This is a genomic window from Hydrogenophaga sp., from assembly GCF_036675665.1.
Lineage (GTDB): Bacteria > Pseudomonadota > Gammaproteobacteria > Burkholderiales > Burkholderiaceae_C > Hydrogenophaga.
The window spans coordinates 1-56,961 of record NZ_JAKFEO010000020.1 but is presented as its reverse complement, the minus strand read 5'-3'; the positions used below and the strand labels follow the sequence as shown (position 1 = coordinate 56,961).

Below are 56,961 nucleotides of genomic sequence, written 5' to 3'. Positions count from 1 at the left end.
TACAAAACGAAAAAAACCGAAACTGCGTTGAGACCCCCGGTTGCCCGGTCGCCGGCACCATCACGGTCATGTTCAACAGTCCCGAAAGGACACCGTCATGAAACCCTGGATCAAACGCTCGCTCATGGCCTTCACCGGCATTTCCATCGCCATCGGTGGCCTGGCCGCCTGCGGCACGCGGGGCCACCATGAACGCGGCCCCATGAGCGCCGAGAAGATCGCAGAAGTGCGCGGCAAAGTGGTCGAGCGCGTGACAGCCAAGCTCGACCTGAACGCCGAGCAGCAGCAGAAACTCAACGTGCTCGCCGACAAGGTCCAGGCCCAGCGCACCGCGCTGATCGGACAGACGCCCCATCCGCGCGCCGAATTCAGCGCCCTGGTGGCGGGCGAGAAGTTCGACCGGGCTCGTGCGCTGAGCCTGCTCGACGAGAAAACCCGCGTGGTGCAGGTGAGCAGCCCCGAGGTGATCAACGCCCTGGCCGACTTCTACGACAGTCTCAACCCGACGCAGCAGGCCGAGGTGCGCGAGCGCATGCAGAAGCGCAGGGGCTGGTTCTCGCGCGGTTGAACCGGTGAGCGCCATGTCGCCCGTGTTGCAAACGATCGCCCAACGGCTGCGCGACCACGGTCCGGCGCTGCTGGCCGGCGTGGATGACCCGCACGACGAGCTGCTGGCCCTGATCTGGGGTCCGCGTTTCGACCGCGAGCACGCGCTCGGCCTGTGGGCCAGCCTGTCGCGCCGCCAGCCCCACGAAGCGGTGCTCACGCTGCCGGCCCTCCTCTCGGTGGCGGACCGCTTCGACGGGCTGGACAACGGTGCGCAGCAACGTCTGCGCCGCCTCATCGTGCGTCACCGCGCGCTGAGCGCAATGTGACAATGACGCATGCACCGCGTATTGTTGATTGACGACGACGAACAGCTCGGCCCACCGCTGGCCACCTACTTCCAGCGGTTCGAGCTTGAACTCACCCATGCGCTCAAGCCCAGCGAAGGTCTGGCGCGTTTGCGCAGCGGCGTGTTCGATGCGGCCATCCTCGACGTGATGCTGCCCGAGATGGACGGCTTCGAGCTCTGTCGGACCATCCGCAAGGAAAGCGACATCCCCATCGTGATGCTCACCGCGCGCGGCGACGTGATGGACCGTGTGGTCGGCCTCGAGCTTGGCGCCGACGCCTACCTGCCCAAACCCTTCGAGCCGCGCGAACTGGTGGCGCACATCCAGACCATGTTGCGGCGTCGAAACGGTCACAACGGGCCGGCCAGCGGCGTTCCGGCGCCGGAGGTGCTGGCCTTCGAGGGCCTCACCATCGACCCGGCGCGCCGCAGCGTCACGCGTGAGGGTGAGGTGGTGGAACTCACCGGCACCGAGTTCGAGCTGCTGCACCTGCTGGCACGCGAGAGCGGGCGTGTGTTCACCCGCGACGACATCCTGAACCAGTTGCGTGGCCACGAAGCCGATCTCTACACCCGCGCGGTGGACATCGTGGTGAGCCGCCTGCGCAAGAAGCTCGAACCGCTGGACTGCATCAAGACCCTGCGCAACGCTGGCTACTCGCTGGCGCTGCGCAAGCTGGCGCCATGAAAGCCCCCGCAGTGTCCGCACAGCGTCAGCCTTGGTTCCGCCGCGCGCTCGGTGCCCTGCGTTGTTCCCTCAAGCTGCGCTTGATGATGGTGTTCCTGCTGCTCGCGCTGGGCGTCGCATTTGCCTTCATCGGCGGGGCGCAGAAAGCGTTCTCGGTGGGCTGGCGCGATGCGGCGCGACCATTGCTCATGGACTACGTGGATCGCCTGGCCGCTGACATCGCCCCCGCTGGCACGGCACCCAGCACCGAGCGCGCCCAGGCGATCACTCAGCGCCTGCCAATCACCATCGACATTGCCGGCCCGCTGGTGAACTGGCGTTCCCATCCGGAGCAGCCCCGGATGGACTGGCAGCGGAATGGACCACCTGGGGCCAAAGGCCGGGATCCTGAAGACTGGGGCGACGACAAGGACTGGCAACAGCTGCTGCAACGAACCACGGCCGATGGCCACCGCCTCGGATTCGGCTTGAACGAAGCGGCGTTCGAGCGCCGTCCGCGCCTGTTCGGCTTCACGCTCACCGTGTTGCTGCTGCTCACGCTGCTGGCATTTTTGTACGTGCGTCGCCTGCTGCGCCCGCTGGACGACATCCGCCAGGGCGCATTGCGTTTTGGCGCTGGTGAGTTTGGACAGCCGATCCCGGTGCGCCACCCCAAAGTACCGGACGAACTGGGTGAACTCGCTGCAACGATCAACACCATGGGTCATGACATCCACCAGATGCTGGAGGCCCAGCGCTCGTTGTTGCTGGCCATCAGCCACGAACTGCGAAGCCCGCTCACCCGCGCCCGGCTCAACACCGAACTGTTGCCCGACACGGCAGACGTCACGCCGCAGCGCGATGCCCTGCTGCGCGACCTGGCGGAAATGGCCCAGCTCATCAGTGATTTGCTGGAAAGCGAACGCCTGGCCGGTCGCCATCAGGCCCTGCACCGGGAGCCCACCGACGTGGCCGTGCTCGCTCGCGAGGTGATTGACGAACTCGCCAGCTCCCAGCCCGCGGCCATCCACATCCACGTGCACGCCGCGCAGCACCTGCCCACCCTGCCGCTGGACCGCATCCGCATCCGGTTGCTGCTGCGCAACCTGCTCGACAACGCACTGCGCCACAGCGCTGGCGCCCCGCTGCCGCCCGAGCTGCACATCCGCCGCATCGGCGAAACAGGGCAGGGCATCGAGCTGGAAGTGCGCGACCATGGCCCCGGCGTGCCGGACGATCAGTTGCCGCATCTGGCGCAAGCTTTTTTTCGACCCGATACCGCCCGCACCCGCAACGCTGGCGGTGTGGGCCTGGGTCTCTATCTGTGCCGCTTGGTGGCGCAGGCACACGGGGGCACATTTGCGGTGCGCAATGCTAGGCCGGGGCTGTCTGTCACGGTGACGTTGCCGCAGGCGTGATCGCAGCGCCCGAACGACAGACAAAAAAGAAGGGAGCCACTCGGGCTCCCTTTCATGTGTATCGGCTCAAGCCAGTGGAATTCAGATCGCCTGGTTCTTCTGACGGCGGCGAGCAGCCATCAAACCGAAAGCACCCATGGCCATGAGCGCGAGCGAGCCTGGCTCGGGTACATCGCCACCGGGAGGGGCGCACAGGGCGCCGCAGTAGGTGCCGGCGAGCGACAGGACTTTGAATGCATCGGTGCTGCTGCCGGTGCTGGATCCGTACGCGCTCACCAGCCAGTAGCTCGAAAAAACGGGAGTGGCAACAGCTTGCGTGTTTCCGGTTTTCGTGCCGACGTTGAAATAGTCACCGATCAACACCCAGCCGGCAACAGAAGAGGCATAGCTCGTTGGCGTGGCGGAAGCGCCAGTCCACGCATAGATGGACACGTCGGAATCGTTGTAGTGACTGGTGCTGTTGTCAGAGCCGTTCCATCCCAGCGTGAGGCCGGTCATGGACACCGCCTCCGTGAACTTGAAGATCAGTGCGTCCAGACCGCCGTAGTTGTCCAGGGCATGTGGGCCATTCGAATTGGATTCGTTTTGGTTTTGAACGCCCAGGCCGCCGCTCCATGCCTTCACGGTGGCGTCCGTGACGCTGCCGCCGATCACCGAGCTGCCGCGCACGTCCACGCCACTGCTGCCGCAGGTGCCGAAACTGCCGGCTGCGGCAACCGTGCTGCCCTCACCACATCCGCCGTAGGACGCCGTCCAGTTCGTCGCGGCGTGCGCAGACGCTCCAGCAGTCAGCAGGCAAGCTGCAGCCAAGGCACGGAACAGGGCGGAAGAGGCAATTTGTTGTTTCATGTCAAAGACCTTTGTCAAACCCAAGGAGTACTTTGGCTACGTTCAAGCATTAATCGGGCCAGACAAACAAGTACAAGAACAATCAAACAGTTACATCGTCTTGCAAGATGTTTGCCCGTGCAACTGTAAAAAAATCCGACATCAGTTCAGGGTCTTCAGCAGCTGCTCCGCTTCCTTGGAGCCTTCGAACGGTCGCCCGGTTTTCATCGCCTCGCGCAATTCTTCCTGTGCCTCGCCTTGACGACCGGTCTGCGCCAGCACCTTGGCGAGGTGGTAACGGATCTCCGGGTTGGCTGGCTCCCTCAAGCGGGCGTCGCGCAGCAAGCTCAATGCCTTGTCCTGCTGGCCGAAATGGTGATGCGCCCAGCCCAGCGTGTCGATCACCAGGGCGTTGGCGGGCGCCAGGCCATGGGCCTTTTCGGCGGTTTGCAAAGCGCTTTTGTCGCCCAGCTTCAGCTGGACGTTGGCCAGGTTGTTGAGTGCGGACACGTCCTGTGGCTGCTGCAACAGCAGTGCCTGGTAGTTTTTCCCCGCATCGCCATACCGGCCAGCCCGCGCATGCAGGTTGGCCAAGGCGTTCAGAACGACCGTGTCTTTGGGCGCCTGACGAAGTCGCTGGGCGGCGGCTTCTTGCGCGCCCTTGTCGTTGCCCTGCGCTTCCAGCACCTGCATGAGCCGCAGGGTGGTGCCGCTCGAAGGCTCCACGGCATGTGCCTTGCGAAACGCCTCCAATGCAGGCCCTGGGCGGGTCTGGGCCAGGGCGAGATCGCCCATCAACGTGTGGCCCACGGCACGGCGTGGGTACTTTTGCACGATGGTGCGCGCGCGCTGTTCGGCCTTGGCTACGTCGCCTCGCTGGAACTCCACCCGCGCCATGAGCACTTGGGCGGGCAGCGATTGGGGCTCACCTGTGAGTGCCTTGTCCAGGCTGTAGTACGCGCCATCGAGGTTCTGCGCCGCGAGTTGTTGGGTCGCGATCTCCACTTGCAGATCGGCGTCAAAGTCGGCCAGTCGGGTGGCTCTGCTGAGGGTGCCTCGCGCGCCTTGTGCGTCACCCATGGCCAACTGTGCGCGGCTGTAGAACAGCAGGCCCGTGATGTTGTCGGACGATTTTCCTTGCGCAATCTTGGCTTCAGCCAACGCCTGCTCCGGCCGGCCGGCGCGCAGGTGGAGGTCCACCAGAGCCAGGTTCCAGCGAAGCTCGCGCGGACCCGAGTTGTCCCTGGCCTTCTCCAGCCAGGTCTGCGCTTCGGCGGCTTTGCCGCGCAGATCGACCACGCGGGCCATGGCGGCCAGGGCATCGGTGTTGCGCGGTTGGGTCTTGAGCAGGTTGGTGATTCGCTGTTCTGCCGCATCGAGTGCGCGGGCGTCCAGGTCGAGCCGCACCAGATTGAGCTGGGCCTGGATCAAGTCGGGCGACAGCTGGGCGGCTTTCTCGAACGAGGCGCGCGCGGCCATCGCGTCGCCATTCTGAGCCTGAGCCTGTCCGAGCAGGTTGTACAAGCCGGCGTTGGTGGGTTGCTGCTTCACCAGGGTCTGAATCAACGCCAGTCCCCTGGCCTGCTGGCCCTCACGCAGGTAGAGCTGCGACAACACGATGGCGGCGGCCAGCTGTTTGGGGTCCTTCTTGTAGGCGGCCTCCAGCTCGGTCAGAGCGTCGGCGGTCTGACCCGAACCCAACAAGCCCATGCCGAGCGTGGTGCGGTACTCGGGCAGGTCCTGCGACTTGAGCGTTTGCTGCATGAGGGTGGCCGCCCGTGCGTGTTTGCCCTGTGCGATGTACACCGAGCCCAGCAGGTTGCTGGCCAGACCGTCGCCTAGCTGGTTCTTCAGGTAGTTCTCCAGCAGATTGGCCGCTTCGGTCACGCTGCCCGTGCTCAGGTAAATGCGCGCCAGCAGTCGGGTGACGGGGCTGTTGGGCTGGGTACGCAGGTACGCCTCGAGGTACTGCCGCGCCTTTTCGGGTTCGTTGAGCCCGTGGTGGGACAGGCCATTGAGCATGAGCAACTGCGAGCGGTACCGCATGAAGGACATGGGGACCGGATCGAGCAGCGAGGTCACTTCTCGCAACGCTGCCTGCGCCTCCGGCAACCGACCCTGTCGTTCGGCCAGCAAGGCCTTGAAGTAGGAGCCGCGGGGATCCTTGGGTGCCACGCGCTGCAGGGCGCCGGCATCCCGCGCCGCTTCTTCCAACCGGTTGGCATCCAGTTGGAGGCCGATCTGTGCAATCAGCGCTTCGACGTGGTTGGCATCCAGCTGCAGTGCCCGGGTGTAGGAGGCTGTCGCACCGGTCAGGTCGCCCTGCACATGCAGGATCGAACCTTTCTGGTAGTGGGCCTCGGCCATGTTGGGCGCGATGCCCAGCGCGTGATCCACGGCCTGCAGGGCTTCGGTGAACTTCTTGCTGCGGATGCGGATGGGCACTTCGGCCAGCCAGACGTCGGGCGACCGGCTGTCGAGCCTTCGTGCCTCATCGATGGATTTCAGGGCGGGTGCGATTTGTCCCAGGTCGGCCTGAGCGCCTGCGCGCAGCACATGCATCTGGAGTTGAACTCCGTTGGGCAGGCCAGCCGGTTGCAAGGCGGGGTGGGCGAGCATGTCCAGCTGCTTGCCCTGGGCAACCATGGACCGGCCCAGCCGCTCCACCACCTCGGCCCGGTTGACGCCCAGCTTCAGAGCCTCGTTGAACGCAACTTCGGCCGCCACCACATCGCCGTTTTCCAGCAGGGCTTTGCCCAGCAGCAGTTGCACCGGCAGGTTGTTCGGGTTGTCCTTCAGCGCGTTCTTGAGCTGGATGATGGAGCCGGGGTAGTCCTTTTTCTCGAAACGTTGCAGCGCGTCTTCGTAGAAGCGTGATGCCGCGGTGTTGCCCTGGGCAGATGCCAGGCCACTGGTGGCAGACAGCACAGCGGCGAGCACCAGCGAATGGAGGCCGCGGGAGTGGGCGAATGAGCGCGGAGTCTGTTGTTTCATGTAGGTATTTTCACTGAAAGTCATGAATCAGTGGCTCGCGTCGGGCGCCTCCAGTGGGAACTGGATCACGATGCAGGCTGGCATCCGTTGTTGTCGGCGGGTGTTGGCCGTTGTGACGCACCCAGCAAGAAGGGGAGCCATTGGCTCCCCTTCTTGCGGTTTGTCCGACGCGTCTTACATCGTGTCGATGAAGCTGCGCAGCTTGTCCGAGCGGCTCGGGTGCTTGAGCTTGCGCACCGCCTTGCTTTCGATCTGGCGGATGCGTTCGCGGGTCACGTCGAACTGCTTGCCGACTTCTTCCAGCGTGTGGTCGGTGGACATCTCGATGCCGAAGCGCATGCGCAGCACCTTGGCTTCGCGCGGCGTGAGGCTGTCGAGGATCTCCTTGACCACTTCGCGCAGGCCGGCCTGCATGGCAGCCTCGATGGGCGCGGTGTTGGCCTGGTCTTCGATGAAGTCGCCCAGGTGCGAATCGTCGTCGTCGCCGATCGGGGTTTCCATGGAGATCGGCTCTTTCGCGATCTTCATGATCTTGCGGATCTTCTCTTCGGGCATCTCCATCTTCTCGGCCAGGATGGACGCATCGGGCTCAAAACCAAACTCTTGCAAGTGCTGGCGGCTGATGCGGTTCATCTTGTTGATGGTCTCGATCATGTGCACCGGGATGCGGATGGTGCGCGCCTGGTCGGCGATCGAGCGGGTGATGGCCTGGCGGATCCACCACGTGGCGTAGGTCGAGAACTTGTAGCCACGGCGGTATTCGAACTTGTCCACCGCCTTCATCAGGCCGATGTTGCCTTCCTGGATCAGGTCCAGGAACTGCAGGCCGCGGTTGGTGTACTTCTTCGCGATGGAGATCACCAGGCGCAGGTTGGCCTCGATCATTTCCTTCTTCGCGTCGCGCGAGGTGGACTCGCCCGAGTTCATGCGCTTGTGGATGTCCTTGAGATGGGCCAGCGGCACGACAACGCTGCTCTGGATGTTCATCAGGCCAGTCTGCAGTTCCTGCACCGGTGGAATGTTGCGCTCCATCACCACGCTCCAGGGCTTGCCGGCGGCGGCCTGCTTCTCCACCCACTTCAGGTTGAGCAGGTTGGCCGGGAAGTCGGCGATGAACTTCTCCTGCGGCATGCCGCACTTGTCCACGATGATGCGGCGCAGTTCGCGTTCCTTCTTGCGCACGTCGTCCACCTGGTTGCGCATGGTGCTGCACAGCTTCTCGATGGCCTTGGCGGTGAAACGGATCGACATCAGCGTCTCGGTGATGGACTTCTGCGTCTTCAGGTAGGTCGGCGTGCCGTAGCCTTCCTTGTCATAGGTCTTGTGCAGCTTTTCAAACAGCGTGCGCATGGTGTCGAAGCGGGTCAGGGCTTCGCGCTTGAGTTCTTCGAGCTTGCGGGTCAGCGCCTTGGAGCCGCCCTTGCCATCGTCGTCGTCGGCTTCGTCGTAGTCATCGAAGTCTTCTTCGGCCACGTAATCATCGGCCTCGTCGGCGTCGGCGAAGCCGTCGACCACGGTGGAGATGACGACCTTGCCGCTGCGGATGTCTTCGGCCATCACCAGGATCTCGGCGATGGTGGCCGGGCTCTCGCTGATGGCGGCCATCATGTCGTTCAAGCCGCCTTCGATGCGCTTGGCGATCTCGATTTCGCCCTCACGCGTGAGCAGCTCGACCGTGCCCATTTCACGCATGTACATGCGCACCGGGTCGGTGGTGCGGCCGAATTCGCTGTCCACGGTGGACAGGGCGGCTTCGGCTTCTTCCTCGGCTTCTTCTTCGGTCGCGGCGGTCGGACCTGTGTTGTTCAGCAGCAGGGTCTCGGCGTCGGGCGTCTGTTCGTAGACGGCCACACCCATGTCGTTGAGCAGCGAAACCACCACCTCCAGCGTCTCGGCCTCGACCAGCTTGTCGGGCAGGTGGTCGTTGATTTCGCCGTGCGTGAGGTAGCCGCGCGTCTTGCCCAGCTTGATCAGGGTCTTGAGGCGTTCGCGGCGGTTGCGCGCTTCTTCTTCGGACAGGACGGTTTCGTCCAGGCCGAATTCCTTCATCAGCGCGCGCTCTTTCGCCTTGCTGATCTTCATGCGCAGCGGCTTGACCTTCTCGGTCGTGGTCGACGTGGTGTCGACCGCTTCGACCTCGACTTCACCGGTCAGGTCGTCTTCGATATCGCTCAGGTCGGCGTCGTCGATGTCGCCACCGGACGACTTGCCTTTGGCATCGGCCTTGGGCTTGCGGCCGCGTTTGGCGGCGGGCTTGTCGTCGCCTGCAGCGGCCTTGGCCGGGCGGCCAGCCTTCTTTTTCGCAGGCGCCTCGTCCAGCAGCTCGGTGTCGAGTGCCTTGGCAACGGTCTTTTTGGCAGGAGCGGCCTTGGCGGCGGCTTTGGCGGGGGTCTTGTCGGTCACAGCAGGAGCTTTCTTCGGGGGCAAAGCCGGGGCGGTGGCGCGGGTGACGGCCTTTTGGGCGGGTTTTGTACTGGACGAGACGGGCGTGCTGGATTTCTTCGCGGGCATGAGGACCTCAGAAAAATGTCGAACTGGAACCGGCAGAACACACAAAAAACGCCTGAAGGCCGCGCAACGCGGTCCACCCCGGTGATTTTGTTGGGCACAACGCCCACCTTTCACCGGAAAGGGTGGGCCTGCAAGCTGTTGGGGCGAACATTTGGTGTGCAGTCCTTGCGGGGTTCCGTCAGGCCCGGGTCGGGTCGCTGAGGTGGCCAGGAGAAGTGTCCATGTAGCCCTTGTCGAAGGGCCGGGCCGGTGCCGGAGGTGCTGCTGTCGCGCTTGCGGTGCAAAGCCATGGATTATACCGCGCTGCCCGTATTCCTGCGGGCTCAGGCGCTGGTTTTCAGGGCTGCCAGTTGCGCGCTCACGCGCTTGTAGTCGTCCAGGGCGCCTGGGTCGCCCTCGGCCACTCGGTCCGCCAGCTGGCGCGCCTGTGCTTCCAGACCATCCCGGCGCAGGCGGTTCATCACGTCGGCCAGTTCCGAGAGTTCGGAGGCCGGATCGTCGCTGGGCGGGACCTGTTCCACCTGTGTGCAGCCAAACACCTCGTGCTCGTGCCCCCGCAGGGCTTCACGCAGGGCGGCCCAGGGCTGCGGGCCGTGCTCGTGCAGTTGTGCTTCCAGCCAGGCAAAGAGTGCCCCGTGGGGCGCGGGCAGGTGGGCCAGCAGGCTGTGGTCGTCCGCCGAGAGGCCGTCCCACGCCTGGGCATTGGCCAGCAGCAGGCCCACGGCGCGGTCGGCGCGGCTGCCACCTGCGCGGCGCGTGCCCAACATGCGGGGAGGGGGAGGAGGGCCCTTGCGCCACTTGCTGTAGCCCTTCTTGCCGTAGGTGCTGCCGCTGTCGCTGCGGTAGCCGCTGCTTCCACTGGATTCGTAGGCGCTGGCCGACGATTCGTAGGAGGCGCCGCCGTCGTAGCCCGCGTCGTGCGACGACTGGGTCGGCGCTTGCCCCGCTGAGCGCGGCGCGCGCGGGCCGCCAGCGCTCTGTTGCCAGAGCTGCAGCAGGTCCGCGCTGCCGATGCCGATGCCGGTGGACAGCTCGCCGATCAGTTGGCGCTTCAGGGCGCCGTCGGGCAGGGCACTCCAGAGCGGGCGGGCCTGGCTGGCCATGCGGGCGCGACCTTCGGCCGTGGAGAGGTCGCAGTCGGCGCCGGCGGCTTCGATCAGGAAGCGTGAGAGCGGCACGGCTTCTTTCACGCACTGGGCGAACGCGGCTTCGCCGTTGGCCCGGATGAAGCTGTCGGGATCGTGTTCGGCGGGCAGGAAGAGGAACTTCACGCTGCGCGTGTCGGTGGCCAGGGGCAGGGCGGCGTCGAGCGCCTTGCGCGCCGCGCGCCGGCCGGCGCCGTCGCCGTCGAAGCTGAACACCACCGAGTCGGTGAAACGGAACAGTTTCTGCACGTGATCGGGCGTGCAGGCTGTGCCCAAGGTGGCCACGGCGTTGGCAAAACCGAGCTGGGCCAGGGCCACCACGTCCATGTAGCCCTCGGTGACGAGCGCGTAGCCGGCGACGCGGATGGCGGTTCGGCCTTCGAACAAACCGTAGAGTTCGCGGCCCTTGCTGAACACGGGCGTTTCGGGTGAGTTCAGGTACTTGGGCTCACCCTTGTCGAGCACGCGCCCGCCAAAGCCGATGCACTCGCCCTTGACGTTGCGGATCGGGAACATGATGCGATCGCGAAAACGGTCGTACCGTTTCGATTGGCCGTCGGCGCCTTTCTCATCCTCGTGCTCGATCACCATGCCGGACTCGACCAGGAGCGGGTCCTGATAGTCCGCAAAGACGCTGGCCAGTGCCCGCCAACCTTCGGGCGCGTAGCCCAGGCCGAAGGTTTTGGCGATCTGGCCGGACAGTCCACGGCCTTTGAGGTAGTCCACCGCGCGCGGCGCGGCCTTGAGGTGTTTGGCGTAGGCCTGCGCGGCTTTTTCCAGCACGTCGGTCAGCGTGACCTGTTTCTGGCGCTGCTGGGCCGCGCGTTCGCGGTCCTGCGGCGAAGCGTCGTCTTCGGGGATCTGCATGCCGGTTTGCTGGGCCAGGTCTTTCACCGCCTCGATGAAGCTCATGCCGGCGTGCTCCATCAGGAAGCCGATGGCGTTGCCGTTGGCCCCACAACCGAAGCAGTGATAGAACTGTTTGGTGGGGCTGACGCTGAACGACGGCGATTTTTCGCCGTGGAACGGGCACAGGCCCATCAGGTTGGCGCCGCCCTTCTTGAGCTGCACGTAGCGACCCACCACGTCGACCACGTCCACGCGGTTGAGCAGTTCCTGGATGAAGGTCTGGGGGATGGCCACGAGGGGTATTCTCTCGCAAGGCCCCAGAACACAAGGAGACAACCGCCATGACCAGCATCTTCGACCAGGACCTCCCGCGCACCGAGGCCAACTTCGCGCCTTTTTCTCCGCTCTCGTTCATCGAGCGCACGGCCGAGGTGTATCCCGAGCGGCTGGCGGTGGTGCATGGTGAACTGCGCCAGACCTGGGGCGAGACCTACACCCGCTGCCGCCGCCTGGCCAGCGCCTTGCAGCGCGCCGGCATCGGCAAGAACGACACCGTGGCCGTGATGCTGCCCAACACGCCACCGATGGTGGAGGCGCACTTCGGTGTGCCCATGGCGGGTGCGGTGCTCAACGCGCTCAACACGCGGCTGGACCCGGAGGCGATTGCCTTCATGCTCGACCACGGTGAAGCCAAGGTGGTGATCGTGGATCCGGAGTTCTCGCTCACGCTGAAGAAGGCGCTTGTGCTGCGCCAGGCGACCACGCCCTTGCTGGTGATCGACGTGGAGGACATGCTCTTCAACGGTGCAGCAGAGCGCATCGGCGGCAGCACCTACGAAGCCTTTTTGGCGAGTGGCGACCCGGCGTTTGCCTGGAGTCTGCCGGCCGACGAGTGGGATGCCATCGCGCTCAACTACACCAGCGGCACCACCGGCAACCCCAAGGGCGTGGTTTATCACCACCGGGGTGCGGCGATGAATGCGGTGTCCAACGTGATGGAGTGGGACATGCCCAAGCACGCGGTGTATCTGTGGACATTGCCCATGTTTCACTGCAACGGCTGGTGCTTTCCGTGGACGGTGGCCGCGCGCGCAGGCGTCAACGTGTGCCTGCGCCGCGTGGAAGCACAGGCGATCTTTGATGCCATGCGCAAGCACGGGGTGACGCACTACTGCGGCGCACCCATCGTGCACGGCATGCTGGTCAATTCGCCTGCCGCCATGAAGGTGGGTCTGCCGGTGGGCGTGAAGGCCATGGTGGCGGGCGCGGCGCCCCCGGCCTCGATGATCGAGGGCATGGAGCAAATGGGCTTCGACCTCACCCATGTGTACGGTCTGACCGAGGTTTACGGCCCGGCCACGGTGTGTGCGAAGCACGAGGCGTGGGATGCGCTGGAGATCGGCGAGCGTGCTCGGCTCAATGCCCGCCAGGGTGTGCGCTACCACCTGCAACGCGACGTGCGCGTGCTTGATCCCGAGACGATGCAGCCCGTGCCGAACGATGGCGAGACCATGGGCGAGATCATGTTCAAGGGCAACATCGCGATGAAGGGTTACCTGAAGAACCCGAAGGCGACCGCGGAGGCATTCCGGGGTGGCTGGTTCCACAGCGGCGATCTGGCGGTGCAGTACGCCGATGGCTACTTCAAGATCAAGGACCGCAGCAAGGACATCATCATCTCGGGCGGCGAAAACATCTCGTCCATCGAGGTGGAGGACGTGCTCTACCGCCACCCTGCGGTGCTGGCCGCCGCGGTGGTGGCCAAGGCCGACGCCAAGTGGGGCGAGACACCGTGCGCCTTCGTCGAGCTCAAGGCCGGTGCCGACACCACGGCCGAGGCCATCGTGGCGCACTGCAAGCAACACCTGGCCGGCTTCAAGGTGCCGCGCGCGGTCGTGTTCGGAGAGCTGCCCAAGACCAGCACGGGCAAGATCCAGAAATTCGAACTGCGCAAACGTGCGGGCTCGGCCGCCGCCATCGACGTTTAGTCTCCGGCGACGATGCCCTCGCGCCGAGGGTCGGCGCCGCCCAGCCACACACTGCCGCTGCGAACGAGGGCTTGCGCACCGCTGGTGAGTTCGCCTTGCTGCACGGCGTGACCGCGTTGCTGCAAGGCCTCCACTGTCGCCAGGGGGAAGCGAGCTTGCTCCAGCATCAGCGGCCCCCCAAGCGTGCCGAAGTTGGGCAGGTTCACCGCTGCCTGCGGCGACAGTCCCCACTGCAGCACGCCGTGCAACACCTTGGCCGTGTAGTGAATGATGAAAGCACCGCCCGGGCTGCCGGTGCTCATGAGCAGCTCGCCCGAGGCTTTGTCGAACACCAGCGTGGGTGACATCGAGGAGCGCGGCCGCTTGCCGGGTTCGACCCGGTTCGCCACGGGTTGGCCCTGGGCATCGCGCGGTGTGAAGCTGAAATCGGTGAGTTCGTTGTTGAGCAGGAAGCCCCCCGGCCGTGTTGGGTCGGTGGTGACCATGAGGCGCGCGCCGAAGGCGGATTCGATGGTCGTGGTCATGGCCAGCGCGTTGCCGAACCCGTCCACGATGCTGACGTGGCTGGTGCCGTGCTCGGGCTGGTCGGTCATGGGCGCCCAGCCGCTGCGCGCCCCGCCGGGTTCGCCAGCCGCAGCTGCGGGCATGCGCGCGGCGCTGATCAGGCGCGCACGGTCGTCGAGGTAGCGAGCATCCAGCAAGCTCGTCCATCGGCCTGCGGGCGGCGCCACGAAATCCGGGTCGGCCAGGTACCGGGCGCGGTCGGCAAACGCCAGGCGCGACGCTTCGTTGTAGCTGTGCAGCCAGTCCACCGAGGGCAAGCCGTTGATCAACGGCGCAGAAGCCTGGGGCGTGCGTGCGAGCAGGCCCAGGATCTGGCCGACTGCAATGGCACCGGAGCTCGGCGGTGGGAATCCGCAGATGCGCAGCGCACGCAAGGCGGTTGCGTGGTCGTGGCAGAGCGCCTCGCGCTCGCGAGGCTGGTAGCGCTGGAGGTCGTCCATGCTCAGGGTGCCGGGCAGGGTGGGATGTTGGCGCACCTTGCTCACGATGGCGCGCGCGATCGGACCTTCGTGCAACGCGATGGGACCCATGGTCGCGATGTTGCGCAGCACCTGTGCCAGCTCGGGGTTGCGCAGCACATGGCCCACCGGGTGGGGCTGGCCGTCGGTGCGGTAGAAATACGTCGCGGCCACCGGGTCGGTTTTCAGGGCCGAATCGGCCGCCAGCAGGGTGTGCAGGCGCGGGCTGATCGGAAAGCCTTGTTCGGCCAGTAGGATGGCTGGATCGAACAACCGTGCCCATGGCAGCTTGCCGTGTTGCCGGTGGGCCAGGGCCAGCATCATCACCGCGCCCGGCACGCCAACCGAACGCCCGCTGGCCACGGCCGTGGCGAAGCTCAGCGGATCACCTTGCGCGTTCAGGAAGAGTTTTTCGTCCACCGCAGCGGGCGCGGTCTCGCGGCCGTCGAAGGCCTGCAGCCGGCGTCCGTCGTGGTGCAGCAGAAAGGCGCCGCCGCCGATACCACTGGATTGCGGCTCCACCAGCGTGAGCACCATCTGCACCGCAATCGCCGCATCCACCGCGCTGCCGCCGACGCGCAGGATCTGCGCCCCTGCTTCGGTGGCCAACGGATTGGCCGCGGCCACGGCCTGTCGCTGGAAGGTCCAGCCCGGTTTGGCCGTGAAGCCAGAGGCAGATTCGGACTGTGCCGGTGGTGCGGCTGCGCCGGTCAACCGGATTGCGCCCACCGATCCGGCACAGGCTGCCAGTGTCGCGCTGATCCACAACGGCAGCACAAAACGGATCAGCGGGTGTGTGCGATCTGTCATGGAAGGACTCTGCTTGAAGACGTGGGACGATTTGTGTCGCCGGGCAAGCCGATTCCAGAATCGGTCACGCCGCACGACGTCCCCTTGAACCGGCGCTCCATCATCGCCGCTTTTGTTGCACCTGTGACTTGTTTTCGCAAGCCAGCGCAGGCTCAGCGCGGCGCCAGGCGGATGGCGCCATCGAGACGGATCACCTCGCCGTTGAGCATGTCGTTCTCGATGATGTGCTTGGCCAGCTTGGCGTAGTCGGCCGGGGTGCCGAGGCGGCTGGGGAAGGGCACGCTGGCGGCCAGCGCATCCTGCACCTCCTGCGGCATGCCGAACAACATGGGCGTGCCGAAGATGCCGGGGGCGATGGTCATGTTGCGGATGCCATTGCGCGAGAGGTCGCGCGCGATCGGCAGCGTCATGCCGACGATGCCGCCCTTGCTGGCCGCATAGGCCGCCTGGCCGATTTGCCCATCGTACGCTGCCACGCTGGCGGTGCTGATCATCACGCCGCGCTCACCCGTGGCTTCGGGTTCGTTCCTGCACATGGCGTCGGCCGCCAGGCGGATCATGTTGAAGCTGCCCACCAGGTTGACCATGATGGTCTTGGTGTAGACACCCAGGTTGTGCGGGCCGTTCTTGCCCACGGTTTTCTCAGCTGGGGCAATACCCGCGCAGTTCACCAGGCCCATGAGCTTGCCCATCGACAAGGCCTGAGCCACCACGGCCTGGCCATCGGCCTCGCTGCTCACGTCGCACTTCACGAAGGCGCCACCGATCTCCTTGGCCACGGCCTCGCCTTTTTCAGCCTGCATGTCGGCAATGACGACCTTGCCGCCGTTGGCCGCCAGCATGCGCGCCGTGCCCTCGCCCAGGCCCGATGCGCCACCAGTGACGATGAAAACCTTGCCTTGAATGTCCATGCTGTGCTCCTGTGTTGTTGAAGGGGTGTTTGACGTTGACGTAAACGTCAATCAGGTGGGGATTATGCGACAGGCTGTTGTCACGACATTGTCATCGGCCACATCTAGTCTGGACATCATTTGCCACGAATGGAGTCCCCATGTTCGACAGCCAGGACGAGCTGCTGCGCCGCATCCACACCGACTTGATGGACGGCTACGACGAAGAGCTGGAAATGGAGATGGAGGACCGGGTTGACGAACCGCAGGATGCCGAAGCCCTGATGCAGCACAAAGCCGCCCGGCAACAGTACTTTCGTGAGCTGTTCCGCCTGCAGGCCGAGCTGGTGAAGTTGCAGGACTGGGTGGTGGCCACCGGTCACAAGGTGGTGATCGTGTTCGAGGGACGCGATGCGGCGGGCAAGGGCGGCGTGATCAAACGCATCACCCAGCGCCTGAATCCGCGCGTGTGCCGTGTGGCCGCGCTGCCCGCGCCCAACGACCGCGAGCGCACGCAGTGGTATTTCCAGCGTTACGCGGCGCACCTGCCGGCCGCCGGCGAGATGGTGCTGTTCGACCGCAGCTGGTACAACCGCGCTGGCGTCGAGCGTGTCATGGGCTTTTGCAGCGACGAGCAGTACGAGGAGTTCTTCCGCTCGGTGCCCGAGTTCGAGAAGATGCTGGTGCGTTCGGGCATCCAGCTCATCAAGTACTGGTTTTCCATCTCCGACGAAGAGCAACACCTTCGATTCCTGGGGCGCATCCACGACCCGCTCAAGCAGTGGAAGCTCAGCCCGATGGATCTGGAAAGCCGCCGCCGCTGGGAGCTCTACACCAAGGCCAAAGAGGTGATGCTGGAGCGCACCCACATCCCGGAATCACCCTGGTGGGTGGTGCAGGCCGACGACAAGAAAAAGGCGCGCCTGAACTGCATTCACCACCTGCTGGAGCAGATGCCCTATGGCGAGGTGGAGCGCGCCACCATCACGCTGCCCGAGCGGGTGCGACACGAGGGCTACCGGCGCCATCAAGTCCCCGGCGAGATCTACGTGCCTCAGGTGTACTGAGGGCGCTCAAACAAAAGCCCGCAGCTGCGGGCTCTTGTTTTTCAGGGCATCACGGAACCGACTTTGTCGGGCCGCAGATGCCGCCCCCTTGAGGGGGTGACGCGCCGCAGGCGCGGCGCGGGGGTGTCACTTATAGCCTGTGCGGTCCAGCATCTGCTGAACTTTGGTCATGTTCTTCGCCACCACGCCCAGCGGCACGGTCTCGGCCTTGAAGTTGTCACCGCCCATGGCCTTGATGGCCGGGTTGGCGACCTTCAAGCCCTTGGCGGCCGGGAACTCGTTGTTGCCGTTGGCAAAGTAGTCCTGCGCGAACGGGCTGGCCAGGAACTCCATGAACTGCACGGCGTTGTCGCGGTTCTTGGCGTGCTTGGCCACGGCCGCGCCAGCGATGTTCACGTGTGTGCCGGTGGTGGCCTGGTTGGGGAACATCACGCGCACCTTTTCCATCGTCGCGCGGTCTTCCGGCTTGTCCGACTTGATGAGGCGGGCGATGTAGTAGGTGTTGCTCAGTGCCACACCGCATTCACCGGAGGCCACGGCCTTGATCTGGTCGGTGTCGCCACCTTTGGGAGAGCGTGCCATGTTGTCCACCACACCCTTGAGCCAGGCTTCGCCCTTCTGGTCGCCCAGGCGCTCCACCACGGTGGCGAACAGCGAGAGGTTGTATGGATGCGAGCCAGAGCGTGTGCAGACCAGGCCCTTGAGTTTGGGGTCGGCAAGCTGTTCGTAGGTCGCCACGTCGGCGGCTTTCACACGCATCGGGTCGTACACGATCACGCGGGCGCGCGTCGAGAAGCCAGTCCAGGTCACGCCGCCTTCGCCTGGGGTGGCACGCAGGTTGGCGGGAATGGCTGCATCAAGCTTGGCCGACTGGATCGGCTGAAAAAGGCCCTGGCTGTCGGCCGAGGCCATGCGGGCTGCATCCACCAACAGGATCACGTCGGCTGGCGAAGCAGCACCTTCGGCACGCAGGCGCGCCACGATGCCGGCGTCGTCGGCGTCCACACGGTTGATCTTGATGCCGGTGGTTTTGGTAAAGGTGTCGTACATCACCTCGTCGGTCTGGTAGTGGCGAGCCGAGTAAAGGTTGAGCACCTTGTCCTGTGCCTGTGCCTGGCCTTGCAGGCCGAGCGTGGCGGCCACCGCGGCCAGGGCAATCGAGAGTTTGCGGAACGAAGTCATGGGGATCCTCGGGAGTTGAAATGAAGGAAAACAGGAGGTGCTTGCTCGGCATGCGCCCGCGAGGCTTGCCGGATAATGGGAATGATGCTAACACTAACGCGAATTGTTCTCAATAAGTATTGCAAAGCTTGGGGGTTTGCGCTGAGCCTGGCCTTCCTGACGGCTTGCTCCACGGTGCAAGGTCCTGCGGTGGTGCCCATGTCGCCGCCGCAGGTTCAGGAGCCCGCTGTGAAGCCGGTCATGCGGGCGCCCCGCCTCGGTTTGGCGCTGGGCGGCGGCGCGGCACGCGGTTTCGCCCATGTGGGCGTGATCCAGGTGCTGGAGGAAAACGGCATCCGCCCTGATCTGGTGACGGGTACCTCGGCGGGCAGCCTGGTGGCGGCGCTCTACGCCAGTGGCAAGACCGCCACCGAGCTTGAGCGCGTGGCCATGAGCATGGACGAGGTGACCCTGACCGACTGGGCCTTGCCCATCCTGGGGCGCGGCCTGCTGCGTGGCGATGCGCTGGCGCGTTATGTGAGCCACGCGGTGGACGGCCGCGTGATCGAGAAGATGGCGCTGCCCCTGGGCGTGCTGGCCACCGATCTGGGCACCGGGCAGGGCGTGCTGTTCCGCCGGGGCGACGTGGCGCAGGCCGTGCGCGCGTCCAGCGCCGTGCCCGGCCTGTTCGCGCCAGTGGGCATTGCCGGACGCGAGTATGTGGACGGTGGTCTGGTGGCGCCCGTGCCCGTGCAGCAGGCGCGCGACATGGGGGCCGAGGTGGTGCTGGCGGTGGACATCTCCAGCGCTCCCGAAGGCAATCTGGCGGTGGGCAACATCCGCGTGCTGCTGCAGACCTTCGCGATCATGGGGCAGAGCATCAACCGCCACGAACTGGCCACCGCCGACGTGGTGGTGCGCCCGGCGCTGGCGGGCGTGGGCAGTGCCGACTTCGCTTCGCGCAAACGCTCCATCGACGCGGGCAGGGCAGCGATGCTCGCAGCCCTGCCGCAACTCAAGACCCAACTGGCGCGGTTGAAACCGGTCAATGTCGCTCGACCATAAAAAAAGCCCCTGCCTTGCGGCGGGGGCTTAAGGGGTCCGATGAAATCGAATTTCGAAAAGGACCCGAGGAGACAACCAGAAGAACGGGTTTGATCTGAAACCTGTTCTCGTGAGAGTCAGGCAGATCGTGCAGTGATGCTAGTTTGCGGCCTGGAGGAAAACTTCAAGCGGCCGATCAACGGCACGATCAACCGGTTGTTCAGCGCTTTTTGGCGACCGACTTCGAAGCGTTGACGGCCGAGTTCGTCACGGTGTTGAAGTTGGCTTCGGCCATTTCGGTGGCTTGCTTGACAGCTTTCTGCACCGATTCCACGGCGTTGGTGGCGGTGGAGACGGCTTGTTTCATCACGAGCATGGCGGTTTCGGAACCGGCCGGTGCATTCTTGGAAGCGTTGTCGACGACGGCCATGAATTTCTTCTGGGTATCGCTGGCCTGGGCTTCAGCGACCTTGCCGAATTCGGCGGTCGTGCCTTGAGCGATGTCGTACAGGTGGCGGCTGTAGGCCACGGTCTTTTCGGCCAGGGGCTGCATCAGGCTGGCTTGCAGCGTCAGCAGTTCCTGAGCGTCTTTGACGCTGAGGAGGGCCTGGGTGCTGTTGGCGGACTCGGACAGGGCGGCCTTGGTGGCTTGCACGTTGAGTTCAACCAGCTTTTCCACGCCTTCGAAGGCTTTCTGGGTCAGACCAAAAATGGTCTCGATGTTGGCTTTCTGGGCGGCAATCATTTGTTCGGCGGTCAGCATATTCGTACTCCTAAACTTGGGTAAAACAGGGTTTAGTTGAAGGCTGCTGGGAACATCGCGCTGTCTGGACGCTTTTGCTTTTTGTTCACATTGCTGCACTGCAACATAAACGCGATTATAGGGATTACCCGCCACCGCGCAAGCGGTTTTTGCTGCGCTGCACCATTCTAGGTGGCGTGGCCTAAAAGGCGCGCTCGCCCCCCAAATACCCGAGGCGGACACAATCCATTGTCCTTCTGACCACAGCACGCACCGCCTTGCAAGCCTTCTACGCCGACCACTTCGTCCTGCCGCTACCCGCGGGGCACCGGTTTCCCATGGCCAAGTACGCCCGACTGCGCGAGCGCCTGGCCCGCGAGCTGCCGCAGGTGGAGTTGCTCGAAGCCCGCCCGGCCAGCGATGGCGAGCTGGCGCTGGTGCACACCCCGCTCTATATAGAAGCTGTGCACACCGGCGCGCTGGCGCCGGCTGCCCAGCGGGAGATCGGCTTTCCGTGGAGCCCTGCCATGGCCGAACGCGCGCGCCGTTCGGTGGGCGCCACGGTGCAGGCATGTCGCCGTGCGATGGATGGCGCGGGCCTGGCCGCCAACCTGGCCGGAGGTACCCACCACGCCTACGCCGACAAGGGCAGCGGCTTCTGCGTCTTCAACGACACCGCCGTGGCCGCTCGCCTGATGCAGGCCGAGCACGCGCGCGCCAACCGTGCGCGCGGCATGTTGCGCGTGGCCATCGTTGATCTCGATGTGCATCAAGGCAATGGCACGGCGCGGATCTTTGCTCACGACGATTCGGTGTTCACGCTGTCACTGCACGGCGCGAGGAACTTTCCCTTTCGCAAGGAGCCCAGCGACCTGGACGTGGAATTGCCCGATGGCTGCGGCGATGTCGAGTACCTGGACGCGCTGGAGCGCGCGCTGGAGGAGTTGGAGCGCCGTTTCGCGCCTGGGCTGGTGATCTACCTCGCGGGCGCCGATCCGCACGAGGGGGATCGGCTCGGGCGCCTCAAGCTCACGTTCGACGGCATGGAGGCGCGCGACCGGCGCGTGATGGACTGGGCCTGGTCCCGCCGCCTGCCACTGGCTTTCGTGATGGCCGGAGGCTATGGCACCGACATGGAAGCCACCGTGCAGGTGCAGATGAACACCTACCGCACGGCGGTGCAATACCACAGGCGCTGGCAAGGGGTGTCTGCGGCCGCGATGACGGCTGCGACAGCTTTGGCCGACCCGCGCTGGCACAATTCCGCGCCATGAGCAGTCCAGCGCCGGTCGCACGCCCCCAACCCTTGCCGCGCAGCGCCTACCGCGTCCTGCGTCCCATCACCACCCGCTGGGCCGACAACGATGTCTATGGCCACGTGAACAACGTGGTGTACTACAGCTGGTTCGACACCGTGGTCAACGCTCACCTGATCGAGCAGGGTGCGCTCGACATCCACGATGGCCCGGTGATCGGGCTGGTGATCGAAACCCAGTGCAACTACTTTGCGCCGCTGGCCTTCCCACAAACCGTGTGGGCCGGTCTGCGCGTGGCGCACCTGGGCAAGTCCAGTGTCCGCTACGAGGTGGGCCTGTTCGCCGATGGAGCAGATCTGGCTGCCGCTTGTGGCCACTTCGTGCATGTCTACGTCGACCGGCAGACCCGCCGGCCTGTGCCCTTGCCCGAAGCCTTGAAGACAACCCTGGAGACCTTGCTATGAGCCACAACCCCACCGCGAGCGTGATCGATCCGGTCAGTGTCGACGCGGCGATCACCAGCCGCATGTCGGTGCGCGCCTTCCTGCCGCAGCCTGTGCCGCGCGCCACCATCGAGCATTTGCTGCAGGTGGCCAGCCGCGCGCCTTCGGGCACCAACACCCAGCCCTGGAAGGTCTATGTGTTGCAGGGCAAGAGCCGCGACGTGCTGTCGGACAAAGTCTGTGCCGCGCACGACGCTCTGCGCGCCGATCCGTCGCTGGCCGCCGAGTATCGGGAGGAATACGACTACTACCCGGAGAAATGGGTCAGCCCCTACATCGACCGCCGGCGGGAAAACGGCTGGAGCCTGTACGGGCTGCTGGGCATCACCAAGGGCGACAAGGACAAGATGCACGCGCAGCACCAGCGCAACTACCGCTTCTTCGACGCACCGGTGGGCCTGATGTTCACGCTCGACCGCGTCATGGGTCGCGGCTCGCTGGTGGACTACGGCATGTTCCTGCAGAACATCATGGTCGCCGCGCGCGGTCATGGCCTGCACACCTGTCCACAGGCCGCGTGGAACGGTTTCGCCAAGATCATCCTGCCGCACATCGGTGCCGGCGAGAGCGAAATGCTGGTCTGCGGCATGGCCTTGGGCTTTGCCGACCAGACCGACAAGGTCAACGGATTTCACACGCCGCGCGAGACCGTCGAGTCCTTCACGACCTGGCTGGAATAATCGCGCCTCTTTCCCCCTTTCTTTTCAATCACAGGAGACACCATGATCACCACCCCCAGCGGCCTGCAATACGAAGACACCGTGGTCGGCAATGGCGAGCTCGCCCAGGCAGGACGCCCGGTGCAGGTGCACTACACGGGCTGGCTCTTCAACGACGGCGTGCAGGGCGCCAAGTTCGATTCAAGCAAGGACCGTGGTCAACCGTTTGAGTTTCCACTGGGAGCGGGCCACGTGATCAAAGGCTGGGACGAAGGCGTGCAAGGCATGGCGGTGGGTGGCACGCGCCGCCTGGTGATTCCGGCCGCGCTGGGTTATGGCGCGCGCGGTGCCGGTGGTGTGATTCCGCCCAACGCCACACTGCTGTTCGAAGTGGACCTGCTCGCGGTCTGAGCGATCCCCATCCGGAGAAACCCATGAACAAGAAAAGCGTGCAGGCGCTGGCCCTGGCCGGCGCACTGCTGCCCGGCCTTGCGCGCGCGGCCGATCTCGACGGCGCTCAGTTGTCGGTGTTGTGGGGCGTGCCGTTCGCGGGCGTGCTGCTGTCCATCGCCATGATCCCGCTGATGGCCCCCCTCTTCTGGCACCACCACTTCGGCAAGGTGGCCGCCGCCTGGGGCCTGGCCTTTCTGGTGCCCTTTGCCATCGCCTTCGGCCCGGCGGCCACCGGGGTGGCGGTGGTGCATGCCGCGTTCGCCGAGTACATCCCCTTCATCATCCTGCTGACCGCACTGTTCACCGTGGCCGGTGGCATCTTCGTGCGGGGCAACCTGCACGGAAGCCCGTTGCTCAACACCGGCTTGCTGGCCATGGGGGCTTTTCTGGCGAGTTTCATGGGCACCACCGGCGCGTCGATGTTGTTGATACGACCACTGATTCGTGCCAATGACAATCGCAAGCACCAGGTGCATGTGGTGGTCTTCTTCATCTTCATCGTCTCCAACGCCGGTGGTGCGCTCACGCCGCTGGGTGATCCACCGCTGTTCCTGGGTTTCCTGAAAGGCGTGGATTTCTTCTGGACCGTGACACACCTCTGGAGCCACACGCTGTTCATCGTCGGTGTGCTGCTGGCCCTGTTCTACGCCATCGACTGGTGGTGCTACCACCGTCGCGAGGAGACCCGCCCGGAAGATCCCACCCCTGACACGCAGCGTCTCGGGTTCGATGGTTCGGTCAATTTCGCGTTGCTGGGTGTGGTGGTCTTTCTGGTGTTGCTCAGTGGTTTGTGGAAGTCGTCGGTGGTGATCAACATCGCCGGTACCGACGTGGGCCTGCCGGGCATCGTGCGCGACATCGGCCTGATCGTCGTCACACTCGTCTCGCTCAAGATCACGCCGGCCAGTGCGCACGACGGCAACCAGTTCGGCTGGGGGCCGATGCAGGAAGTGGCCAAGCTGTTTGCCGCGATCTTCCTGACCATCATTCCGGTGATCGCCATGCTCAAGGCGGGTGTGAACGGGCCGTTTGGCGCGGTGGTTGGTGCCGTCACCAACGCAGACGGCACCCCCAACCCGGCCATGTACTTCTGGGCCACGGGCGTGCTCAGCTCGTTCCTCGACAACGCGCCAACGTACCTGGTGTTCTTCAACACCGCGGGCGGGGATCCGCAGACGCTGATGACAACCATGGCCTCCACATTGGTGGCCATCTCGGCCGGCGCCGTGTTCATGGGCGCCAACACCTACATCGGCAACGCACCCAACCTCATGGTCAAGGCGATTGCCGAAGACCGCGGTGTGAAGATGCCGAGCTTCTTTGGCTACATGGCCTGGTCGTTCGGCATCCTGGTGCCGCTGTTCGCCCTCATGACCTGGCTCTGGTTCATCTGATTTTCTGGAGACATGTCCATGGTGCAAAAGCCTTCCATCCTTGTCAGTCGCAAGATTTTCCCCAACGTTGTTGACCATCTGCGTCAGCATTTCGAGGTCGACACCAACGACACCGACAGCGTGTTGACACCCGCCGAGCTGATCGCACGCCTGCAAGGCAAGGTGGGCGCGCTCACCACCGGCAGCGAGCGCATCGACGGCGCGGTGGCGGCGGCCTGCCCGCAACTGCGGATGGTGGCCAACATCGCCGTGGGGTTCAACAATTTCGATGTGCCCGCCCTGAGTGCGGCGGGTGTGCTGGCCACCAACACGCCCGATGTGCTGACCGAAACCACCGCCGACTTCGGCTTCGCGTTGCTCATGGCCACCGCCCGGCGCCTGACCGAGAGCGAGCATTTTCTGCGCGCCGGCGAGTGGAACCGTTGGGCGCTCGACATGTTCGCTGGCGCCGAGGTGCACGGCAGCACGCTGGGCATCCTGGGCATGGGCCGCATTGGTCAGGCCATTGCGCGCCGTGGCGCCCATGGCTTCGGCATGAAGGTGATCTATCACAACCGCTCGCGGCTCGATGCAGCGCTGGAGGCCGAATGCAAGGCCAGCTACGTGGACAAGACCACGCTGCTCAGGACGGCCGATCACCTCATCCTGGTGCTGCCCTACAGCCCGGAAAGCCACCACACCATCGGCGCGGCCGAGATCGCGCAGATGAAGCCCACCGCCACGCTGGTCAACATCGCGCGCGGTGGCATCGTGGATGACGCAGCGCTCGCGCTGGCCCTGCGCAGCCGCGTGATCGCGGCCGCTGGCCTGGACGTGTTCGAGGGTGAGCCCAAGGTACACCCCGATCTGCTGACCGTGCCCAACGTGGTGCTCACGCCGCACATCGCCAGCGCCACCCTCAAGACGCGCCAAGCCATGGCACAGCTCGCCGCCGACAACCTGATTGCCTACCTCACGCAAGGCAAACCGCTGACGCCGCTCAACGCCGAGATCCTGGGCAAAGGCGCGCGCTGATGACCGACTCGACGCTGCTCATCGCCCTGCTGGTGCTCGCCGCCATCGGCGTGGTCTTTCAGGCAGCGCTGTGGCTGCGCAAGCCAGGGGCGGATGCCGATGAACTGGCCCACCGGCAAACGCTGCTGGCTCAACTGCAGCAGACGGGTCAGCGCGTGGAGCGCATCGAGAGCGAGCTGCGCCGCGAGATGGCAGAAGGCTCGCGCACCGCTCGCCAGGAACTGCAGCAGACCCTGGCCACGTTCCAGGAGGCCATCACGAGCCAGGGCGCCGAGGCCACCCGCACGCAGAATGCGCAGATCGACGCTTTCGCGCAGCAACTGGTGCAGCTGCGCGGCACCCTGGGCGACACGCTCACGCGCCAGTTGCAGGACCTGAGCGAGGCCAACTCGCGCCGCCTGGCCGAGGTGCGTGCCACGCTGGAAGCGCAGTTGATGCAGCTGCAGCAAGGCAACGCCGCCAAGCTCGACGAGATGCGCGCCACGGTCGACGAAAAACTGCAGAGCACGCTGCAGGCGCGCCTGGGCGAGAGCTTCAAACAGGTGGCCGACCGGCTGGAGCAGGTGCACAAGGGCCTGGGCGAGATGCAGACGCTGGCCCAAGGCGTGGGTGACTTGAAGCACCTGCTGACCAACGTGAAGACGCGCGGCATGTTCGGCGAAGCACAACTCTCAGCGTTGCTGGAGCAGGTGTTTGCGCCCGACCAGTACGCCACGCAGGTCATGACCAAACCGGGCAGCCGGTTCACGGTGGACTTCGCGATCAAACTGCCCGGTCGCGGCGACGCCGGCGTGCCTTGCTGGTTGCCGATCGATGCCAAGTTTCCGAACGAGGACTACGAGCGCTTGCTCGACGCGCAGCAGCGTGCCGACGCTGAGGGCGCCGAGATCGCGGCGCGCGGTCTGGAACAGCGCATCAAGCTGGAAGCCAGGTCGATGGCCGACAAGTACCTGGAGCCGCCGTACACCACCGACTTCGCGATCCTGTTCCTGCCCACCGAAGGCTTGTACGCCGAGGTGCTGCGCCGCCCCGGCCTCATGGAGGTGTTGCAGCGCGAGTACCGTGTGACGCTGGCCGGACCGACCACGCTCATGGCCATGCTCAACTCGCTGCAGATGGGCTTTCGCACACTCGCGCTGGAGAAACGCTCGAGTGAGGTCTGGCAGGTGCTTGGTGCGGTCAAGACCGAGTTCGGCAAATTCGGCGATGTGCTGGCGCGGGTGAAGAGCCAGACCCAAACCGTGCTCAACACCCTGGACAGCGCCGAGACGCGCAGCCGCGCCATGGGCCGTGCGCTCAAAGCGGTGGAGGCGCTGCCGCAGGACCAGGCCAGCGCGCTGCTGCCGCTGGACCCCAACGATCCCGGAGACGCTTGAACCCAACGCTTCGGTCCGATCTGGCGCGGCTGATCGCGGCGCAGATCTGTCTGCATGCATGCATGACCGGCTTTCGCATGGCCGCGCCCTTGATGGCGCTGCGCGAAGGCTACAGCCCGGCGGCGGTGGGCATGTTGCTGGCCTTGTTTGCGCTGGCGCCGGTGTTCATGGCCTTGCCGGCCGGGCGCTACGCCGATCGGCGTGGGCTCAAGAAGCCCGTGGCCATGGCGGTGGGCATCGCATCGGCGGGCGCGGCGGCGTCGGTGGCCTTCCCGGTGTTTGGTGTGCTGTGTGTCACCGCGCTCACCTGCGGCGCGGCCACCGGGCTGGCCATGATCGCGCTGCAGCGACATGTGGGGCGTCTGGCGAACAACGCCACCGAGCTCAAGCAGGTGTTCAGCTGGATGGCCATCGGTCCGTCCATCTCCAACTTCCTGGGCCCGTTCGCTGCGGGCGTGATGATCGACAGCTTCGGATTTCGCGCGGCCTTCCTGCTGCTGGCTTTGCTGCCGTCGCTGGCCTGGTTCTGGGTGCGCCACACGGTCGAGCATGAACCGGTGGCGCCCGAGCTGCGCCAGTCCAGCGGCTCGTCATGGAACCTGCTGAAGGACGCGGGCTTTCGCAAGTTGATGATGATCAACTGGATGCTGTCTTCTTGCTGGGACGTGCACACCTTCCTGGTGCCTGTGCTGGGCCACGAGCGCGGCCTGAGCGCCACCGTGATCGGTTCCATCCTGGGCGCTTTCGCGCTGGCTGCCACCGCCATCCGCGTGCTCATGCCCTGGCTGGCCGCGCACCTGCGTGAATCCGTGGTGATCGCCTCGGCCATGGGCGCCACCGCGCTGCTGTTTGCCGTGTATCCGCTGGTGCACGCGGCCTGGGCCATGGCGGCGCTGTCCATCCTGCTGGGCCTGGCGCTGGGCTCGGTGCAGCCCATGATCATGAGTTCACTGCATCAGATGACCCCGCACCACCGCCATGGTGAGGCATTGGGTCTGCGAGCGATGGCCATCAACGGCTCGAGCGTCGTGATGCCGCTGCTGTTCGGCTCGGTGGGCGCGCTGGTGGGGGTGGGCGCCGTGTTCTGGATCGTGGGCGCTGTGGTGGGCGCGGGCTCGCCGCTGGCCTGGAGCCTGCGCACGTCCGCAGGGGAGCCGCCGCAGCGCGAGTTCTAACGTCAGTCTGCGTGGGCGGACTGCCTGGCAACCCTGGGCACCGAGCGGCGCACAGAGCGGGTGGCGGGCAGGTGGAAGCCCAGCCCGGCGAGGTAGGTGTCCACCGTGTGGCGCCCGCTCTTTTCCAGGTCAAACGCCTGTGGGTCCAGCAGCCAGTTCTGGATCAGACCGTCCACAATCACATGCAGCCCCAGCGCTGCCGTGGACAGCGGCATGGCCAGCTTGATGTCTTCACGGCGCACCGCTTCGCGCAGGGCTTCCTCGGTCATGGCCATGCACTCGTTGCGCACCTGCAGGTGGCGGTCGCGCACCGCCTGCATTTCGGACACGTACTCCACCTTGTGCGTGGCCACCTCGAACACGCGGCGGGTCTGTTCGTCCGTGGCGGTCTGCCTGAGCGCGTTCATCATCGAGTCGCGCAGCGAGAGCAGGGGATTGGCCACGGTTTCAGCCGTGCGCGCCGTACAGGCCAGCGCGCCTTCCAGCGGCATGGTCACGCGCTCCATCATGGCGTTGAACAAGTCGGCCTTGTCCTTGAAGTGCCAGTAGATTGCTCCGCGCGTGGTGCCGGCGGCGGTGGCAATGTCGTTGAGCGACGTGCGCGAAACGCCATGAGCCTGAAACAAATGCTCTGCAGCATCCAGCAGGGTGTTGCGTGTCACCAGTGCATCGGCTTTGGTGCGTCGAACCATGGCTTGTGTCTCCAGATTGCATTCCCCTGGGGGGATGGCTGGACTATACATACATTCTTGTATGTATGTATACTTCGCCGTTTTGCGACGGAGCAAGTGGTCAGGGTATTCCCTGCCTTGTGTGCCTCGCCCATCTTCAATCCCCAAGGACTCCCATGCCCGCCTTGAGCCCCATCATGTCTGCTCCTGTTTCGCGCACCCGGTTTGCTCCCTTGCAGCCGAATCACTTGTTGCGAGGACTGTCCGTGCTGGCGCTCGCCGTGGTGTTGAGCGCCTGCGACAAGCCTGCAGCGCCCGCAGCCGCGGCCGGTGGTGGCATGCCGGCGCCCGAAGTGGGTGTGGTCACGGTCGCGCCAGGAGACGTGGGTCTCGTGACCGAGCTGCCGGGCCGACTGGAAGCCTCACGGGTGGCGCAGGTGCGGGCGCGCGCGGCGGGCATCCTGCAGGAGCGGCTGTTTCGCGAAGGCAGCGACGTGAAGGCGGGTCAGGCGCTGTTTCGCATCGATGCGTCGCCCTATGCAGCGGCACTGCAAAGCGCGCAGGCGGGGCTGGCCCGTTCGCAGGCCAACCTCACGCAGGCCACTGCGCTGGCAGAACGTTATGCCCCCCTGGTGAAGGAAAACGCCATCAGCCAGCAGGAATACGCCAGCGCCGTGGCGGCTCAGAAGCAGGCCGAGGCCGACGTGGCCGCGGGCAAGGCGGCCGTGCAGACCGCCAACATCAACCTGAACCATGCGCGTGTCACCGCGCCGATCTCCGGTCGCATCGGCCGCGCGCTGGTGACCGAAGGCGCTCTGGTCGGGCAGGGCGAGGCCACCCAGCTGGCGGTGATCCAGCAGATCAATCCGATGTATGTGAACTTCACCCAGTCCGCCTCCGAGGTCTACAAGCTGCGCAAGGCCATGGACAGTGGCCAGCTCAAGGGCGCGGGTGCGCAGGCCGCTGCCGTGCAGGTGGTGATGGAAGACGGCAGCGTGTACGAGCAGCCGGGCCGCCTGCTGTTCTCCGACCTCACCGTGGACAGCACCACCGGCCAGGTGACCCTGCGCGCCGAGGTGCCCAACCCCAAGGGCACGCTGCTGCCGGGCCTGTATGTGCGTGTGCGTCTTGAGCAGGCCACCGCAGGCAACGCGATCACGCTGCCGCAACAGGCCGTGACGCGTTCGGCACAAGGCGATTCCGTGTCGGTGGTCGATGCCGAGGGCAAGATCGCAAAACGCACCGTGAAGGTGGGCGGCCAGCAGAACGGTCGCTGGGTGATCCTCGACGGCCTGAAGGCGGGTGAACAGGTCATGGTCGACGGCTTCCAGAAGCTGCAGATGATGCCGCCGGGCACCGCCGTGAAGGCCGTGCCGTGGCAGGCGCCCGGCAGCGCACCAGCCGCGCCCGCGGCCACTGCGCCGGCGCCCGAGACCGCGAAGTAAGGAGCGCCCGACATGGCGAAATTCTTCATTGACCGGCCCATCTTCGCGTGGGTGATTGCGCTCTTCATCATGGTGATGGGCGGCGTGTCCATCACGCAGTTGCCGATCGCGCAGTACCCACCCGTGGCCCCGCCGGCCATCATCATCAACGCCACCTATCCCGGTGCCTCCGCCGCCACGCTGGAGAACAGCGTGTTGTCGGTGATCGAGCAGGAAATGAACGGCTCGCCTGGCCTGATCTACATGGAGTCGGTGGCGCAGGCCAACGGTACCGGCAGCATCACGCTGAGCTTCGAGACCGGGACCAACGCCGACCTGGCACAGGTGGACGTGCAGAACCGCCTCTCGCGCGCCTCCCCGCGCCTGCCCTCGGCGGTGACGCAGCAGGGCGTGCGCGTGGACCGCTCGCGCAGCAACTTCCTGCTGTTCACCATGCTCTCCAGCGACGATCCCGCGTGGAACCCGGTGGCGCTGGGCGACTACGCCTCGCGCAGCGTGGTGCCCGAGTTGCAACGCCTGCCCGGCGTGGGCCAGGCGCAGCTGTTCGGCACCGAACGCGCCATGCGCATCTGGATCGACCCGGCGAAGCTGCTGGGCTACAACCTCAGTGCCGCCGATGTCACTACTGCGATCCGCGCGCAGAACGCGCAGGTGTCGGCCGGTGAAATCGGTGCCTTGCCCAACGTGGGTGGCCAGAGCATTGCAGCCACCGTGGTGGTCAATGGCCAGCTCGCCAGCGTCGAGCAGTTCGGCAACGTGGTGCTGCGCGCCACCCCCGACGGCGCTACCGTGCGGCTCAAGGACGTGGCTCGCATCGAACTCGGCGCACAGGCCTACGCCACCTCGGCGCGCTTGAATGGCCAACCGGCGGTCGGCATCGGCGTGCAGCTCTCGCCCAGTGGCAACGCCCTGGCCACCGCCGATGCCGTGCGCGCCAAGATGACCGAGCTGGAGCGCTTCTTCCCGCAGGGCATGACCTGGTCGATTCCTTACGACAGCTCGCGCTTCGTGAAGATTTCCATCCAGCAAGTTGCCATCACGCTGGGCGAAGCCATGCTGCTGGTGTTCCTGGTGATGTTCCTGTTCCTGCAGAACATTCGTTACACCATCATTCCCACCATCGTGGTGCCGGTGGCGCTGCTGGGCACGTTTTCCGTGTTGCTGGCCATGGGCTTTTCCATCAACGTGCTCACCATGTTCGGCATGGTGCTGGTGATCGGCATCGTGGTGGACGACGCGATCGTCGTGGTGGAGAACGTTGAACGCATCATGAGCGAAGAAGGTTTGCCGCCGCTGGAGGCCACCCGCAAGGCCATGACGCAAATCTCGGGCGCCATCATCGGCATCACCGTGGTGTTGATTTCGGTGTTCGTGCCGCTGGCCTTCTTTGCCGGCTCGGTGGGCAACATCTACCGCCAGTTCTCCGCCGTGATGGGCGTGTCCATCGCGTTCTCGGCCTTCCTGGCGCTCTCGCTCACGCCCGCGTTGTGCGCCACCCTGCTCAAGCCGGTGGAAGCCGGTCACCACCACGAGAAGAAGGGATTCTTCGGCTGGTTCAACCGAGGCTTTGCGCGCACCGCCAAGGGCTACGAGGGTGGTGTGGCCAAACTGCTGCCGCGCGCCGGCCGCACATTGGTGATCTACCTGGCCATCGTCGCCGCGGCGGTGGTGGTCTACATGCGCCTGCCCACTTCGTTCCTGCCGGGTGAAGACCAGGGCACGATGCTGGTCAATGTGCAGTTGCCTCCCGGCGCCACGCAAGAGCGCACGCTGGAGGTGATCAAGCAGGTGGAAGATTTCATCCTCAAGCAACCCGAAGTGCAGAGCATGGTCGGCGTGCTGGGCTTCAGCTTCTCGGGCCAGGGCCAGAACGCGGCGCTCGCGTTCATCACGCTCAAGGACTGGGACGAACGCACCGCACCCGGCAGTTCTGCCGAAGCCGTGGCTGGCCGGGCCTTCGGCGCGCTCTCGGGCGTGCGCGACGCGTTCATCTTTCCACTGAGCCCGCCACCCATTCCCGAACTGGGCGCATCGTCCGGTTTCAGCTTCCGTTTGCAGGACCGTGGCGGTCTGGGTCGCGATGCCCTGCTCAGCGCACGCAACCAGCTGTTGGGCATGGCCTCGCAAAGCAAGCTGCTCACCCAGGTGCGCCCCGACGGCCTGGAAGACGCACCGCAGTTGCAGATCGACATCGACCGCGACAAGGCGAATGCGCTGGGCGTGGGGTTTGACGCGATCAACACCGCGATCGGCACCGCGCTGGGTTCGACCTACGTGAACGACTTCCCCAATGCCGGGCGCCTGCAGCGCGTGGTCGTGCAGGCCGATGCGCCCGCGCGCATGCAGCCCGATGATCTGTTGCGCCTGAACGTGGTGAACAGCAAGGCCCAGGCCGTGCCGCTCTCGGCCTTCGCCACCACGCGCTGGATCACCGGCCCGATGCAGACCGTGCGCTACAACGGTTATCCGTCCATGCGCATCAGCGGCAGCGCGGCGCCCGGCTCCAGCACGGGGGATGCCATCGCCGAGATGGAGCGGCTCGCTGCCCAGTTGCCGCAAGGTATTGGCTACGAGTGGACCGGTCAGACGCGTGAGGAAAAGCTCGCGGGCTCGCAGGCCATCGTCCTGTACGCCTTTGCCATCCTGGCGGTGTTCCTGTGCCTGGCCGCGCTGTACGAGAGCTGGACGATTCCGCTCTCGGTGATCCTGGTGGTGCCGCTGGGCGTGGTGGGTGTGCTGTTGGCCACGTTGCTGCGCAACTACTCGAACGACGTTTACTTCCAGGTCGGCCTGATCACCATCATCGGCCTGTCGGCGAAGAACGCGATCCTGATCATCGAGTTTGCCAAGGACCTGCAGGCACAGGGCAAGGGCGTGATCGAGTCCGCGCTGGCCGCCGCCCACCTGCGGTTCCGCCCCATCGTCATGACCTCGCTGGCGTTCACGCTGGGCGTGTTGCCGCTGGCACTGGCCTCGGGCGCAGGTTCGGCCAGCCAGCGCGCCATCGGCACCGGTGTGATTGGCGGCATGCTCACCGGCACCGTGCTGGCGGTCGTGTTCGTGCCGATCTTCTTTGTGGTGGTGCGCACGCTGTTCAAAGGCAGCGAACGCCAACACCGCCGCGACGCCGAACAGGCGCAACAACACGGAGTGCATTGAAAAATGACCCCCCTGCGCCGCTTCGCGTCTTCCCCCCTTGGAGGGGGGACCACACCTGCAGCCCGGCAAAGCCGGTTCTGCGGTGTGTGCTGGGCGGCACCTCTTCTTTCGTTGCATCGCGGGTTTCGCGAAGCAAGGTGGAGCTATCGACATGACATCTGATTTCAAACTGCGCCTCGGCGCCCTGGGCCTGGCGGGGCTTGCACTGTCCGGCTGCTCGTTCACACCGAAGTACGAGCGCCCCGCAGCGCCCGTGGCCGCCACGTTTCCTGATCAGACGGCCCCCATGGCCGCCCAGGCCGACAACATGGCCTGGCGCGAGTTCGTGGGCGATGCGCGGCTGCGCGATCTGATCGCGCTGGCGCTGGCCAACAACCGCGACTTGCGTGTGGCCACGCTCAACATCGAACAGGTGCGCGCGCAATACCAGATCCGCCGTGCCGACCAGTTCCCCTCGGTGGGGCTGGCAGCAGCAGGCAACCGCCAGCCCGACGGCAATGGCGGCATCACCAGCACCTACAGCGTGGGCCTGGCCCTGAGCAGTTGGGAGATCGATTTCTTCGGTCGCCTGGGCAGCCTGAAAGAAGCGGCGCTGGCGCAGTACCTCGCCAGCGAGGAAGCGCGCCATGCTGCGCAGACCAGCCTGGTGGCGGCCGTGGCCAGCACCTGGCTGAGCCTGCAGACCAACGACGAGTTGCTGGCCCTGACCCAGCGCACGCTGGCCACACGCGAAGACTCGCTGCGACTGAGCAAGCTGCGCTTCGACAACGGCGCCACCTCGGCGCTGGACCTGAGGCAGGCCGAGTCGCTGACGGCGGCGGCGCAGTCGGCATTGGCCCAGCAGCGTCGCCTGCGCGCGCTGGATCTGAACGCACTCACGCTGCTGGTGGGGCAGACACCACCGGCTGCGCTGCTCCCGGCGCCCCCCACCATGCCCGAGGCCGTCACGGCCAACACCAACGGTGCCAAGGTGCCAACCGCGCCGGTGCCCGCCGCACCGATGCTGCGTGACGTGCCGGCCGGTCTGCCGTCCGATCTGCTCACGCGCCGCGCGGACATTCGCCAGGCCGAGCAGCAGCTGATCGCCGCCAACGCCAACATCGGTGCCGCGCGTGCGGCCTTCTTCCCGCGCATCTCGCTCACCGCCAGCGCGGGCACGGCGAGCAGCAGCCTCTCGGGCCTGTTCAAGGACGGATCATGGGGATTCACGCTGGCACCGCAGGCCTTGCTGCCGATCTTCGATGCCGGACGCAACAACGCCAACCTGGACTCCGCCAAGGCCGCGCGCAGCATTGCCGTGGCGCAGTACGAAAAGGCGATCCAGACGGCGTTTCGCGAAGTGGCAGACGCGTTGGCCGGCAGCGCCACGCTGGGCGACCAGCTCACGGCCCAGCAGGTGCAGGCCACAGCTGAAGCGGAGCGTTTCCGCTTGGCCGAGCTGCGTTACCGCAATGGAGTGGCGAGTTTCCTGGACGTGCTGGACGCCCAGCGTTCGCTGTTCACGACGCAGCAGGCGCTGGCGCAAACGCGCCTGGCGCAACAGCAGAACCAGGTGGCCTTGTACAAGGCGCTGGGTGGCGGCTGGACAGTGGAGTGAACCCCCTGCGCCGCTGACGCGGCTTCCCCCTGAAAGGGGGACAACGCTTGCGGCCCGGCAAAGCCGGTTCCGCGGCGTTCTGGACGGGTGATTGGCGCGCTGAGCGAGTTGGCGTTTACGCCTTCAGGTCGTAGAACTTCACGATGTGCTGCCAGGCGACCTGGGGATCGTCCACGTACTGGAACAACTTCAGGTCATCGGGCGAGATCGCGCCTTCTTCCACCAGCACATCCAGGTTGATCAGGCGCTTCCAGTAGTCCGATCCGAACAGCAGGATGGGCACCGGCTTGGCCTTCTTGCATTGCACCAGCGTGATCACCTCGAACAGCTCGTCGAGCGTGCCGAAGCCGCCGGGGAACGCCAGCAGTGCCTTGGCGCGCATCATGAAATGCATCTTGCGCAGCGCGAAGTAGTGGAACTTGAAACTCAGCTCGGGTGACACATAAGGGTTGGCCGCCTGTTCGTGCGGCAGCGCGATGTTCAGACCCACGTTGAGCGCGCCTTCGTCGTGCGCACCGCGGCTGGCGGCCTCCATGATGCCGGGCCCGCCGCCGGTGCAGATGAAGAGCTGGTCGGCCTTGGGACAGCTTGCGCTGTAGCGTGCCACCATGCGTGCAAACGCGCGCGCATGGTCGTAGTAGGGCGCATTGCGCACCATGGCCTGGGCGCGCGCGATGTCCGCGACCTCACCGCTGCGCTCGGCGCGCACCAGCATTTCCCGGGCTTCGCTGGCCTCGCGAAAACGCGCGCTGCCGAACACCACGACGGTGTTCTCGATGCCGGCGTCGCGTTGGGCCAGATCGGGCTTGAGCATTTCGAGCTGGAAACGGATGCCGCGCGTTTCGCGACGCAGGAGAAACTCCGGGTCGGCAAAAGCCAGCCGGTAGGCGTCGGCATGCAGGGCGTTGCCTTCGTTGGCGTGGGTCTGCAGTTCGGCCCATGCGTCCGCCAGACGGCGCTCGTTGATGTTCTGTGTGGTTTCCATGAGGGGCTCCTTGAGACTTCAGTGTCTTTGAATTGTGTGACTACAAACCCAGCGCCAGAGCCAAGGGCACGAACAGGATCGCCAGCGCATTGCCCAGCATGATCATGGCGCCGACCTTGTCGGGTTCCTGGTGGTATCGATCGGCGAGCATGAACTGCATCACGGCAGGTGGCAGGGCGGCAAACAACAACAGCTGGCCGCGCGCCGCACCCTCCAGGCCCAGTGCCCAGGCCAGCGGAATGCCGATGGCCAGACCGATCATGGGTCGGGCGAGAGCGCCCAACATGCCCAGCGCCAGGCCTGAGCGGGTCAGGGCGGTGAGCCGCACACCCAGGGCAAACAGCATCATGGGCAGCAACGCGTCGCCCAGCAGCTTCAGGCCGGAGAGCACCACGTCGGGTGGACGCACATCGGAGAGCGCGCTGATGAAGCCCAGGGCGGTGCCGATCATGAGCGGGCTGGTGAGCAGATCGCGCGTGCGCGCCATGCGGCTGGTGATGCGTGCGCCCAGCGAAAAATGCAGCAGGTTGCTCACCGAAAACAGCGCCACCGCCGCGCCAAAATGGGCCGGGCCGAACGCCAGCAGGGCCAGCGGCAGGCCCATGTTGCCGCAGTTGTTGAACATGACCACCGGCACCAGCGTGCGCGGCTGCGCGCCAAAGATCCTGGCCAGCGGCCAGGCCAGCAGACCACCGAGCAGGATGAGCGCGGTGCCACCGATCAGCAGCGTGGTGTGCTCGGCCATGTGGAAGTCGCGCGAGGCCAGCGCCGAATACACCAGCAGCGGCGCCAGCACATCGAGCGCGATGCGGTTGAACGTCGACATGTCGGGCACACCGCGGCGCGCGTAACCGTAGCCGATGGCCACGATCAGGAAGACCGGGATGATGACGTCTGTGATGCGGCTGATCAGGTCCATGGCGAAGGGTGTGGAGTGCAAACGCAAGAGGCTCCCGCAGGAGCCTCTTGAACCGAACGATCAGAGCCTGATCACACCCGTTTGCGGTACTCGCCGGTGCGGGTGTCGATCTCGATCTTGTCGTCCTGTGCCACGAACAGCGGCACGGCGACTTCGAAGCCGGTGGCGATCTTGGCGGGCTTGAGGACCTTGCCGGACGTGTCGCCCTTGACGGCGGGCTCGGTCCAGGTGATCACGCGCTCGACGCTGGTGGGCAGTTCGACCGAAATGGCCTTGCCGTCGTAGAACACCACTTCAACGGTCATGCCGTCTTCGAGGTAGTTCAGGGCGTCGCCCATGTTCTCGGCTTCCACCTCGTACTGGTTGTAGTCGGCATCCATGCACACGTACATCGGGTCGGCGAAGTAGGAGTAGGTGCACTCCTTCTTGTCCAGGATGATCTGGTCCATCTTGTCGTCGGCCTTGCAGACGACTTCGGTGGCCATGTTGTTGAGCAGGGCCTTGAGCTTCAGGCGCACGGTGGCGGCACCACGGCCACCACGGCTGTATTCGGTTTTCAGGACGATCATCGGGTCCTTGCCGTGCATGATGACGTTGCCGGCGCGGAGTTCTTGAGCGATTTTCATAAGGATTCCAACGGTTGGGCCGCGCGTTCCCGGCGTGGGCTGGACACCCGGGAACCGATCTGATGGCTGCGATCTGTGCGGCGAGACAGATGGCTGGCAGGAATGAAGCGCCAGGCTGAGCCTGAGCCGATTTCTGCAAAGCCTCGAATTTTATCGCTTTTCGCTCACTGCTTCTGCGCCACGAACTCGACCAGCTGGCTGCACAGGTCGGGCTGGGCCAGCAGCCTCGCGCGGGCGGCCTGCACGCACGTGCGCCAGTCGTCGAGGTCGTTCGGCCCTGGCCAGACCGCGGGCTGGTCGCCGACGCCGTTCCAGGCACGGTGAAATGTCCGCAGGGAGGCGGGCGCTTGCAGCCAGTCGAGGAAGGCCTCGAGCTTGGCGTGGTGAGCGTCGTCGTGCTGCGGGTAGATCTGCCAGACGAAGGGCTGAGCGGCCCACAGCGCGCGCACCAGCGAGTCTTCGCCGCGCACGAAATTGAGGTCGCAGGCCCACAAGAGGTGGTCGAATTCAGGTTGACTGAACAAGGGCAGGGCGTGCAGCCGGCCGGCCGGTGCGGCCTGCGCTGCCTGCCAGGCGCGTCCAGGCGTCACCAGCCAGTCGGTGCCGAGCGGTTCGCTGGCGGCTTGCCGCAGCACGTCGGGCAAGGTGGTGGGTTCATAACAAAACAGGCTCACCCGGCGCTGTGCGGGGGGCAGCCCCAGGGCCTGCAACCAGGCGGCCGAGTCGAACGTGGCCTGCCGCTCCAGCAGGTCGGGCTCGCGCAGCAGCCCGCCCGTGCGTTCGGTGAAGCCGGGGTAGAAGAACCACTTGGTGAGGCCACGCAGCGGCCCGCTCATGACCGGCGAGGGCAGGCGGTGTGAGCGCTCCACGTAGGGCTCGGCGCTCAGGTATTCGAGGTTGATCCACACCGGCGCGCGCTGCCCTGCGGCCACGCGGCTGGCCAGAGCGTCGATGCACTCGGCGGGCGGTTCGCAGCCGAAAGCCTCGATCCACACATCCGCAGGCGGCAGACTGTTGCCCAGCGTGGCGGCCAGCGGGGTGGTCCAGTGCAACACATCGATGCCCGGCCAATCGCCTTCCAGAGCGCCGGGCGCCATCCAGGTCAGCGGCTGTGGATCGTCCAGCCACAGGCGCACCTGTTCGCCGCGGCGGGCGAGCTGCGCGCAGAGCCGCCAGCACACGCCCACGTCACCGAAGTTGTCGATCACCCTGCAGAAAATGTCCCATCGCATGGCCGCCATTGTCGCGGCAAGGGTTTCAAGGCCGCGCACAATACGCGCCCATGTCCGACACGCATTCCGATCAACTGCTCAGCGAAGTGGCCGCCTTGCCCTCGCTGCCAGGCGTCTACCGCTATTTCGACGCGCAGGGCCAGCTGCTCTACGTGGGCAAGGCGCGCAACCTCAAGAAGCGCGTGTCGAGCTATTTCCAGAAAAGCCACGATGGCACGCGCATCGGTCACATGATCGGCAAGATCGTGCGCATGGAGACCACGGTGGTGCGCTCCGAGGCCGAGGCCTTGCTGCTGGAAAACAACCTGATCAAGACCTTGAACCCGCGGTTCAACATCCTGTTTCGCGACGACAAGAGCTACCCCTACCTCAAGATCACCGGCACGCGCGAGACCTTCCGCACCTCGGCAAAGATGCCGTCGCCTTCGCTGGCATTTCCGCGCATGGCGTACTACCGCGGCGTGGTGGATCGGCGCCACAGCTACTACGGGCCGTACCCCAGCGCCTGGGCGGTGAAGGAATCCATCACGCTGCTGCAGAAGGTCTTTCACCTGCGCACCTGCGAAGACTCGGTGTTTGCCAACCGCACGCGGCCCTGCCTGCTGTACCAGATCAAGCGTTGCAGCGGTCCCTGTGTGGACCTGATCGACAGCGAGGAATACGCGCGCGACGTGCAGGACGCCGAGCGTTTCCTGCGCGGTGAAACGCAGGCGGTGCTCGACGCGCTGGAGCAGCGCATGATGGCGCACGCCGAGAAGCTGGAGTTCGAGCAGGCCGCCGAGCTGCGCAACCAGATGACCGCGCTCTCGCGCGTGCTGCACCAGCAGACCATGGACAACCTGTCCGACAAGGACGTGGACGTGCTGGCCGTCAAGGTGCACGGCGGGCGCGCCTGCGTGAACCTGGCCATGGTGCGCGGTGGGCGCCACCTCGGCGACCGACCCTACTTTCCGGCGCACGTGGACGACGCCACCGCCATCGACAACGCGCTCTCCGAAGAAGGTGATGCCCCAACCGGCGACCCGGCCGAGCGGGTGGCCGTGCAGGTGCTCGAAGCCTTCATCGCCCAGCATTACCTGGGCATCGCCATGCCCCACATCCTGGTCACCAGCCACCCGGTGGGCAAACCGCTGCTGGACGCGCTCTCGGAGCAAACGGGTGTCAAGGTGAATGCGGTGCACAACCCGCGCGAACACCGTCGCATCTGGCTGGAGATGGCGCAAAAGAACGCCGACATCGCGCTGGCGCGCCTGCTGGCCGAAGAAGGCAGCCAGCAAGCCCGCACCCGCGCGCTGGCCGATGCCCTGCAACTGCCGGACGACCAGCTTGACGTCCTGCGCATCGAATGCTTCGACATCTCGCACACGGCCGGTGAATCCACCCAGGCGTCGTGTGTGGTGTTCGAAGGCCACAAGATGCAGAACAGCCAGTACCGACGCTACAAGATCGAGGGCATCACCCCGGGCGACGACTACGCGGCGATGAAGCAGGTGCTGCTGCGGCGCTACGGCAAGATCGCGCAGGCCATGCAGGCAGACGATCCCCTGCCGCCGGGGACCACCTTGGTGGCGGAGGTTGACGAAACGAGCGGCGCAGCGGCCGAGGACGCCAGCACCGAACCCACCGCCGAACTGGTCGCCGGCCCCCGCATGCCCGACCTGGTGCTCATCGACGGCGGCAAGGGCCAGGTGAGCATGGCGCGCGATGTCTTCCAGCAACTGGGCCTGGACCTCTCGCTCATCGTGGGTGTGGAGAAGGGCGAGGGTCGCAAGGTGGGCCTGGAAGAACTCGTTTTCGCCGATGGCCGCGAGAAGGTCTATCTCGGCCACGATTCCGCCGCGCTGATGCTGGTGGCGCAGATCCGCGATGAAGCCCACCGCTTCGCCATCACCGGTATGCGTGCCCAGCGCGCGAAGGTGCGCACTGGTGGCAGCAAGATCGAAGACATTCCCGGTGTGGGGCCGAAGAAGCGCGCGCGCCTGCTGCAGCGCTTTGGCGGTGTGCGTGGCGTGGCCTCGGCCAGCGTGGCCGACCTCTGCACGGTGGAAGGAATTTCGGCCGAGCTGGCCGATGCCATTTACAGGGCCCTGCACTGATGGCCCCCGCCGGACGGAGTCTGCGGTGGTCAACGCATAATCAGCCCATGTTTTTCAACATCCCCACCCTGCTCACCTGGGCCCGCATCGTGGCCATCCCGTTGATCGTGGGGGTGTTCTATCTGGAAGGCATGAGCGTGGCGCAGCAGAACCTGATCGCCACGGTCATGTTCATTGTGTTCGCGCTGACCGACTGGGCCGACGGTTATCTGGCCCGCAAGCTCAACCAGACCTCGGCCTTCGGCGCCTTCCTGGACCCGGTGGCCGACAAATTCTTGGTGTGCGCCGCGCTGCTGGTGCTGGTGCACCTGGACCGCGCCGACGTGTTCGTCGCGCTCATCATCATCGGCCGCGAAATCGCGATCTCGTCGCTGCGCGAATGGATGGCCATCATCGGCGCCACCAAGAGCGTGGCGGTGCACATGATCGGCAAGGTCAAGACCACCGTGCAGATGGTGGCCATTCCGTTCCTGCTGTTCGACGGGGTGCTGTTCAAGATGATCGACACGCAGCTCTGGGGCACCTGGCTGATCTGGATCTCGGCGGTGCTGACGGTGTGGTCGATGGTGTACTACCTGCAGAAAGCCATCCCCGAGATCCGTGCCAAGTCGCGCTGAGGGCTTGGCCATGCAATCACCGATACAAGACAACGCGTGGCTGCGCGCCATGCCCTGGGTGTTCGTGCTCATCTGGAGCACCGGTTTCATCGTGGCGCGCTACGGCATGCCCTACGCGCCGCCCATGAAGTTCCTCGCCGTGCGCTATGCGCTGTCCATCGCCTGCTTCCTGCCCTGGATTGTTCTGGCCGGCGTGAAGTGGCCAACGAGCCGCACGCAGTGGATACACCTGGCCGTCACGGGCGTCTTCATGCACGCGGGTTATCTGGGCGGGGTGTGGGTGGCGGTCAAGGCCGGCATGGGTTCGGGCCTGTCCTCGCTCATCGTCGGCCTGCAGCCGGTGCTCACCGCCATCTGGCTGTCGGGCACTGGCTCCAAGGTGTCCAGGCGCCAGTGGCTTGGCCTGGTGCTGGGCTTTGCAGGTCTGGTGCTGGTGGTTTCGCGCAAGTTCGGCGCGGGTGGCCCGGGCGATCAAGCCACCTGGTTCAACCTGTCGCTGGCGGTCATGGCGCTGTTCTCGATCACGATCGGGACGCTCTACCAAAAGCGCTTTGTGGCGGCATGCGACGTGCGTACCGCCAACGCGGTGCAACTGCTGGCCGCGCTGCTGGTCACCTTGCCGCTGACCTTGCTGGAGGCCGAAGCCATGCAATGGAACGCCCAACTCATGGGTGCCATGGCGTGGTCGGTGCTGGGACTCACGCTGGGCGGCAGTTCGCTGCTGTACATGCTGATCCAGCGCGGTGCGGCGGCCTCGGTCACCAGCCTGATGTACCTGGTGCCGCCGTGCACCGCGCTGATCGCCTGGGTGCTGTTCGCCGAGCCCATCACCGCCGTCACGCTGGCGGGCACCGCGCTCACGGCTTTTGGCGTGAGCCTGGTGGTGCGCGCCTCCCGGTAGAGGTGCGCACCACAGGTTTCCAGGGCTCGTGACGGAACCGTTCCACCAGAAAGTCCACCAGCAGGCGGATGCGCCGCGGCGCCTGGGACCGGTAGGGCGCGAGCCAGTGGATGTCGGCGTCCTGCATGGCGTGATCGGGCAGCACGCGCACCAGTTCGCCGCTGGCCAGTTGCGGGGCGATGTCCCACAGGCTGCGCAGCATGATGCCGTGGCCGGCCAGACACCAGTCGCGCACCATCTCGCCCGAGTTGCTGGAGAGCGGGCCGCTCACCGGCACGTGTTTCACCTGCGCGTGGCCCGAGAACTGCAGACGCCAGTGATCGAAGCGCTGGCCCGGTCCGCCCCCGTTTTCGCGCACCACCAGGCAACTGTGCCCGGCCAGTTCCTCCAAGGTGCGTGGTGTGCCGTGCTGCTTTAGATAGCCAGGTGCGGCCACCAGCACACGCTGGTTGGCCGCGAGTCGGCGCGACACCCATTCGGCCGCGCGTTCACTCGGCGCGTTCCAGAGCCAGACGGCGCCATCGAATCCCTCCACAGCAAGATCGGGCAACTGCTCGGTGAGCTGCAGCTGGACCTGTATGCCGGGATGCCGGGTCTGGAAATCAGCCAGCGCCGGCCCCACCCACCGTCGGCCAAAGCCGAGCGTGGCCGCCAGGCGCACCGGCCCGGCCGGCTCGGCCTGGCGTTCGCGCAGCTCGGCTTCCATCTCGTCGAATGCGCGCAACAGGTGCACCGCGCGCTCGCACAGCGTGTCGCCTTCGGCCGTGGGACTCACGCGCCGCGTGGTGCGTTGGAACAGGCGAAGACCCAGGCGTGCTTCCAGCGCGGCCAGGCGTTTGGTCACGGCCGAGGGTGCCACGCGCAGCGCGCGAGCGGCCATCACCAGGCTGCCATGCTGGCGCACAGCGAGCACGAGTTCCAGATCGGGGCGGTCCAATTGTTTCCTTTTGAGAATGAATCAATTGCCGGATTATTGCCGTGATGCGGGCTATGCTGGCGACCTTTCCAGTCCGTTCCGAAGGAGCCACCATGAGCAAACACCGCATCGCAGTCATCGCCGGAGACGGCATCGGCACCGAAGTCATGCCCGAGGGCCTGCGCGTGCTCGAAGCCGCCGCCACGAAGTTCGGCATCGACCTGCAGTTCGACCACTTCGACTTTTCCAGTTGCGACTACTTCGAGCGCCACGGCAAGATGCTGCCCGACGACTGGAAGGACCAGATCGGCGGCCACGACGCGATCTATTTTGGTGCGGTGGGCTGGCCCGACAAGGTGCCCGACCACATCTCGCTGTGGGGCTCTCTGCTGTTGTTCCGCCGCGAGTTCGACCAGTACGTGAACGTGCGGCCCGCGCGCCTCATGCCCGGCGTGATCGCACCCGTTGTGCGGCGCGACGGCAGCGCGCGTGCGCCTGGCGAGATCGACATGGTGATCGTGCGTGAGAACACCGAAGGCGAGTATTCCAGCATCGGCGGGCGCATGTACCCGGGCACCGAGCGTGAGATCGTGATGCAGGAAACCGTGATGTCGCGCATCGGCGTGGACCGTGTGCTGCGTTATGCGTTCGAGACGGCGCGCTCGCGCCCCAAAAAGCACCTCACCAGCGCAACCAAGAGCAACGGTATCGCCATCACCATGCCGTACTGGGATGAACGCGTGGCCGAGATGGCCAAGGAGTACCCGGACATCAAGGTCGACAAATTCCACATCGACATCCTGACGGCGCACTTCGTGCAACGCCCCGACTTCTTCGACGTGGTGGTCGGCAGCAACCTGTTCGGCGACATCCTCTCCGACCTCGGCCCTGCCTGCACCGGCACCATCGGCATCGCGCCCAGTGCCAACCTCAACCCCACGCGTCAGCATCCCTCTCTGTTCGAACCCGTACACGGGTCGGCGCCGGACATTGCAGGCAAGGGCATCGCGAATCCGATCGGCCAGATCTGGTGCGGCGCGCTGATGCTCGATTTCCTGGGCCACAAGGCCGCGCACGATGCGGTCATGAACGCCATCGAGTCCGTTCTGCAGCCCGGCAGTGGCGCGCCCCGCACCGGTGACCTCGGCGGACAGGCGGGCACCTCGGATGTGGGCCGCGCAATCGCGCAGGCGATCAAGGGTTGATCCCGGGCGCTCCACGCGAGGGTGCGGGGGTTGAAAGCGTCTAGAATCCTGCCTCTTGTGCCGTCGGGATTGGGCGCGCGACCTTCGTGTATTGACAGGGGTTGCAGCCCATGGGTCTAATCACTTTTCGTGCGCCACGGTCATCACCGTGTCCAGCGATCAACAGAACCAGTCCCACGGCAGCCAACCGCGCCGTTCCAGGACAAGCTTTGTACCAACGGAACAACTCATCTCAATTCAAGAGGGGCCATTTGTGAACAAAACAGAACTCGTCGAACACATCGCCAAGAACGCCGACATTTCCAAGGCGGCCGCCACGCGTGCACTCGATTCCACCATCACCGCAATTCGCACCACGCTCAAAAAAGGCGGCACCGTGTCGCTCGTGGGCTTCGGCTCCTTTGCCGTGACCAAGCGCCCGGCCCGCAAAGGCCGCAACCCGCGCACTGGCGACGAGATTAAGATCAAGGCCGCCAAGGTGCCGAAGTTCCGTCCGGGCAAGGCCCTCAAAGACGCGCTGAACTGAAGTGACGCCCCTTTCCCGGTGGGGTGCTTAGCTCAGTTGGCAGAGCGGCTCCTTTACACGGAGTAGGTCGGCGGTTCGACCCCGTCAGCACCCACCACCATCGAAAAGGCGAACCCGGGTTCGCCTTTTTTGTTGTCCCACAGACAACGCTTTACATTCCTTTTGAAGCAGCAGGGTTCCAGGCATGTTCGATACCATCCGCAACCACAAGAAGTACCTCATGGGCTTCTTGATGATCCTGATCATTCCCTCGTTCGTCCTGTTCGGCATCGAGGGGTACACCCGGTTCAACGAGAGCGGCGAAGCCGTGGCGTCGGTGGACGGACAAGAGATCACCAAGGCCGAATGGGATCAGGCCCACCAGATCGAATCCCGGCGCCTGCGCGAAGCCATGCCCACGCTGGACGCCAAGCTGCTGGACAGCGACGAGGCGCGCTACGCGACGCTGGAGCGTCTGGTGCGCGATCGTGTCATGGCCACCGCCGCGCAGAAGTTCAACCTCTTCACCAGCGATCAGCGCCTGGCGCGCGAGCTGCAGCAAAACGAATCCATTGCCGCCCTGCGCAAGCCCGACGGCTCGCTGGACGTGGAAGCCTACCGCTCGCTGGTGGCGCGCCAGGGCATGACGCCCGAGATGTTCGAAGCCCGCGTGCGCGCCGATCTGTCGCAGCGGCAGGTTTCGCAGAACATCGTGGGCTCGGGCTTTGCGCCCGTGGGGCTGGCCGCCGTGTCGCTCAACGCATTCTTCGAACGCCGCGAAGTTCAGGTGGCCCGTTTCAACGCCGCCGACTTTGCCGCCCGCGTGAAACCCACCGATGCCGAGATCGAAGCGTTCTACAACGCCAACGGGCCACTGTTCCAGGCGCCCGAGCAGGCCGACATCGAGTACCTCGTGCTGGATGCTGGTTCGCTGCAGGCATCGCTCTCGCTCAACGAAGCGGATGTGCGTGCCTATTACGACCAGAACGCCGGACGCCTGGCCGGTACAGAAGAACGCCGCGCCCGCCACATCCTGCTGAGCGTGCCCGCGGGCGCGCCGCCCGCCGACAAGGAGGCCGTGCGCGCGAAGGCCACCGCCCTGCTTGAGCAAGTGCGCAAGAACCCCGCGAGCTTTGCCGACGTGGCCAAGGCGCAGTCGCAAGACCCGGGCTCCGCCGCCAACGGTGGCGATCTGGACTTCTTCGCCCGCGGCGCCATGGTCAAGCCGTTTGAAGACGTGGCGTTCTCGTTGTCCAAAGGGGCCATCTCCGATCTGGTGGAGACCGAGTTCGGCTTTCACATCATTCAGCTCACCGACATCAAGACCCCGCCACAGCGCAGCTTCGAATCCATGAAGCCCGAGATCGAAGCCGAGCTCAAGCAGCAGCAGGCGCAGAAGCAGTTCGCCGAAGCCGCCGAGACCTTCAGCAACCTCGTGTACGAGCAGGCCGACAGCCTCAAGCCCGCGGCCGATCGCCTGAAGCTGGAGATCCGCACCGCCCAGGGCGTGCAACGCCAGCCGCAGGGCGCGACCGGTGTCCTGGCCAACGAGAAGCTCCTGGCTGCCTTGTTCACGCCCGACGCCATCGACAAGAAGCGCAACACCGAAGCCATTGAAACCGGCTCCAGCCAACTGGTGGCCGCCCGCGTGGTCAAGCACTCGCCCGCCCGCACCCGCCCACTGGACGAAGTGCGCGAAGCCGTGCGGACTCGCCTGGTGGCGCAGCGCTCTGCCGAACTGGCGCGCGAAGAGGGTGACAAACAACTGCAGGCCTGGAAAGCGGGCGGTGCGGCGACCGGACTTTCTCCTGCCCAGACCGTCTCTCGCGAGAACGCACAGGGTCTGGCGCAGCCCGTGCTGATCGCGGCTCTCAGCGCAGATCCCAAGAGCCTGCCGGCCTGGGTCGGGGTCCCGCTCGGTGACGAGGGCTATGCCGTCGTGAAGGTTGAAAAGGTGCTGCCGCGCGAAACGCGACCCGCGCAGGCCTTGGCCCAGGAAGTGCAGCAATACAGCCAGTGGTGGGCCACGGCCGAGAGCCAGGCTTACTACGAGACGCTCAAAACGCGTTTCGATGCCCGCATTCTGGTGAACGAGCCCAACAAGCCGGCTGTCCCGGCTGTGCCCGCTCGTTGAGTTTTCTCGATCGACCACCGGAAGGCGCTGTGCGACTTCCGGCTATAATCTGCGGCTTGCGGTGGCTGTAGCTCAGTTGGTAGAGTCCAGGATTGTGATTCCTGTTGTCGTGGGTTCGAGCCCCATCAGCCACCCCACCCTTTTAACCCCAGTATTCATGCGGCCTCCAGGCTGGTGTGGGTGCATTCTGGGGGTGCACGATAAAGAGCCTCGCTGACGCGGGGCTTTTTCTTTTGGACGGCTGATGTTCAGTCGCGGGCAACGAGTTTTCGAGGAACTTGCGACGTGCTGAACACCTTGAGTCCAGACGAAGTGCGGGCGATACACGAGGTGCTTGCCGCCGACTTCGCGGCTGCTGCTGACCCGATCAGCCCACCGGGCGTCAAGTCGCAGCACCTTCTCGAATCCGCCGTGTCCCGCCAGTTCACGGGATACGAGGGCAGGGTCAAGTACAACACCCCCGTCATAAATGCGGCTGCCCTGACCTATGGGGTTTGCTGCAACCACCCATTTCACAACGGCAACAAGCGGACGAGCTTAGTCGCCATGCTTTGCCACCTTGACAAGAACGACCTGATGTTCTCGGAGAAGGTGTCCCACGATGAGCTGTACGACTTCATGCTGAAGGTCGCAAGTCATGGTTTTTCACCGCGCTCCGGCGGCGACCATTCCGATGTCGAGGTGGAAGAGATGGGGCGATGGATTCGTAAACGCACCCGTAAGGTCGAACGTGGAGAGCGGATCGTGACGTTTCGGGAGTTGCGTGGGATTCTGAACACGCATGGGTTCGTGTTGGAGAACTTCGACAACAACACCTGCGATGTAGTGAAATACGACAAGACCGGGGGGTTCCTTGGTCTGGGTCAACGGACCGTCCGAGTTCGGACTATGCGGATGGGCTATCCAGGGGATGGCACGGTCGTCGGAAAAAGTCAGCTTCGGGAGGTCCGGGCTCGTTGCCTTCTTTCCGAGGTGAATGGGGTGGACTCGCACGCCTTCTACAGGCGGGAAAGGCCCACGGACTTCTTCGTAAGCACTTATCGGGGAACTCTGCGACGGCTTGCTCGCGTGTAAGACGGGCCTATGCAATTTCACCCCATAGGGTTGCATAGCCGGGGGCCTTCTGGCGGTCTTCACGGGGCTTACGCGGGCTCCTGCTCATCGTCCTCCTCGGGTACCTCGTTCAGGTGGTCCAGAAGGCCCTGCGCGAGCTGGAGGCTGTAGACCTCGATGGCTTTCCAGAAGAGTTCCGGCTGGCGCTCGGCGGTGGCCCCAAGGGCTTTGCGAAGGCCAAGGGCCATGGCCGCCACGCGCTTGTCTTCCTCCTCGGGTGTCCAGTCGTCGTCCTGACCAGCCGCCTTCCGCCGAGCGGCCTCCCACGTCAACTCCACGAGGTCCGCCGAGGTCATGCTTTGTTTCAGCAGCTTGGCCTTGGTGCGGCGCATCGTGGCAACGAGCCCGTCCGACACGCCAGCGGCCTGGGACTGTTTGGCCTTGCTCATCGCTTCTGTCATCAGGACCAGACGCCACGCGGCGGTGGACTTCTCCGATGGCGTCATCTGGAGCTTGGCCTTCGTATTGGCGCTCGCGGCCCGCTCAAGGGCCTCCTGCGGCAACCCCTCGAAGACCTCCACGGGGATGCTGTTCATGCCCTTGCCGGCGGTGATGTAGGCCATGCGGCGGTGGTGACCGTCAATGAGGGTGAAGAACTTGCCGTCCCACCACACCGTCACCGGGTCAAGGTCCCGCACCTTGGCAGCCTCCGCAAGGCCCCGGATGTGGGCATCGGACTGGTACTGGATCGGGCGTCGGTGCTGGAACACCTCTGGTCGGAACTTGATGGACTGGAGTGGGAGCGACGTAGGCTTCGGGTCCCTTGGTGGCTTGCCGCGCTGGTGCTGCTCCACCAGGGCGTCGAACGAGTCCACAGGGTTCTTCTTGCTGTGGCGGCTCATTCCAAGCCCTCCAGTGCGCTGGACAGCCGACGGCGCTCCTCGTTGGCCTTGTTGATGTCCTCTCGCTCCTTCGTGGCAAGGGTCAGCCCGGCAACCCCGAAGGCCGCCTTCAGGGGCTCCACCATGGCCTGCATCACACGGGGAGGCGTGTCGCGGTAGACCCGGCGGCTGCGCTGCTCCTTGTGGTCCCAGTACACGCCCGCGTTGACATCCGAGAGGCCCCGCACACGGCGCACCAGTTGGAAGTCGAACGCGGTGTCGCTGGCGAAGCGGGTGGGGCGCTTGTCCTGCATGAGGTACATGGCGAGGGCCGTTCGCACAACGGTCCACGACTCCACGGAATCCCCGATGGTGACGAGGTGATGGGCCGCGAGACGCCCGATACGATGCCCTGGAAGGCCCTCAGCGTGGCGCTGTAGGGTCGTCCTCGCGTAGTCCAGCACGACACCCCAGCGGGCCTCCAGCAGGCTCCATGCGTCGCTGTTCGGGTTCTTCGTCTTGCGAGCTTCGACGAGGTCCCAAAAGGGCCGCAGCTCGTGGACGGTGACGCCCTCCTGGGTCGCGGCTCCATGGCGGCGAAGGTTTTGCTTGTGGGGTTGGCAATACGGGGAGTACCCGTGGGCTGCGCCAGGACAGCCAGGGGCACGGCAGGTGTTCAGCATGAGGTCAGGATTTGTACCCGTCCCCTGGGAGGGGCAGGCACGAAATTATCGAGCAGGTTAAAGCGCTGCTGAAGCCGCTACGGCGAAACTACCCGGAACCAATCGCGCATGGTTTGCCGTATGCGCTCAGTTTCCTCCGGTGGGATGTCGGTCATGTGGCAAATCGTGTTTCGTAGGTGTACGAGAAGTCTGGCACTTTGTATGAGGGCTTTGTCGCGGACCAGCTCGTCGAAGCCGGCCTTCCATGCGTGGTCCATTACCCTCAACAACTGAGGGAACGTCATCAGCGCCGAGCGGTCACGCGAGCCCAGTGCCATCCAGCTTTTGATTTCGTCGGTCTCCTCGACCTTCAGGACTTCCTGTTGCACATCGGTTGGCACCTTGTCCCACCACGGCACCGTTGCATCCTTCGACAGGACATCCACCACGAACTTGCGGAGGAAATTCTCAAACACGAAAACGAGGCGATAGGTTTCCGCTGCATTTGTTGCCCGGCGAACGCTCTCCGGCAGCAACGGCGCAAGGTCGTAGGAGGGTGACAGCAGGAGGCTCTCCCCCGGGAGAAGGTCCTCCATACCCGCCACGACACGCTCGGCGGACTGCCCGAGCATGACGAACAAGGCAGCGGTCGCGTCTACGCTCACTGGAAAGACTTCCGCAGAGCGTTGAAGATGTTCAGGTAGACCTCCTCCGTGGCGTTGTTGGGGAGGTGGACTTGAATGTTGTAGTGGAATTCGGGCTTCAACCCTCGCACTCCCGGCGTCCCTCGATGGGCGCCCCCACGTTGCGCTGCGGCGCTCCGCTCGGGAATCTCCTCCACCAAGTCCTCTTCACTTAGGTCGGCCTCGCCAGCGCCATTTGAGCCGTTGGCTTTCGCAGTCCCCAAACCGGTGAAGTCCGCGCATCGCAGAAGCGCTTGAAGCGTTTGAGAAATGCGCGAGGTCATGCCGTCGTCGCTACCTGCGACCTGCGCGACCAACCCTCGGAGCTTTTCAGGGGGAAGTGCGTTGGCGGTCTCGTTTGCGGCGAACAGCGGCGCATACGCCTTCTTGATGCCCTCGGCGACCGCTTGCTTTGCGGTGTCCGGGCTCTTGAGTAGCCGGTAGTTCGCTGTTGGGGCGCCGGTCTGATCGAGGAAGCCAAGGTTCCTCAGCATCGCGATTAACTGCCGGTCGTTGGTTCCCTTGAGTCCAACGGTATCTTCAAGGTATTTCTGGGTGAACCGGTCGGGCACCTTTGCGGATGCGATGGCCGAAAACAACTTCTCGACGTTCTTGTTAGACGACAGGTACGGGATCGAACTCGCCATGCTGTTACTCCTCCTTTGAAGCATCGTAGTCAATGGACGGGCATACGGAAACCCTCATGAGGAATAGGCGGCGCCGTCCCAGGAGAACAAATGCACAGTTTGCCTGTACGGAAACCAGATGTTTTCGGTATGATGGAGCATGACCAAACCATCCACACCCCGCCGCGCCGCCCTGTACGCTCGTGTCAGCACGGACCGTCAGTCCACCGAGAACCAGCTATGCGAGCTTCGAGAGGTCGCGGAGCGGCAGGGCTGGGTAGTCGTAGCCGAGTTCGTGGACCACGGCATCAGCGGTTCCAAGGGCCGTGCCGACCGTCCGAAGCTGGACGCGATGATGAAAGGGCTGGCCCGCAAGGAATTCGACGTGGTGGCCTCGTGGTCCGTGGACCGTCTGGGGCGTTCACTCATCGATCTGGTGACATTCCTTCAGGAGCTGCACGCGACGGGCGTGGACCTGTACCTACATCAGCAGGGCGTGAACACCACGACACCGGCAGGACGTGCGCTTTTCCAGATGATGGGCGTGTTTGCCGAGTTCGAGCGCGAAATCATCCGCGAGCGGGTCAAGGCTGGCCTTGCTCGGGCGAAGGCCAAGGGCACCAAGTCAGGCAACCCCATCGGTCGCCCCGGCGTTGGAGAGAAGGTGGAGGAGCGCATCCGTGCCCTACGAGCCGAGGGTATGGGCATCGCTAAGGTCGCCAAGATGGTCGGATGTGGTGTCTCAGTGGTACAGCGGGTGTCGGCTCAGGTCGCTGCATGAATCAGCCTTGCCTGCAAACGGCGTACGAATCGCCGTGATGGCCGAAACCCGGTGAGCCTGCCTTTCGTACTCATTGGGCGGTTGTGACCGGAAGGGGTCGGTTTCGGTCACGGTCACTAAGCCGGTAGGATGAGGAATGGCAAACGACCACCCCTTGTTCATCTACCGCTACATGGACCGCGCAACCCCTCGGGGTGACAGTCCACGCTTCCGCATTCGCGTTAGAGCCGCGCTGCCCGAACAGCACGACATCCCGTCCAAGGTCTGGGTTGCCCTGCGAGAACAAGCGGGCATCGACGTGCCGACGGGTCAGTGGGGGGCGTACTGGGAGCACTTCTTCAAGGAGGCTGCGATGGAGGAGGTCCTGACGTCGATTACGGTCACCTACCGCGTTCTGACCGCCTTCGGGGGGCGATTCGCTGAGGAGTACCGCCTCGCCATCGCCCGGGCGCTTGCGGATGAGCACATGGGGTTTCGCATCGATGCCAAAGGGGTCATCCACTACGCCGTGGACGAGGTCTTCGAGGGGATGAGGGGTGCGACTCTTGCGGTGCTCAACGCTCCCGTGCTGGCCGTCGCTCGGGGCGCTTACGAGGCCGCCTTCGGGTACCTTGACCGACATCCTGCCGATACGAAGGCTGCCGTGCGGTCGATGTTCGAGGCGCTGGAGGTCGTCGCTCGCCAGTTGAACCCAGATGCCAGGAACCTACATGCGAATCTGTGCCGGGTGAGCTTGAGGGACCAGTACCTTGCTGCGAGTGCAGGTGACGCGGTGGAGAAACGCGTGTTGGCCGGCTTGTTTGAGGGGATGGCCCACTGGGTTCAGAGCATGCACGAGTACCGGCATGGGCAGGTGGACAACATCGCCCCTCCGACCGAGGAGTTCGCGGTGTACGTCCTGAGTTCCGGTTCGGCCTACTTGCGGCTCATCGGGGTACTTGCTCTTCGTGTTGGAGTGCAGCCTGTCGCCTGATGGTGGTAGCCGCGACCCCGGTGCGGGGGGATTTTTGCTGCCGAAGTTGATCGAAGACCTTCTCAGATTTTTGCGCCAAAAATGGGCGGGTGGTCACCGGGCAGGGTGCGCTCGAAACAAGCACAACACGGCGGTGGCGACCTTGGTCGAAATGTCGGTGCCGTGAAGGGACGCGTTCGTCGGTTGATCAGGTCGTCATCTTCAGCATAGACCAGACCGAGAACGCCAGAACGCCAGCACTCGCAAGGATGGAGGGCAGCTTTTCCAAGAACAACCCGGCAAGTCGCCAGCCGGGGCTGTCGTTCTTGAAGTGCTTCAGGCGGTCGTGGGGGTCGGGTCGTGGGAATGAGGACATCGGGGGTGCTCCGGACATGCCCAGATTGTCCTGGAGGGTGTCAGCTACGTCACGGGAAAGGCTGTTGAAAACCTGTGCGGTAACGGTGGAAAACCGGTGTAACTCGATGGGACAACTAGGTTTTGCCTGCGAATGACCCGGTGTGGACAACATCCCGCATTCCGGTTAGCTCTCCGCCAACGCTATGGCCGCGTCCTCCACGACGGTGCCGTAGCGCACCTTGGATGCGACCTCCAAGGCGAGGACCCTGGTCCCGCCATCGGAGTAGGTGTCAGCGGCCAGGGTGCCAACCTTGTGCCCGACAAACCGGGCGATGGACACCTGACCCACGCCCACGTGCTCCAGCACCGTGATGACGCATCGGCGGAAGCTGTGGAAGTCGGTGCCGTCCGGGACTTGGCAAGTTCTCCTGTACCGCCCATACGCCTTCACGACGCTGCTGGAGAGCTTGTCATCGAGTCCTCCAGGGGTGAGCTCGTGGAAGAGCTGCGCGGCCCCGGTGCGGTCCTTCAGGCGTCGTTTCAAGACCGCCATCGGGGCGGGGTGGGTCACGGCCAGGTAGCGGATGCCGGCCTTGGTTTTCGCATCGTTGATCTTGAACACGTAGCCCCCACTTCCGGTCTCCACCTGGGCGACGGTCAGACTGCACAACTCTTCGATTCGGGCTCCGGTGAAGAGGCCCAGTACGATGACGTCTCGCAGGTGCTTGTACGTGGGCCAGCGCCTCACCACGTCGTTGCCTTCCAGCAGCCGTACTACTTCAGCTTCCGTGTAGCCGCGCTTGGGCGGTCGGGTGCCTGGGTTCTGCTTCTTGCTGACCTTGTGGCCCGCCCATGGGTTGACGCCGCCATGGACTGCGCCACGGCTTGCGAGCCACTTCCAGAAGCCCCCAAGGGACACCAAACGGTCCCGGATGGTGGAGTGGGACAGGTCGCGCTGCATGAGGTCCTGGTCGATGTACGCCACGGCCACCCGCTGGGTGACATCTTCTGGCCGGGCCTCCTCGTTGCGCATGTAGGCAAGGACCTCGCTCAACGCCTTGCGGTGCCCTGCGTTGGTGGACTCCTTGTAGTCGTTCACGGACAGCCACCGTTCGTGGAGTTCCTTCAGGTTCTCGCCGGTGGTCGTCGCGATGCGATACCAGCGCCCAGCACGTTCGGGGCCGTGAAGCTCTTCAATGCGGTCAGCGTGGTCGGACGCGACGAGTTGGAGGTTATCCGCTTCGTCATCGTTCCCCTGGAGCCGAACCTGCTCGATGTGCTCCCTGAAGGCCCGTGCCTCGTCGAATGAGAAGGGGACGCTCTCCGTGGGTGGGTTGGTGCGGTAGGCCGCGAGGGTCGCCTTGATGTCCGAGACCACCTTGTGTTTTCTAAGGTTGGCCTCCACCCTGCTACCGGTCTGCAGGCTGCGGCGGAGGTGGGTCTGCCTGACGATGTGCTGGAGGGTTCGGGGCACCTTGACTCGGGCGTAGTAGGTGTTGCCGATTTTCTGGAGGTACTGGTCTGGGTTGCCGCGCTTCTGGGTCATGTGCTCGTGTTTTCGGAGCCGTGGGGTGCACGGCGGGGGTGCACGATTCTCCCTCGGATCCCGCATGGGCGCTTGCAGTCTGGAGGTGGGATGCCACCGGTTTGGTGCCCCATCAGCCACCCCAGATGATTCCAGCAAAAAGCCCGGCTCTGCCGGGCTTTTTCGTTTCCGCTTTCAGCGCCCGTTCGCGACCAGGCGAGATCGCAGCCATTGCGCCAGATCGCTCAACACCTCCCCGCCCAGCGGCGAGACGGCCGTGAAGTGGATGCAGGCGTGGATGGCGCCCGGGTAGTGGCGGTGTTCGGTGGCGACGCCTGCTTGTTCGATGCGCTGCGCCAGCGCGTGGCCCTCGTCGCGCAGCGGGTCGTGGCCCATGGTGGCGACCCAGCTCGGCGGCAGCGTGGCCAACGTGGGCGCGCTCAGCAAGGCGAAGTCCGGGTGCCGGGTGAGTTCACTGCGGCCGCCCAGATAACAGTCGATGAACCATTGCATGACGCCGTGGGTGAGGAACTTGCCCTCGCCGTTCTCGGCCATCGATGCGCTGGGCTCGCTGTAGTGCTGCGCCACCGGATAGATCAGGCCCAGGGCGCGTGGCCTGATCGTGCCCGCCGTGCGCAGGCAGGCGACCGTGGCCAGCTGGGCGCCCGCGCTGTCGCCCGCCAGGGCGATGCGCGACGGGTCCGCGCGCAGTTCTCGCGCATGCGCGGCCAGCCATTGCAGCACGCAGACCACGTCGTCCACGGCGGCGGGAAACGGGTGCTCCGGCGCGAGCCGGTAGTCCACCGCCACCACCACCGCGGCCACGTCGTGGCACAGGGTGCGGCACACCGCGTCGTGGGTTTCCAGATCGCCGATCACGAAGCCGCCGCCGTGCACATAGAACAGCGCGGGCAGCGGCCCGGCGGCATCGGGGTGGTAGATGCGCAGCCTGAGCGGCCCGCCGGGCCCCGGGATGCTGCGGTCTTCCGTGGCGACCACCGGGGGCGGCAAGCCCAGGCTGGCTGCGATGTCGCGGTAGACCTGGCGCCCGATCTCGGGTGGCAGCGCCTCCATCGGCGGGTTGCCCTGCGCGGCGGCCTGGGCCAGAAACTTGGCCAGGCCAGCGTCCATGGGCGCGCGCGGGAGCGTGGTGGTGGTGACGGTCAAGGGAGTCTCCTGTCGTGGGGGAAAAAGACGCTGCGGCGCTCAGACCGCAGCGGGTTCGGGCTGGATCACGGGTGCGTCGGTCGCGGGCGTGCCGGCAGCCTGGGCGGTGGGCAACAGGAAGTGCGCCAGCGCAGGCAGCAGCACCAGCGCGCCCACCATGTTCCAGACGAACATGAAGGCCAGCAGGATGCCCATGTCGGCCTGGAACTTGATGGGCGAGAAGGCCCAGGTGCCCACGGCCAGCGCCAGCGTCACGCCGGTGAGCATCACCACGCGGCCGGTGAATTGCAGCGCGTGCGCATAGGCCTCGGCCAGGCTGGCACCGGCGCGCAAGCGGGTGAGGGTGACGCTGAGTACGTAGAGCGCGTAGTCCACACCGATGCCCACGCCCAGCGCGATCACCGGCAGGGTGGCGACCTTCACACCCATGCCCAGACCGACCATCAGCGCTTCGCACAGGATGGAGGTGAGCATGAGCGGCAGCACCGCCACGATCACCGCGCGCCAGGAACGGAAGGTGATCCAGCACAGCAGCACCACGGCGGCGTAAACCCACAGCAGCATCTCGCGCATGGCCTGGCGCACCACGATGTTGGTGGCCGCGTCGATGCCGGCGCTGCCCGCGGCGAGCTTGAACGTCAGCTCGGGCGTGTCGTTGTCGGCCTTGAAGCGCTCCACCTCGGCCACCACGCGTTCCAGCGTCTCGGCCTTGTGGTCTTTCAGGTAGACGTAGAGCGCCAGGAACGAACAGCGCTGGTTGAACAGTTCACGCGGTGCGCGGGTTTGCACACCGCCCAGGGCGCTTTCGTTGGGCAGCAGTTCGAACCACTTCAGGTGCCCTTCGTTGTAGCCCACCATGGCCAGCTTGGACAGCGCGGCCATGGAGTTGGTGGATTCCACCCCGGGCAGTTGCTCCAGTTGCCAGGCCAGCGCGTCCAGCGTGGACAGCGCCTGATAGCTGGTGCAGCGGTCGGGCGGCGTGGTGGCCATCACGGTCAGGATGTCGGTGCTGGCCGCGTAGTGCGAGATCAGGTAGGCGTTGTCCTGGTTGTAGCGCGAGTCCGGGCGCAGCTCGGGTGCACCCGGGTCGAGGTCGCCGATGGACAGGTGCAGGCTCACCGCGAAGCCCGCCACGGCCAGCAGGGTGCCCGTGGCCACCGCGATGGTGGCGGCGGGCCGCTGGGTGAAACGGGTCAGGCCCGACCACAGCCGCGAGCGCTGCAGGGCCTGGGCCGAGTCCGCGCGCAGGCTGCGCGCGGCCGCCTTGGGGCTCACGCCCACATAGGACAGCAGGATGGGCAGCAGCAGCAGGTTGGTCACGATCAGCATGGCCACGCCGATGCTGGCGATCAGCGCCAGGTCCTGGATCACCTTGATCTGGATGATGAACAGCACCGCGAAGCCC

The 56,961-nt window shown here is 65.1% G+C and carries 50 protein-coding genes and 2 tRNA genes (1 of these 52 only partly in view); 30 read left to right on the top strand and 22 right to left on the bottom strand.

Going from position 1 to position 56,961, the window contains the following annotated elements:
- From V6M63_RS09365 to V6M63_RS09345, 5 genes are all read left to right on the top strand, one after another.
- On the top strand, positions 1 to 31 hold the end of the coding sequence (locus V6M63_RS09365; protein WP_332741313.1) for a LysR family transcriptional regulator. Its footprint begins 950 nt before the window's first position; 31 of the gene's 981 nt are visible here — the last part of the coding sequence; its start codon lies off the left edge, out of view; its stop codon occupies positions 29 to 31.
- Between the two features lie 66 nt (positions 32 to 97).
- Positions 98 to 568, top strand: coding sequence for a Spy/CpxP family protein refolding chaperone (locus V6M63_RS09360; protein WP_332741312.1), 471 nt, complete (start codon positions 98 to 100; stop codon positions 566 to 568).
- Positions 569 to 581: 13 nt separating this feature from the next.
- Positions 582 to 875, top strand: a complete 294-nt coding sequence (locus V6M63_RS09355; protein WP_332741311.1) for a hypothetical protein — start codon at positions 582 to 584, stop codon at positions 873 to 875.
- Between the two features lie 9 nt (positions 876 to 884).
- The gene (locus V6M63_RS09350; protein ID WP_332741310.1) at positions 885 to 1,583 is read left to right on the top strand and encodes a response regulator transcription factor; all 699 of its coding nucleotides are present in this window, start codon (positions 885 to 887) and stop codon (positions 1,581 to 1,583) included.
- Positions 1,580 to 2,980 (top strand): sensor histidine kinase, encoded by a 1,401-nt coding sequence (locus V6M63_RS09345; protein WP_332741309.1) that lies wholly within the window; start codon positions 1,580 to 1,582, stop codon positions 2,978 to 2,980. Before V6M63_RS09350 ends, V6M63_RS09345 begins: the two co-directional genes overlap by 4 nt.
- 81 nt (positions 2,981 to 3,061) lie before the next feature.
- Here the strand turns inward: V6M63_RS09345 and xdp1 are convergent, their stop codons facing one another.
- From xdp1 to dnaG, 4 genes are all read right to left on the bottom strand, one after another.
- Positions 3,062 to 3,829: an exosortase-dependent surface protein XDP1 gene (xdp1, locus tag V6M63_RS09340; RefSeq protein WP_332741308.1), complete on the bottom strand. Its 768-nt coding sequence runs from the start codon at positions 3,827 to 3,829 to the stop codon at positions 3,062 to 3,064.
- 141 nt (positions 3,830 to 3,970) lie between these two features.
- Positions 3,971 to 6,802: an XrtA/PEP-CTERM system TPR-repeat protein PrsT gene (gene prsT, locus V6M63_RS09335; protein ID WP_332741307.1), complete on the bottom strand. Its 2,832-nt coding sequence runs from the start codon at positions 6,800 to 6,802 to the stop codon at positions 3,971 to 3,973.
- Positions 6,803 to 6,976: 174 nt separating this feature from the next.
- Positions 6,977 to 9,313 carry an RNA polymerase sigma factor RpoD gene (gene rpoD / locus V6M63_RS09330; protein ID WP_332741306.1) on the bottom strand — a complete coding sequence of 779 codons (2,337 nt, stop codon included), beginning with the start codon at positions 9,311 to 9,313 and terminating at the stop codon, positions 6,977 to 6,979.
- A 323-nt stretch (positions 9,314 to 9,636) separates the two neighbouring features.
- Complete coding sequence (gene dnaG / locus V6M63_RS09325) at positions 9,637 to 11,601, bottom strand: DNA primase (protein ID WP_332741305.1); 1,965 nt, start codon at positions 11,599 to 11,601, stop codon at positions 9,637 to 9,639.
- Positions 11,602 to 11,648: 47 nt separating this feature from the next.
- Between dnaG and V6M63_RS09320 the strand changes: the two genes are divergently transcribed.
- Entirely contained in the window at positions 11,649 to 13,295 is a 1,647-nt protein-coding gene (locus tag V6M63_RS09320; protein WP_332741304.1) for an acyl-CoA synthetase, read from the top strand.
- On the opposite strand, the gene V6M63_RS09315 is transcribed toward V6M63_RS09320, so the two are convergent.
- Positions 13,292 to 15,127 carry a gamma-glutamyltransferase family protein gene (locus V6M63_RS09315; RefSeq protein ID WP_332741303.1) on the bottom strand — a complete coding sequence of 612 codons (1,836 nt, stop codon included), beginning with the start codon at positions 15,125 to 15,127 and terminating at the stop codon, positions 13,292 to 13,294. The genes V6M63_RS09320 and V6M63_RS09315 overlap by 4 nt on opposite strands.
- Before the next feature lie 152 nt (positions 15,128 to 15,279).
- On the bottom strand, positions 15,280 to 16,038 hold the full coding sequence (locus tag V6M63_RS09310) for a 3-hydroxyacyl-CoA dehydrogenase (RefSeq protein WP_332741302.1): 759 nt from the start codon (positions 16,036 to 16,038) through the stop codon (positions 15,280 to 15,282).
- 140 nt (positions 16,039 to 16,178) lie between these two features.
- On the opposite strand from V6M63_RS09310, the gene ppk2 reads away from it, so the two are divergent.
- Entirely contained in the window at positions 16,179 to 17,084 is a 906-nt protein-coding gene (gene ppk2 / locus V6M63_RS09305; protein ID WP_332741301.1) for a polyphosphate kinase 2, read from the top strand.
- 126 nt (positions 17,085 to 17,210) lie between these two features.
- On the opposite strand, the gene V6M63_RS09300 is transcribed toward ppk2, so the two are convergent.
- Positions 17,211 to 18,266, bottom strand: a complete 1,056-nt coding sequence (locus V6M63_RS09300; RefSeq protein ID WP_332741300.1) for an extracellular solute-binding protein — start codon at positions 18,264 to 18,266, stop codon at positions 17,211 to 17,213.
- Positions 18,267 to 18,506: 240 nt separating this feature from the next.
- Here V6M63_RS09300 and V6M63_RS09295 point away from each other — a divergent pair, with 240 nt between their 5' ends.
- Entirely contained in the window at positions 18,507 to 19,310 is an 804-nt protein-coding gene (locus tag V6M63_RS09295; protein WP_332741299.1) for a patatin-like phospholipase family protein, read from the top strand.
- A gap of 199 nt (positions 19,311 to 19,509) precedes the next feature.
- Here V6M63_RS09295 and V6M63_RS09290 read toward each other — a convergent pair whose 3' ends face one another.
- The gene (locus V6M63_RS09290) at positions 19,510 to 20,052 is read right to left on the bottom strand and encodes a phasin family protein (RefSeq protein ID WP_332741348.1); all 543 of its coding nucleotides are present in this window, start codon (positions 20,050 to 20,052) and stop codon (positions 19,510 to 19,512) included.
- A 257-nt stretch (positions 20,053 to 20,309) separates the two neighbouring features.
- Here V6M63_RS09290 and V6M63_RS09285 point away from each other — a divergent pair, with 257 nt between their 5' ends.
- The 8 genes from V6M63_RS09285 to V6M63_RS09250 are packed head-to-tail and all read left to right on the top strand — an operon-like array spanning position 20,310 to position 27,861.
- On the top strand, positions 20,310 to 21,305 hold the full coding sequence (locus V6M63_RS09285; protein WP_332741298.1) for a histone deacetylase family protein: 996 nt from the start codon (positions 20,310 to 20,312) through the stop codon (positions 21,303 to 21,305).
- The gene (locus V6M63_RS09280; RefSeq protein ID WP_332741297.1) at positions 21,302 to 21,751 is read left to right on the top strand and encodes an acyl-CoA thioesterase; all 450 of its coding nucleotides are present in this window, start codon (positions 21,302 to 21,304) and stop codon (positions 21,749 to 21,751) included. Before V6M63_RS09285 ends, V6M63_RS09280 begins: the two co-directional genes overlap by 4 nt.
- Positions 21,748 to 22,470 (top strand): nitroreductase, encoded by a 723-nt coding sequence (locus V6M63_RS09275; protein WP_332741296.1) that lies wholly within the window; start codon positions 21,748 to 21,750, stop codon positions 22,468 to 22,470. Before V6M63_RS09280 ends, V6M63_RS09275 begins: the two co-directional genes overlap by 4 nt.
- A gap of 42 nt (positions 22,471 to 22,512) precedes the next feature.
- Positions 22,513 to 22,860 carry an FKBP-type peptidyl-prolyl cis-trans isomerase gene (locus tag V6M63_RS09270; RefSeq protein ID WP_332741295.1) on the top strand — a complete coding sequence of 116 codons (348 nt, stop codon included), beginning with the start codon at positions 22,513 to 22,515 and terminating at the stop codon, positions 22,858 to 22,860.
- Between the two features lie 23 nt (positions 22,861 to 22,883).
- Positions 22,884 to 24,296, top strand: coding sequence for a sodium:proton antiporter (locus V6M63_RS09265; RefSeq protein WP_332741294.1), 1,413 nt, complete (start codon positions 22,884 to 22,886; stop codon positions 24,294 to 24,296).
- Positions 24,297 to 24,317: 21 nt separating this feature from the next.
- Complete coding sequence (locus tag V6M63_RS09260; RefSeq protein ID WP_332741347.1) at positions 24,318 to 25,310, top strand: 2-hydroxyacid dehydrogenase; 993 nt, start codon at positions 24,318 to 24,320, stop codon at positions 25,308 to 25,310.
- Complete coding sequence (gene rmuC, locus V6M63_RS09255) at positions 25,310 to 26,686, top strand: DNA recombination protein RmuC (RefSeq protein WP_332741293.1); 1,377 nt, start codon at positions 25,310 to 25,312, stop codon at positions 26,684 to 26,686. The genes V6M63_RS09260 and rmuC overlap by 1 nt, the downstream gene beginning before the upstream one ends.
- Entirely contained in the window at positions 26,683 to 27,861 is a 1,179-nt protein-coding gene (locus V6M63_RS09250; protein WP_332741292.1) for an MFS transporter, read from the top strand. The genes rmuC and V6M63_RS09250 overlap by 4 nt, the downstream gene beginning before the upstream one ends.
- A gap of 2 nt (positions 27,862 to 27,863) precedes the next feature.
- On the opposite strand, the gene V6M63_RS09245 is transcribed toward V6M63_RS09250, so the two are convergent.
- Positions 27,864 to 28,553: a TetR family transcriptional regulator gene (locus V6M63_RS09245; protein ID WP_332741291.1), complete on the bottom strand. Its 690-nt coding sequence runs from the start codon at positions 28,551 to 28,553 to the stop codon at positions 27,864 to 27,866.
- A gap of 176 nt (positions 28,554 to 28,729) precedes the next feature.
- Between V6M63_RS09245 and V6M63_RS09240 the strand changes: the two genes are divergently transcribed.
- The 3 genes from V6M63_RS09240 to V6M63_RS09230 all read left to right on the top strand — a co-directional run bounded on the left by V6M63_RS09240 (position 28,730) and on the right by V6M63_RS09230 (position 34,733).
- Positions 28,730 to 29,977: an efflux RND transporter periplasmic adaptor subunit gene (locus V6M63_RS09240; RefSeq protein WP_332741290.1), complete on the top strand. Its 1,248-nt coding sequence runs from the start codon at positions 28,730 to 28,732 to the stop codon at positions 29,975 to 29,977.
- 12 nt (positions 29,978 to 29,989) lie between these two features.
- A complete protein-coding gene (locus V6M63_RS09235; protein ID WP_332741289.1) occupies positions 29,990 to 33,136 on the top strand; it encodes an efflux RND transporter permease subunit in 3,147 nt (1,048 codons plus the stop codon).
- A gap of 151 nt (positions 33,137 to 33,287) precedes the next feature.
- Positions 33,288 to 34,733, top strand: a complete 1,446-nt coding sequence (locus V6M63_RS09230) for an efflux transporter outer membrane subunit (RefSeq protein ID WP_332741288.1) — start codon at positions 33,288 to 33,290, stop codon at positions 34,731 to 34,733.
- 115 nt (positions 34,734 to 34,848) lie between these two features.
- Here the strand turns inward: V6M63_RS09230 and V6M63_RS09225 are convergent, their stop codons facing one another.
- From V6M63_RS09225 to earP, 4 genes are all read right to left on the bottom strand, one after another.
- Positions 34,849 to 35,718, bottom strand: a complete 870-nt coding sequence (locus tag V6M63_RS09225; protein ID WP_332741287.1) for a TIGR00730 family Rossman fold protein — start codon at positions 35,716 to 35,718, stop codon at positions 34,849 to 34,851.
- Between the two features lie 40 nt (positions 35,719 to 35,758).
- Positions 35,759 to 36,637 (bottom strand): AEC family transporter, encoded by an 879-nt coding sequence (locus V6M63_RS09220; protein ID WP_332741286.1) that lies wholly within the window; start codon positions 36,635 to 36,637, stop codon positions 35,759 to 35,761.
- Positions 36,638 to 36,708: 71 nt separating this feature from the next.
- Positions 36,709 to 37,263 carry an elongation factor P gene (gene efp, locus V6M63_RS09215; protein ID WP_066271559.1) on the bottom strand — a complete coding sequence of 185 codons (555 nt, stop codon included), beginning with the start codon at positions 37,261 to 37,263 and terminating at the stop codon, positions 36,709 to 36,711.
- A 164-nt stretch (positions 37,264 to 37,427) separates the two neighbouring features.
- A complete protein-coding gene (earP, locus tag V6M63_RS09210; RefSeq protein ID WP_332741285.1) occupies positions 37,428 to 38,504 on the bottom strand; it encodes an elongation factor P maturation arginine rhamnosyltransferase EarP in 1,077 nt (358 codons plus the stop codon).
- A 41-nt stretch (positions 38,505 to 38,545) separates the two neighbouring features.
- Between earP and uvrC the strand changes: the two genes are divergently transcribed.
- The 3 genes from uvrC to V6M63_RS09195 are packed head-to-tail and all read left to right on the top strand — an operon-like array spanning position 38,546 to position 42,109.
- Entirely contained in the window at positions 38,546 to 40,591 is a 2,046-nt protein-coding gene (uvrC, locus tag V6M63_RS09205; protein WP_332741284.1) for an excinuclease ABC subunit UvrC, read from the top strand.
- A gap of 47 nt (positions 40,592 to 40,638) precedes the next feature.
- Positions 40,639 to 41,208 (top strand): CDP-diacylglycerol--glycerol-3-phosphate 3-phosphatidyltransferase, encoded by a 570-nt coding sequence (gene pgsA / locus V6M63_RS09200; protein ID WP_332741283.1) that lies wholly within the window; start codon positions 40,639 to 40,641, stop codon positions 41,206 to 41,208.
- A 10-nt stretch (positions 41,209 to 41,218) separates the two neighbouring features.
- Positions 41,219 to 42,109, top strand: a complete 891-nt coding sequence (locus tag V6M63_RS09195) for a DMT family transporter (RefSeq protein WP_332741282.1) — start codon at positions 41,219 to 41,221, stop codon at positions 42,107 to 42,109.
- On the opposite strand, the gene V6M63_RS09190 is transcribed toward V6M63_RS09195, so the two are convergent.
- On the bottom strand, positions 42,066 to 43,046 hold the full coding sequence (locus tag V6M63_RS09190; RefSeq protein ID WP_332741281.1) for a LysR family transcriptional regulator: 981 nt from the start codon (positions 43,044 to 43,046) through the stop codon (positions 42,066 to 42,068). The two genes, V6M63_RS09195 and V6M63_RS09190, sit on opposite strands and share 44 nt — an antisense overlap.
- Positions 43,047 to 43,138: 92 nt before the next feature.
- Here V6M63_RS09190 and V6M63_RS09185 point away from each other — a divergent pair, with 92 nt between their 5' ends.
- The 6 genes from V6M63_RS09185 (at position 43,139) to V6M63_RS09160 (ending at position 47,943) form a co-directional block, all read left to right on the top strand.
- A complete protein-coding gene (locus V6M63_RS09185) occupies positions 43,139 to 44,230 on the top strand; it encodes a tartrate dehydrogenase (protein WP_332741280.1) in 1,092 nt (363 codons plus the stop codon).
- Between the two features lie 235 nt (positions 44,231 to 44,465).
- Entirely contained in the window at positions 44,466 to 44,756 is a 291-nt protein-coding gene (locus V6M63_RS09180; RefSeq protein WP_268766309.1) for an HU family DNA-binding protein, read from the top strand.
- A 21-nt stretch (positions 44,757 to 44,777) separates the two neighbouring features.
- Positions 44,778 to 44,853: transfer RNA gene (locus V6M63_RS09175), tRNA-Val, on the top strand.
- A gap of 87 nt (positions 44,854 to 44,940) precedes the next feature.
- On the top strand, positions 44,941 to 46,869 hold the full coding sequence (locus V6M63_RS09170) for a SurA N-terminal domain-containing protein (RefSeq protein ID WP_332741279.1): 1,929 nt from the start codon (positions 44,941 to 44,943) through the stop codon (positions 46,867 to 46,869).
- A 61-nt stretch (positions 46,870 to 46,930) separates the two neighbouring features.
- Positions 46,931 to 47,006 (top strand) — tRNA-His (locus V6M63_RS09165).
- Between the two features lie 148 nt (positions 47,007 to 47,154).
- A complete protein-coding gene (locus V6M63_RS09160) occupies positions 47,155 to 47,943 on the top strand; it encodes a type II toxin-antitoxin system death-on-curing family toxin (protein WP_332741278.1) in 789 nt (262 codons plus the stop codon).
- A 68-nt stretch (positions 47,944 to 48,011) separates the two neighbouring features.
- Here V6M63_RS09160 and V6M63_RS09155 read toward each other — a convergent pair whose 3' ends face one another.
- The 4 genes from V6M63_RS09155 to V6M63_RS09140 all read right to left on the bottom strand — a co-directional run bounded on the left by V6M63_RS09155 (position 48,012) and on the right by V6M63_RS09140 (position 50,795).
- The gene (locus tag V6M63_RS09155; RefSeq protein WP_332741277.1) at positions 48,012 to 48,824 is read right to left on the bottom strand and encodes a hypothetical protein; all 813 of its coding nucleotides are present in this window, start codon (positions 48,822 to 48,824) and stop codon (positions 48,012 to 48,014) included.
- Positions 48,821 to 49,144 (bottom strand): hypothetical protein, encoded by a 324-nt coding sequence (locus V6M63_RS09150; RefSeq protein WP_332741276.1) that lies wholly within the window; start codon positions 49,142 to 49,144, stop codon positions 48,821 to 48,823. The genes V6M63_RS09155 and V6M63_RS09150 overlap by 4 nt, the downstream gene beginning before the upstream one ends.
- A gap of 419 nt (positions 49,145 to 49,563) precedes the next feature.
- Complete coding sequence (locus V6M63_RS09145; protein ID WP_332741346.1) at positions 49,564 to 50,097, bottom strand: Swt1 family HEPN domain-containing protein; 534 nt, start codon at positions 50,095 to 50,097, stop codon at positions 49,564 to 49,566.
- Between the two features lie 29 nt (positions 50,098 to 50,126).
- A complete protein-coding gene (locus tag V6M63_RS09140; protein WP_332741275.1) occupies positions 50,127 to 50,795 on the bottom strand; it encodes a DUF5343 domain-containing protein in 669 nt (222 codons plus the stop codon).
- A 139-nt stretch (positions 50,796 to 50,934) separates the two neighbouring features.
- On the opposite strand from V6M63_RS09140, the gene V6M63_RS09135 reads away from it, so the two are divergent.
- Both V6M63_RS09135 and V6M63_RS09130 read left to right on the top strand, forming a co-directional pair.
- Complete coding sequence (locus tag V6M63_RS09135; protein ID WP_332741274.1) at positions 50,935 to 51,555, top strand: recombinase family protein; 621 nt, start codon at positions 50,935 to 50,937, stop codon at positions 51,553 to 51,555.
- A gap of 136 nt (positions 51,556 to 51,691) precedes the next feature.
- Positions 51,692 to 52,528, top strand: a complete 837-nt coding sequence (locus V6M63_RS09130; RefSeq protein WP_332741273.1) for a hypothetical protein — start codon at positions 51,692 to 51,694, stop codon at positions 52,526 to 52,528.
- Between the two features lie 187 nt (positions 52,529 to 52,715).
- Here V6M63_RS09130 and V6M63_RS09125 read toward each other — a convergent pair whose 3' ends face one another.
- The 4 genes from V6M63_RS09125 to V6M63_RS09110 form a co-directional block, all read right to left on the bottom strand.
- Positions 52,716 to 52,883 carry a hypothetical protein gene (locus V6M63_RS09125; protein WP_332741272.1) on the bottom strand — a complete coding sequence of 56 codons (168 nt, stop codon included), beginning with the start codon at positions 52,881 to 52,883 and terminating at the stop codon, positions 52,716 to 52,718.
- Positions 52,884 to 53,048: 165 nt separating this feature from the next.
- Positions 53,049 to 54,410 (bottom strand): DUF6538 domain-containing protein, encoded by a 1,362-nt coding sequence (locus V6M63_RS09120; RefSeq protein ID WP_332741271.1) that lies wholly within the window; start codon positions 54,408 to 54,410, stop codon positions 53,049 to 53,051.
- 174 nt (positions 54,411 to 54,584) lie between these two features.
- Positions 54,585 to 55,556 carry an alpha/beta hydrolase gene (locus V6M63_RS09115; protein WP_332741270.1) on the bottom strand — a complete coding sequence of 324 codons (972 nt, stop codon included), beginning with the start codon at positions 55,554 to 55,556 and terminating at the stop codon, positions 54,585 to 54,587.
- Between the two features lie 39 nt (positions 55,557 to 55,595).
- Positions 55,596 to 56,961 (bottom strand): efflux RND transporter permease subunit (locus V6M63_RS09110; RefSeq protein WP_332741269.1); only part of this gene is annotated, 1,366 nt, incomplete at its 5' end.

Bases quoted from the DNA above. Each gene is read 5' to 3' on its own strand.
- ppk2 (WP_332741301.1), top strand. From the start codon at position 16,179: ATGTTCGACAGCCAGGACGAGCTGCTGCGCCGCATCCACACCGACTTG.
- V6M63_RS09345 (WP_332741309.1), top strand. From the start codon at position 1,580: ATGAAAGCCCCCGCAGTGTCCGCACAGCGTCAGCCTTGGTTCCGCCGC.
- V6M63_RS09320 (WP_332741304.1), top strand. From the start codon at position 11,649: ATGACCAGCATCTTCGACCAGGACCTCCCGCGCACCGAGGCCAACTTC.
- V6M63_RS09265 (WP_332741294.1), top strand. From the start codon at position 22,884: ATGAACAAGAAAAGCGTGCAGGCGCTGGCCCTGGCCGGCGCACTGCTG.
- V6M63_RS09140 (WP_332741275.1), bottom strand. From the start codon at position 50,795: ATGGCGAGTTCGATCCCGTACCTGTCGTCTAACAAGAACGTCGAGAAG.
- V6M63_RS09350 (WP_332741310.1), top strand. From the start codon at position 885: ATGCACCGCGTATTGTTGATTGACGACGACGAACAGCTCGGCCCACCG.
- V6M63_RS09280 (WP_332741297.1), top strand. From the start codon at position 21,302: ATGAGCAGTCCAGCGCCGGTCGCACGCCCCCAACCCTTGCCGCGCAGC.
- rpoD (WP_332741306.1), bottom strand. From the start codon at position 9,313: ATGCCCGCGAAGAAATCCAGCACGCCCGTCTCGTCCAGTACAAAACCC.
- V6M63_RS09355 (WP_332741311.1), top strand. From the start codon at position 582: ATGTCGCCCGTGTTGCAAACGATCGCCCAACGGCTGCGCGACCACGGT.
- V6M63_RS09130 (WP_332741273.1), top strand. From the start codon at position 51,692: ATGGCAAACGACCACCCCTTGTTCATCTACCGCTACATGGACCGCGCA.
- earP (WP_332741285.1), bottom strand. From the start codon at position 38,504: ATGGCGGCCATGCGATGGGACATTTTCTGCAGGGTGATCGACAACTTC.
- V6M63_RS09125 (WP_332741272.1), bottom strand. From the start codon at position 52,883: ATGTCCTCATTCCCACGACCCGACCCCCACGACCGCCTGAAGCACTTC.
- V6M63_RS09220 (WP_332741286.1), bottom strand. From the start codon at position 36,637: ATGGACCTGATCAGCCGCATCACAGACGTCATCATCCCGGTCTTCCTG.
- V6M63_RS09275 (WP_332741296.1), top strand. From the start codon at position 21,748: ATGAGCCACAACCCCACCGCGAGCGTGATCGATCCGGTCAGTGTCGAC.
- prsT (WP_332741307.1), bottom strand. From the start codon at position 6,802: ATGAAACAACAGACTCCGCGCTCATTCGCCCACTCCCGCGGCCTCCAT.
- rmuC (WP_332741293.1), top strand. From the start codon at position 25,310: ATGACCGACTCGACGCTGCTCATCGCCCTGCTGGTGCTCGCCGCCATC.
- V6M63_RS09185 (WP_332741280.1), top strand. From the start codon at position 43,139: ATGAGCAAACACCGCATCGCAGTCATCGCCGGAGACGGCATCGGCACC.
- V6M63_RS09360 (WP_332741312.1), top strand. From the start codon at position 98: ATGAAACCCTGGATCAAACGCTCGCTCATGGCCTTCACCGGCATTTCC.
- xdp1 (WP_332741308.1), bottom strand. From the start codon at position 3,829: ATGAAACAACAAATTGCCTCTTCCGCCCTGTTCCGTGCCTTGGCTGCA.
- uvrC (WP_332741284.1), top strand. From the start codon at position 38,546: ATGTCCGACACGCATTCCGATCAACTGCTCAGCGAAGTGGCCGCCTTG.
- V6M63_RS09235 (WP_332741289.1), top strand. From the start codon at position 29,990: ATGGCGAAATTCTTCATTGACCGGCCCATCTTCGCGTGGGTGATTGCG.
- V6M63_RS09120 (WP_332741271.1), bottom strand. From the start codon at position 54,410: ATGACCCAGAAGCGCGGCAACCCAGACCAGTACCTCCAGAAAATCGGC.
- V6M63_RS09240 (WP_332741290.1), top strand. From the start codon at position 28,730: ATGTCTGCTCCTGTTTCGCGCACCCGGTTTGCTCCCTTGCAGCCGAAT.
- V6M63_RS09245 (WP_332741291.1), bottom strand. From the start codon at position 28,553: ATGGTTCGACGCACCAAAGCCGATGCACTGGTGACACGCAACACCCTG.
- V6M63_RS09270 (WP_332741295.1), top strand. From the start codon at position 22,513: ATGATCACCACCCCCAGCGGCCTGCAATACGAAGACACCGTGGTCGGC.
- V6M63_RS09155 (WP_332741277.1), bottom strand. From the start codon at position 48,824: ATGAGCCGCCACAGCAAGAAGAACCCTGTGGACTCGTTCGACGCCCTG.
- efp (WP_066271559.1), bottom strand. From the start codon at position 37,263: ATGAAAATCGCTCAAGAACTCCGCGCCGGCAACGTCATCATGCACGGC.
- V6M63_RS09310 (WP_332741302.1), bottom strand. From the start codon at position 16,038: ATGGACATTCAAGGCAAGGTTTTCATCGTCACTGGTGGCGCATCGGGC.
- V6M63_RS09300 (WP_332741300.1), bottom strand. From the start codon at position 18,266: ATGACTTCGTTCCGCAAACTCTCGATTGCCCTGGCCGCGGTGGCCGCC.
- V6M63_RS09225 (WP_332741287.1), bottom strand. From the start codon at position 35,718: ATGGAAACCACACAGAACATCAACGAGCGCCGTCTGGCGGACGCATGG.
- pgsA (WP_332741283.1), top strand. From the start codon at position 40,639: ATGTTTTTCAACATCCCCACCCTGCTCACCTGGGCCCGCATCGTGGCC.
- V6M63_RS09135 (WP_332741274.1), top strand. From the start codon at position 50,935: ATGACCAAACCATCCACACCCCGCCGCGCCGCCCTGTACGCTCGTGTC.
- V6M63_RS09315 (WP_332741303.1), bottom strand. From the start codon at position 15,127: ATGACAGATCGCACACACCCGCTGATCCGTTTTGTGCTGCCGTTGTGG.
- V6M63_RS09170 (WP_332741279.1), top strand. From the start codon at position 44,941: ATGTTCGATACCATCCGCAACCACAAGAAGTACCTCATGGGCTTCTTG.
- V6M63_RS09290 (WP_332741348.1), bottom strand. From the start codon at position 20,052: ATGCTGACCGCCGAACAAATGATTGCCGCCCAGAAAGCCAACATCGAG.
- V6M63_RS09295 (WP_332741299.1), top strand. From the start codon at position 18,507: ATGCGGGCGCCCCGCCTCGGTTTGGCGCTGGGCGGCGGCGCGGCACGC.
- V6M63_RS09145 (WP_332741346.1), bottom strand. From the start codon at position 50,097: ATGCTCGGGCAGTCCGCCGAGCGTGTCGTGGCGGGTATGGAGGACCTT.
- V6M63_RS09195 (WP_332741282.1), top strand. From the start codon at position 41,219: ATGCAATCACCGATACAAGACAACGCGTGGCTGCGCGCCATGCCCTGG.
- V6M63_RS09230 (WP_332741288.1), top strand. From the start codon at position 33,288: ATGACATCTGATTTCAAACTGCGCCTCGGCGCCCTGGGCCTGGCGGGG.